We start from the raw sequence: 57,671 nt of genomic DNA, 5'->3' as shown, positions 1-57,671 counted from the left end.
CCTAAAACCATTCACCACATTTCCCCAGACACACTGTGTTCGCTGATTTTGCGACTGCTTCGCAGCCGAGCGGGAGCAAGCTCCCTCGCCACAGGTTAGTGTTCGCCTTCGGACTTTGTGGTCGAAACCGCCCGACCAGCGCCAATTGCTTACCTCCCCCGCCTCTGCCACAATCGCGAACAATTCTCGTTACTTAACACTTCCCATTCGGTGATGTTGCGTGTCGTCAGTCCAAAGCCCTCACAGTGAGCTCGTTGGTGCGTTGTATCGCGACCATCGCGGTTGGCTATTGGCCTGGCTGCGGCGCAACGTAGCCTGCCCGCAACGGGCCGAAGACCTGAGCCAGGACACCTTCGTGCGCTTGCTGGGCCGTGATGAATTCAAGGAGCCTCGCGAACCCCGGGCGTTTCTGGTGGCGATCGCCAAGGGCCTGCTGTTCGACTATTTCCGCCGCGCCGCGCTGGAACAGGCCTACCTCACCGAGTTGATGCTGATCCCCGAAAGCGAACAACCGTCGGTGGAAGAACAGCAACTGATCCTCGAAGACCTCAAAGCCATCGACCGCCTGCTGGGCAAGCTCTCGAGCAAGGCCCGGGCGGCGTTTCTGTATAACCGTCTCGATGGCCTCGGCCACGCCGAAATCGCTCAGCGTCTGGGCGTGTCGGTGCCGCGTGTTCGCCAATACCTGGCGCAGGGCATTCGCCAATGCTACATCGCGTTGTACGGTGAGCCGGTATGAGCCCCGTCAGCTCCAAGCCCGTGTCGGCGCAAGTGCTGGATGCCGCGATTGCCTGGCAACTGTCGCTGGATCCCGGCAACGCGGTCGAGCGCGAAGCGTTCGCCAAATGGCACGCCGCCCATGAAGAACATGCTCGGGCCTGGCGTCAGTTGGGCATGCTCGACCAGCGTTTCAGCGTCGCCAATGGCCCGGCCCGCACAGCGTTGCTGCAATCGCGCGAAAGCATCCGGCGCCGGGTGCGCAAGCTCGGCAGCGGTCTGGCCAGCATTGTGGCGGTGATCGGCCTGGCACTGTTCGCCGGTGATCGTTATCTGCCCATCGACTATTGGCTGGCCGACCAGCGCACCGCCACCGGCGAGCAGCGCACTCTACGCCTGACCGACGGCACGCTGATCAACCTCAACACCCACAGCGCAGTGGATGTGCGCTTCGATGAGAAGCAGCGACTGATCGTCCTTCAGGAAGGGGAAATCCTCGTCGAAACCGGCCATGGCGATGCGCGGCCGTTTATTGTCGAGACCCGCGAAGGCAGCATGCGTGCATTGGGAACGCGGTTCCTGGTCAAGCGTGAAGACGAAGGCACGCGTCTGAGCGTATTGAAATCAGCGGTCGCCGCCCATCCCGAATCGAGCCCCGAAGAACAGATCCTGCGTGAAGGCCAGCAAGTGCTGATGCGCAGCAATGGCCTGGGCCCGATCATCACCCTCAACCTCGGCGCCGATGCCTGGACCCGCGGCATGCTGGTGGTGGACAACGCGCGGCTGGAGGATCTGCTCCAGGAGCTCGGCCGCTATCGTCGTGGGCATCTTGGCGTCACGCCGGAAGTGGCCGACCTGCGCATCACCGGCAGCTTCCCCTTGAACGATACCGACAAGGCGCTGAGCGCACTTTTACCGACCCTGCCGGTGCAGATCGAACAGCACACGCCATGGTGGGTAACGGTCGCGGCGACGTCTGAGGCCAAGCCCTAAAAGGTGCTGCGCCTGATCCGCCGCCTTCGCGGCGGTGCGGCGATCCGACAAGCCCGCTCCCACAGGTTTTGTGTCGTTCACAGAACTCCCGCTCGACACAAAACCTGTGGGAGCGTGGCTTGCCCGCGAAGAGGCCAGCAGCCACACCGCACATCACGTATCGAAATTATTTTCATCTTGCCCTATCACTTTTGGATTCTCGTCCGGCACCTAGGCAATTGAGAAATATTTCCATTCAGGAGCCGCTGTATGTCCCGTCCGCTAGACACCGTGTTGCGCCCCCGTTTGCTGGCGGTCGCCATTGCCCTTTGCGCCCCTTTGGCCAGCGGTCCACTGATTGCCGCCGAACAGGCGTCCAGCGTTCGCGCCTACAACCTGCCGGCTGCGCCATTGGCCAGCACCCTGAACCAGATCGCCAGCCAGGCCGGTTTGGCACTGTCGTTGAATCCGTCGCTGGCAGCGGGCAAGACCTCGGCCCCGGTGAAGGGCCCGTTCGATGCCACCGGCGCCCTGTGGGAAGCCTTGCGCGGCACCGGTCTGCAACTGGAACAGAGCAGCGCCGGCACCTACAGCCTGGTGACAGCGCCCGAGGGCGTAATGGCCTTGCCGGAAACCGCGATCATCGGTGCGGGCAACGCCGAAAGCGCTTGGGGCCCGACCGAAGGCTACCTCGCCACCCGCACGGCGGCAGGCACCAAGACCGACACCGCGATTGCCGAACTGCCTCGCTCAGTCTCGGTGGTCACCCGCGAGCAAATGGATGATCGCTCCGTGCTCAGCCTCAACGATGCCCTGCGCTACACCGCCGGGGTACAGAGCAGCGGTTATGGCTCGGACTCGCGCAACGACTGGCTGCTGGTGCGCGGTTTTATTCCGACCCAGTTCCTCGATGGTTTGCCATTGCCAAAAGGCACCTATGTCACGCCGAAAATCGAACCGTGGAACCTTGAGCGCATCGCCGTCCTGCGTGGCCCGGCGTCCTCGGTCTACGGCCAGACACCGCCCGGCGGTCTGCTGGACATGGTCAGCCGTCGACCCGAGGTACAAAGCAGCCACGAAGTGGAACTGCAGGCCGGCAGCAACGAACACAAGCAGATCAACTTCGACAGCACCGGCAAGATCGACGACGAAGGCCAGTTTCTCTATCGCGTGAGCGGCGTGGTCCGGGACAGCAATGCGCCGGTCGATCACATTCCCGACAAACGTTACAACCTGGCACCCAGCCTGACCTGGAACATCAATGACGACACACGACTGACGTTGCTGTCGCAGTACACCCGCGACGACACCGGCATCACCGGGCAGTTTCTGCCGCTGCAAGGCACAAAACTGAGCACGCCCGCCGGCAAGATTTCCCATCACAAGAACCTCGGCGATCCGGACTGGGAATTCTACGACCGTACCTATTACGCGCTGGGTTATGCCTTCGAACACCGCTTCAACGACACCTGGCAGTTCCGCCAGAACCTGCGCTATACCAAGAACGATCTGGAATTTCAGGGCATCACCGCCGGCGGGCAGATCTGGCCAGCCGGCCCGGATGAAGCGGTCAGCGACGACGGCACCATTCAGCGCACCGCCGGCAAAGTCGATGAAGACATCAGCCAGTTCGCCGTGGACAACAACTTCCAGGCCGACTTTCAGACTGGGGCCCTGAGCCACACCTTGCTGCTGGGCCTGGACCACCAGCGCTCCAACAGCAATTCCCGCTGGTTGTGGGGTTCGGCGGGCGTGCCGTCCAGCAACATCAATCGGCCAGTGTACGGACAGGACTTTTCCAACGTCTCCTACTTCACGATGTATGACTACAACCAGAAAACCCAACAGACCGGTCTCTACGCTCAGGACCAGATTGCCCTGGACAACTGGCGCCTGACCCTCGGCGGGCGTGAAGACTGGGTCCACACCGGCACGGTGTTTCATAATCAGAACGATGCGACCAACACTCAGCGCGACAAGAAATTCAGCGGCAACGCGGCGCTCAGCTATGTCTTCGACAATGGCGTAACGCCCTATCTGTCGTACGCGGAGTCTTTCCAGCCAGCAACCGGTGCCGCAATCAACAGCACCGATTCGTTCAAGCCGACTGAAGGCAAGCAATACGAAGCCGGGATCAAGTACCAGCCACCCGGTACCAAAACGCTGCTGACCGCTGCCGTATTCGAGCTGACTCAGGAAAACCTGTCGGTCACCGAAAACAACATCACCCGTCAGGTGGGTGAAGTCCGGGTACGCGGTCTGGAGCTGGAAGCCAGCGGCGACGTTACCGACAATCTCAAACTGGTCGGTTCGTACACCTACAACGACAGCGAAATCACCAAAGGCGCCAGCGCCGAAAAAGGCCAGCGCATGGCCCAGGTCCCGCGCAATCAAGCCACCGCGTGGGCCGACTACACCTGGCACAACGGCGTGCTCGAAGGTTTCGGCGTGGGCGCTGGCGTGCGTTATGTCGGCGACACCTACGGCAATACCACCAACACCGATTGGGGCCACGTCGGCTCCTACACCGTGTATGACGCCTCGGCCCATTACGATCTCGGTCGCCTGAACAGCTCACTCAAGGGTGTGTCGGTGGCGGTGGATGCCAAGAACCTGTTCAACAAGGACTACCTGTCCACCTGCGACGATTTCTACTGCTACTACGGCGACGAACGCAACGTGGTCGCCAGCGTGAATTACAAGTGGTAACGGATTGACCCCATCGCGACAAAACAAGGGTCACGGCGCAGCCGTGGCCCTTTTGCATTTGGATGAATCATGAAAAGCAAAACCATCCGCCGCTGGTCCTGCATTCACACCTGGACCAGCCTGATCTGCACGGCATTCCTGCTGATGCTGGCCCTCACCGGCCTGCCGTTGATCTTCCACCACGAGATCGACCATCTGCTGGGCGATGCCGCCGAGTTGAAATCGATGCCGGCCGATACCCCGCAGCTGAATTTGCAGCAGTTGGTGCAAGCGGCTGAAAAGCATCGTCCCGGCGACGTCATGCAGTATTTCGGTTACGACGAAGAAGACCCTAACGGCGTGATCGCGATCATGGCGCCCACCGCCGGCACCGAGCCGAACTCGTCCCACACCTTCATGCTCGACGCTCGCACCGGCGAAGCATTGGAAATGCCATCGGCCAATGGCGGGGTGATGATGGTCATGCTGCGCCTGCACGTGGACATGTTCGCCGGCCTGCCGGGCAAGTTGCTGCTGGCGTTCATGGGGATGCTGTTTGTGCTGGCGATTGTTTCCGGAACGGTGCTGTACCTGCCGTTCATGCGGCGTTTGAAATTCGCCACCGTGCGCCACGACAAATCCACCCGCCTGCGTTGGCTCGACTTGCATAACCTGATCGGCGTGGTGACCCTGACCTGGGCCCTGGTGGTCGGCGTGACCGGCGTGATCAGTGCCTGCGCCGACTTGCTGATCGCCGCGTGGCGCAACGACAGCCTGAGCGCGATGATTGCGCCTTATCGCGAAGCGCCGCCGCTGACTCAATTGGCGCCTGCAACCCGTCTGCTCGACATCGCCAAAGACGTCGCGCCGGGCATGCAGCCCGACTTCATCGCCTTCCCCGGCACACGGTTTTCCAGCGAACACCATTACGCCGTGTTCATGAAAGGCAGCACCCACCTGACCTCGCACCTGCTGACGCCGGTGTTGATCGACGCCAGCACCCTGCAAGTCACGGCGGTGGCCGAACGGCCGTGGTACATGGACGCCATGGGCATGTCGCAGCCGCTGCACTTCGGTGACTACGGCGGCATGCCAATGAAAATCCTCTGGGCGACCCTCGATGTGCTGACCATCATCGTGCTCGGCAGTGGGGTTTATCTGTGGGTGGTGCGGCGCAAGGTCGCGAAACCTGTGCTCGAAAGTGCGGAGTGCCCTACATGAGGCCGAGACAGTCGAGTTTCTGGAAGGTCTTCGCCACACCAACTGTCATTGCACTGCTCAGTGCCGCGGGGCTGTTTGCCGCGTTGCTGGGCGATGGCGTGTGGGATGCATTGAGCTGGCTCGGGCTGGGCATCCCCGCCATCCTCGCCTTGCGCGGGCTGCTGCAACGCCACTGAATGGCACAAAAACCTGTGGGAGCGGGCTTGTGTGGCGAGGGGGCTTGTCGGAACGCCGCATCGCCCCGTTGGGGTGCGAAGCGCCCCTGAAACCAGTCGCCACGATCTTGAATCAGAACGTGGTCATCGGGTTACGATTGCTTCGCAACCGAACGGGGGCAAGCCCCCTCGCCACACAAGCCCGCTCCCACACTTCGTTCCGTGCTCAACCGTGAGCTCGTGCTTGAGCTCAAGCACTAAAGCGCTATGCTGCCGACACTGCCCATGATCGAGATCGTCGCCATGTCCGCCCCCAGCATGACCTTGTTCCACAACCCTGCGTCGCCCTTCGTTCGCAAAGTCATGGTGCTGCTGCACGAAACCGGTCAAACGAACCGCGTGGCGCTGCAAGCCAGCCAGCTCACGCCGGTCAGCCCGGATCTGGCCCTCAACGAAGACAACCCGCTAGGCAAGATTCCGGCGCTACGTTTGGCCGATGGCAATGTGTTGTACGACAGCCGGGTGATCCTCGACTATCTCGATCATCAGCACGTCGGTAATCCGCTGATCCCTCGCGACGGCTCGGCGCGTTGGCGGCGCCTGACCCTGGCTTCCTTGGCCGACGGGATCATGGATGCCGCGGTGATGGTTCGCTATGAAGTGGCCCTGCGCACTCCGGAAAAACACTGGGACGAGTGGCTCGACAGTCAGCGCGACAAGATTCGTCGCGCTCTGGCATTGCTGGAGGCCGACGCGATTGCCGAGCTGACCAGCCATTTCGATGTTGCGGCGATCAGTGTGGCCTGTGCCTTGGGTTACCTGGATCTGCGCCATCCGGATCTGGAATGGCGCAAAGAGAATCCGAAGCTGGCAGAGTGGTATTTTGAGGTGAGCCAGCGGCCTTCGATGATTGCGACGATGCCCAAGGTTTAGATGTTCGCTGGCTGTACCGGCCTCTTCGCGAACAGGCTCGCTCCCACATTTAATCTTTGGTGTGCACAACCTTTGTGTTCACTGGAGATCTTTTGTGGGAGCGGGCTTGCTCGCGAATGCACCACACCGGATCCAACGGAAACAACCCGGCAATCCGCGTCGCCAACACCTCTCCCACCCGCTGATCCTCACGCAACCCCAACGACCGGCTCATTCCACGGCTCCAATATCAAAGGCCAGCGGCTTGGCGGTTTTTTGCCCGATCCCGTACCAGTCCAGCTTTCGGGTCAGCACCATGAACACGCCCAGCAGCCCGAACAGCAGCAGCGAGCCCATCAACAGCGCGTAATCCTCGGCGCTCAGCAAGCCGTAGAGCAAGCCATACAACGCCGCCAATCCGGCCGAAAAACTCAACCCGTGATGCACGCTGCGCAGCACATGACAGACATAGAAACCGATCAACAATACGCAGCCAGTCGCCGACAGCAGGTACGCCAGGGCAAAGCCGATGTGCTCGGACAGCGACAACAGCAGCAGGTAGAAAAACGCCAGCGCGACACCCACCAGGGCGTACTGCACCGGGTGCACCGCCAGGCTTTTCAGCACTTCGAAGAGGAAGAAACCGGCGAAGGTCAGGACGATGAACAGCAACGCGTATTTGATTGCCCGGTCGCTTTTCAGGTACTGGTCCACCGGGTCGATGAAACTCACGCCGAAGCTGCGACCGCTGAACGCCTCGCACTGACCGCCAGACACGCAACTGTTCAACGCCTCTTGCAGGTTGGTGGAGAAAAACGAAGTCTGCCAGTTGGCGGTGAAACCCTGATCGGTGATTTCACGCTGAGCCGGTAGATAATTGCCGATGAAGCTGGGGTGAGGCCAATTGGCGGCCAGTGAAACCTTGCTGGTCTTGCCCACCGGGAGAATCTGCAACTGGCCGGTGCCTTGCAGGCGCAAGTCGAAACCGAAGGCCATTTCCGTAGGCTGTTGGGTGTCCAGCGCCGGCAGCGTCACGTGCACACCCTCGCCCAACCAGCCCACCTGGCTACCCGGTACAAAATCCAGTTTCTGGCCATTGAGCTCGAGTTTCAGCGCATTCTCGATGCCGCGAATGTCGCTGATACCGACAGCGAGGAACGGTTGGTCGAAGCGGTAATCGGCGAAGTCCTCCTTGATGCCCAGTTGCGCCGGGACCGAGAAATGCCCGCTGATGCGGTTATCGGCATGGAACAGCCGCGCCTCGTAGATACCCCGGGCGCGCAGCTCGGTCTGGACCTGGCCGTCGAGTTCGAAGCGCTCCGGCAGGAAATACAATCGGCCGCGCTCCTCGCCGACATCCTGGTAACGCTGGTTGGTTTTCTCGTTGGTTTTCCAGGTACGCACCGTTTTGCGATAGGGCACCACCATCAGCGGGCCGCTCAGTTGCTGGCTGTAGCTGGAACTGCGAGCGATGTCTTCGAGCACACCGTCACGCAGTTGTTGCCGCTCCTGGATCACGCCGTTGATCATCAGCAACGGGATCAGCAGCAACAGAATCAAAAGGGCAATCGCCCCGAGTTTTAGGGTCAGGCTACGGTTCATGGGACTCTCCCTGTTTGGATGGGGAAAGTCTGGAGTCGGCGTGTGGGAGTTTTATGGGGGGAATGTGGAGAGTGTGTGGAGACTGCGGTGGCCCCATCGCGAGCAGGCTCGCTCCCACATTTGATCTTCGGTTCGCATATATTTTGTGTTCGATGGAGATCCCTTGTGGGAGCGAGCCTGCTCGCGATGGCCACGACTCGGTCCTAAGGCAGGCGCAACGTGACCTCTACACCGCCGTCGACATTACCGATACTCATCGCCCCGCCATGCAACTTGACCACCTCTTCAACGAAGTTAAGCCCCAACCCCGTACTTTTACGCCCACTGTCCGGACGCGGCAGTGAGTAGAAGCGCTCGCTCAAGCGCGGCAATGCATAGTCGGGAATCGCTTCGGCCTGGTTGAATAGCCTGAACTCAATGTACTCATCGATTCGTTTGGCGCTGAACCGCAGCACGCCTCGAGCCGGGGTGAAGTCCAAGGCATTCTCCAGCAGATTGCCCAGTGCCTGACGCAACAGAAACGGCTCGCCAAGCAGGTTCAAATCCGCTGCTATTTGCAGTTCCACACACAACTGCTTGCCTTCGATTCGTGCAGCCTGCGCGCTTAACAGCTCTTCCACCAAACTCGCCAACGGCACGGCCACGCGCTCTTCCAGCCCTTGACGCTGTTCCACCTGTGCCAGGTTCAACAGCCGTTCGATCAACTGTTGCATGCGTGCACTTTCGCTGTCGATGTTGCTGACGAATCGCTGCTGCTGAGCCAGCGGCATTTCGCCTTGCAGTAACTCCGCCGCACCACGGATCGCCGCCAGCGGGCTTTTCAATTCATGGGTCAGGGTGTGCACATAACGCTCGACGTAGGCTTTGCCTTCGAGCTGGGTGCGCATCTGTTCCACCGCCGTGGCCAGTTGCTCCAGTTCGCCGCCACGATAATGCGGCACCTCGACCCGACGACCTTCGCTGACTGCCTGGGCATACGCCGTCAACCGCCGCAGCGCCGCGCTCAGCCACCACGATAACAACGCACCGAACAGCAAACCCAGGCCAATCAGCCCGGCGCCATAAATCAGCAATCGCCGCTCGGTGCGATCAACGTAGGGCTGCAGCGAGCTGTTGGGCTTGGCCACCGTCACCACACCGATGATCTGGCCGTTGTCGCGAATCGGTGCCCCAACGTGCATCACCGACGAGTTCGAATCATCCGGGTTGCTGCGCGTCGAACGAGCGCCGTACTCGCCGCGCAAGGTCAGGTAGACATCGTTCCAGCGCGAGTAGTCCTGGCCCACCGCAATGCCGTTGGAATCCAGCACCACAATGCCCTTGGCATCGGTGACGTAAATCCGGTGGTTGACCTGATTCTTCGGCATGCCCCAGATACTCGCCTTCGGTTGCCGTTCACCGTAAGCCTTGAGCAACTCGGGCCAGCGGTTCTGGCTGAGGGTGCCAGCCTTGAAGTCGTCGCGCAGGATCTCGGCCATCAGGTTGGCGGTGTCCACCAGGGTTTCTTCGGTGGACTGGCGCACGCCGGGGCGAATTTCTTCCATCACGGTGTTGAGCACAAAGTAGCCGGTCAGGCCGATAAACAGCACGTAGACCAGAAAAATCCGGATCCCCAGTGGCATCAGCTGTGCCCCGGGCTATAGCTGTAACCCAGGCCCCGATGGGTCTGGATCGGCTCGGCGTCGGCCTTCACCTGGCGCAGTTTGGCGCGCACGCTCTTGATGTGGCTGTCGATGCTGCGCTCGTAACCGGCATCGGCGGCCACGCCCAGCGCATCGAGCAATTGCTCGCGGCTGAAGACTCGCTCAGGTTGTTCCAGCAGGCATTGCAGCAAACGAAACTCATGGCGAGTCAGGCTCAGCGGCTGGCTGCGATAGCTGATCTGCACCCGTTCACTGTCGATGCGAAACAGCGCGGACGCCGTCTCCGCCACCGGTCGTGGCGCCATGCGTTTGAGAATCGCCCGGACCCGCGCCGCCACTTCCCGAGGGCTGAAGGGTTTGACCACGTAATCGTCGGCACCGATCTCCAGGCCCACCACCCGATCGATCTCTGCATCACGGGCGCTGAGGAAAATCACCGGCACTTCGCTGAAACGCCGCAACTGCTTGCAGGTCTCGAAGCCGCTGATGTCTGGCAGGCCGATATCGAGGATGATCAGGTCGGCCGGCGTGGCGCGCTGATGTTCAAGCGCCGCCGCGCCAAGGCTCAACCAAGTGGTGGTGAAGCCCTCGCCCTGCAAGGCGAAAATCAGGGTGTCGGCAATCGCCGCTTCGTCTTCGACAATCAGGATATGAGGCATGGCGTCCAAGCACGGCAGTTAAGTTGCCGAACGGTGCCCCAAGGCTGATTCGCCGTCAATCAGCAGTCGGGTTTGTCTGCCGTAAAACGCCGTGCCGGGTTCACCGCCGCACCGAATTCACGCAGTGCTTTGGCGCCGATCAGCAGCGGGTAATTGAAGCTGCTGCGGTCGGTGAGGTTGACCTCCACGGTGCGCTTGACGTTGCCCAGGCACAGTTCCAGATCGACCACCGGACGCTTGGTGGGTTCGATCGCTTCCTTGTCATCGTCGTCTTCTTCGGAGCGGGTCTTGATCTTGCTGATCCGCGCGACCTTGTGTTCGTAGACCTTGTTGCTGGCGCCTTTGGTGGCGAGACGGAAACGCACCCATTCGTCGCCGTCGCGAGTGAAGGTTTCGATGTCTTTGGCCGACAGCGACGCGGTCAGGGCGCCGGTGTCCATTTTGGCCTTGAGGACTTCGCCGCCGATTTCCGGCAGCGCGATGTATTCGTAACGCCCGTACAGGGTCGGCTCGGCGGCCAGGACCGGCAGGGCCACGAGGGAAAGCAGTGCAAGGAGGGATTTCACGTAGGGGGCTTCCTTAGGGAATGTGGAGGCATGGCCGAATTCTAGACCGTAAAAAACAACGATAGTTGGTCAGCCTCACGCCTATGTGGCGAAGGAGCTTGCTTGTGGCGAGGGGGCTTGCCCCCGTTCGGCTGCGCAGCAGTCGTAAAACGGTCTATATGGTGTACCTGAAAAATCGCGGGGCCTGGTTTTGGGAGTCCTTCGGCCTCCAACGGGGGCAAGCCCCCTCGCCACAGAGAACTCATAACGCTGGAAGCATAACCAGACAAACGTGAAACATTCGTCACCGCCAATTTGGCCTGTCGCCTGAAGCTGCTTATCATGGCGCGCCCAAACGCTTTCAAGAGTTACTTATGCGCCGCCTGCTCACCGGCTGTTTCGTTACCCTGCTGTTGTTGCTCAACACCCTGGTGCTGTTCGGGCCTTTGATGGTGTTCGCCCTGCTGAAGCTGCTCCTGCCCGGGCGCTTTCGCGATTACGCCTCCTGGACGGTGATGTGGATTGCCGAAACCTGGGCCGAAATCGACAAGCTGATCTTCCGACTGTGCATTCCCACCCAATGGGACATTCGCGGCGGCGACGATCTGCGCCGCGACACCTCGTATCTGGTGATCGGCAACCATCAATCCTGGGTCGATATCCCGGCGCTGATCCAGGCGCTTAACCGGCGCACGCCATTCTTCAAATTCTTCCTCAAGAAAGAACTGATCTGGGTGCCGTTCCTGGGCCTGGCCTGGTGGGCGTTGGACTATCCGTTCATGAAGCGCTACACAAAGGCGTTTCTGGCGGAAAACCCGGAGCTGGCCGGCAAGGATTTGGAGATCACTAAAGAAGCCTGCGAGCTGTACAAGCGTCAGCCAGTGACGGTGGTCAATTATCTGGAAGGCACTCGATACACCTCGGCGAAAAGCGCTCAACAGCAGTCACCGTTCACCCATCTGCTCAAGCCCAAGGCTGGCGGCGTGGCTTTTGTGCTGGCGGCGATGGGTGAACAGCTGGATGCCGTTCTCGATGTGACAGTGGTGTATCCGCAGCAGAAGATTCCAGGGTTCTGGGATTTGATCAGCGGCAACGTGCCGAGGGTGATCATCGACATCCAGACCCGCGAACTGGACCCGGCGCTGTGGCAAGGCGATTACGAAAACGATCCGGTGTTTCGTGAAACGGTCCAGAACTGGGTCAACCAGCTCTGGATCGATAAGGACCGGCGCATCAAGGCGCTACGCACCGAGGGCTGACTCAGCTACCGGTGCCGGTGCCCCAGATCCCGCCCAGATTTTGCAGCAGCGAACCGGCGACGCCTTGCTGACCGAGGTATTGCAGAATCACCGGGGCAAACATGCCGATCATCCCGGTGTCCATGCCCAGGGCGCTAAAGGCGCTGTTCAGGTCGTTGGTGTCCTTGACGTTACCCAGCAAGCCATCGAGCAACGCATTCTTGTCCGAACCGGCGCCGAGCAGCCCACCCAATCCATTCAGGCCACTGATCGCGCTGTTACCGGCGATCTGAGCGAGGCCCGGCACGTTTTTACTCAGCTCGGAGAAGTCCTGGCCGCTGAGCTGATTCCTCGCCAGCCCCAGCATCGCACCGGCGCCGCCGATGGCCTGCTCCGGGGTGATATCGAGCTGCGAGCCCAGGGTATTGAGCAAACCGGCGGCCTTGGGCGCCGCCGCCACGATGCCATCGGCCTCATCGCCTTCATCATCGCCTTCGTCGCCCTGTATCGCCGAAACCGCTTTGGCCGCATCAACGAGGCTGAACTGTGCAAAGGCCGGGCTGGCGGCCAGCGTCGTCAACGAAGCAACAGCCATGAGCGATGCCAGTGCAAAACCGCGTGAAACTTTCATCCAGACATCCTCTAGTGGCATGAAAAACCGCCCGGTAACGAGGCGGAAAAACTGCCGATTTGACCGGGTATCTGGTGGCATGTTCCCCCGTCACGTCGATGAAACGTGAAACCCCGGACTCACGCGATGAATGGCACATGGGGCACCCGGATCTGGCGGAAGAAATGAGGCGAGCCTTTGTGCCGAGGCGGTGATGTGCCCCCCCAAAAAAAACGGCGACCCGAGGGTCGCCGTTTTGCTTTGCTTGAAGCCTTACGCCGCGCTGAACAACTTGTGCGGATCGATCACAAACTTCTTCGGCACGCCCGCATCGAACTCGCCATAACCACGTGGCGCGTCATCCAGGCTGATGACTTCAACACCCACGATGTCGGCAATCTTGATGCGATCCCACATGATCGCCTGCATCAGTTGGCGGTTGTATTTCATCACTGGCGTCTGGCCAGTGTGGAAGCTGTGGGATTTGGCCCAGCCCAGACCGAAGCGAATGCTCAGGCTGCCCATTTTCGCGGCCGCATCCACAGCACCTGGATCTTCGGTCACGTACAGGCCAGGGATACCGATTTTGCCAGCCACGCGAACCACGCCCATCAGGGAGTTGAGCACGGTTGCCGGGGCTTCGTGTTTCACGCCTGCATGGCCGTGACCGCGGGCTTCGAAGCCCACCGCATCGACGGCGCAATCCACTTCTGGCTCGCCCAACAGTGCAGCGATCTGTTCGTGCAGTGGGGTGTCTGTCGACAGGTCGGCGATTTCGAAACCCTGAGCCTTGGCATGGGCCAGGCGGATCGGGTTGACGTCACCGATGATCACCACCGCAGCACCCAGCAGGCGAGCGGAAGCGGCAGCTGCCAGGCCAACCGGGCCGGCGCCGGCGATGTACACGGTGCTGCCAGGGCCAACGCCGGCAGTCACTGCGCCGTGGTAACCGGTGGGCAGGATGTCGGAGAGACAGGTCAGGTCACGGATTTTTTCCATGGCCCGGTCGCGATCTGGAAGTTTCAGCAGGTTGAAGTCGGCATACGGCACAAACGCGTATTCGGCTTGGCCACCGGTCCAGTCACCCATGTCGACATAACCATAGGCACCGCCCGGACGCGCCGGGTTAACGCTCAGGCAGACGCCAGTATGTTGCTCTTTGCACGAACGGCAACGGCCACAGGCAACGTTGAAAGGTACCGACACCAAGTCGCCGATCTGCAGGTTCTCGACACCGCTGCCCTTCTCGATCACTTCACCCGTGATCTCGTGGCCCAGCACCAGACCGGTCTGAGCGGTGGTGCGACCGCGCACCATGTGCTGATCGGAACCACAGATATTGGTGGAAACTACGCGCAGGATGACACCGTGCTCGATCTTCCTGCCGCGCGGGTCCTGCATTTTGGGATAGTCGATTTTCTGTACTTCGACCTTGCCAGCGCCGAGATACACCACACCACGATTACCAGACATGCTTTCACCTCGCTGTTGTTTTTATGTAGCGGTCGCGTCGCCAGGAAGCGGCGGCGCGTTGATTGCTCGGGTTATTGCCTGTGTCTTCTTGCGTTGTCTGTTGGGGCCTCATCGCGGGCAAGCCCGCTCCCACAGTGGATCTGGGTGGGCCCAAGGTTTGTGAACGACCCAAACCCTGTGGGAGCGGGCTTGCCCGCGATGGCGATCTAAAGAACGACGGTGCGATTGGCGTTCAAAAACACGCGTCGTTCAATGTGATAACCCACGGCCCGCGCCAGGGTCAGCCCTTCGATATCCCGCCCCTTGGCGATCAAATCTTCGGGGTAGTGACTGTGGTCCACGGCCTCTACGCCCTGGGCGATGATCGGTCCTTCGTCCAGGTCGTTGTTGATGTAGTGCGCCGTGGCGCCGACCAGTTTCACGCCCTTGTTGTAGGCCTGGTGATAGGGTTTGGCACCCTTGAAACCCGGGAGCAGGGAGTGATGAATGTTGATCGCCTTGCCATCGAGTTTGCGGCACAGCTCCGGCGACAGGACTTGCATGTAGCGCGCAAGAATCACCAGTTCAGCGCCGGACTCTTCGACCACCTGCCAGACCTGACGCTCCTGCGATGGTTTATCGTTCGGGTCCAGCGGGAAATGGTAGTACGGAATCTGGTGCCAGTCGGCCAACGGCTTGAGGTCCGGGTGGTTGGAGACCACGGCGACCACATCCATCGACAACTGGCCGATGCGCTGGCGGTAGAGCAAGTCGTTGAGGCAGTGATCGGCCTTGGAAACCATGATCACCACTTTTGGCCGGTGGTGCGGCGGGGTCAGCTCGAAGACCATCCCGAAGGCGTCACCACGCTCTGCCAAACCTGCGCGGAAAGCTTGTTCGTCGAAGCCATCGGGCTGGCGGAATTCCACGCGAATGAAGAAACGACCCGAGAGCCGGTCATCGAAGGAATGGTGCTCGGTGACGTAGCAGCCCTGCTCGAACAGAAAGCGGGTCACCGCATCCACGGTGCCGAGGACGCTAGGGCAATCGGCGGTCAGAATCCATGTGTCTGGGGCGCGGCTCATAGTGCGGTGACTCCTGTTCGAAAATACCTACGCGACTGCGAAGACCTGTGGCGAGGGAGCTTGCTCCCGCTGGGTTGCGAAGCAACCCCTATTTCAGCAACCGCATTCCTGCAGATGGAACGCGGACTCAGGTTTTACGACTGCTGCGCAGCCGAGCGGGAGCAAGCTCCCTCGCCACAATTACGCCTGAACGCTAAGCCCGTATTCGGCGGCCGCATCCTGCAACCACAACCACCAGTAATCCGAGAAGCTGCGACGGATCAGCAGTTCCCAGGTGTCTTCAGCGGTATGGCGGATCATCAGTTGCGACTTGGCAAACACGGTGCCGACAGCCTTGCCCACCGGGAAGCTGTTGGGGTGCACGTCGTAGCTGGTGGACTTCATCAGCACCTGGCGTACGTTCGGGCCGCTGAGTTCGAGGATCTGTTGGCCACCGCTGACGTTGACGATCTGGATGTGCAGGTCGCCCAGGGCTTTGCGCAATTTCTGCTCGGCGGCGAATTCTTCACCGGTCGGCACGATCAGCAGCCATTCATCCGGCCCCATCCATTGCAGGCTGGTTTCACCCTTGATCACCACGGTCAACGCGGCTGGCAGCTCCAGGCCCAGGGCCTTGTGCACGCCGGCAGCGAACGCTGGATCATGGCCATCGCCACGAATGGTCAGGTGGCCGAGGAGTTTTTTCTCACGCACGATCACGCCGGCGTTCTTGCGGCCCTTGCCCACCAGGCTGGCGAGATCGGCGTGATGCAGCGACGACTCGGCCTTGGCCCCGGTGGTTGGGCGTTGTTGGTAAACATTGGCTGCGGTCATAAAGCACCTGTTCCTGAATTCAATTTCCTGTGGGAGCGTGGCTTGCCCGCGATGGGAGCAACTCGGTCTGCCTGTGGCACCGCGTTATCGTTCATCGCGGACAAGCCCGCTCCCACAGGGGACTGTGGTGTTACACGTTCTGGCGATCGCCTTTCGGATCGAAGAACACCGAAGAAACGATTTCCGCCTCGATCACGCTGCCGTCGGCCAGCGGTGCGAACACCCGCTCACCGATGCGCTTCAGGCCGCCCTTGACCACACCCATGGCAAACGAATAGCCGAGGGAGTTGTGCAGGTAGCTGGAAGTCACGTGACCGACCATGGTCATCGGGATGGTTTGCTTGGTGTTGAACACCAGTTGCGCACCTTCCGGCAGCCATTTGGTCGGATCGATCGGCTTCAGACCAACCAGCTGTTTGCGCTGATCACGCACACAGTCTTCGCGGTTCATGCCACGCCAGCCGATCCACGAGAACGGTTTGGTGCGACCGACACACCAGCCCATGTTCAGGTCGTCCGGGGTCATCGAGCTGTCAGTGTCCTGGCCAACGATGATGAAGCCCTTCTCGGCCCGCAGCACGTGCATGGTTTCGGTGCCGTACGGAGTCAGGTTGTACTTCTTCCCGGCCTCGACGATTTTCTCGAGCACTCCCATCGCGTAGTCGGCCTGCACGTTGACTTCGTACGACAGCTCACCGGTAAACGAAATCCGGAACACCCGCGCCGGCACACCACCGACCAGAGCTTCTTTCCAGGTCATGAACGGGAAAGCTTCGTTGCTCAGGTCGACGTCGGTGACTTCGCTGAGCAGCTTGCGGCTGTTCGGCCCGGACAGGGTCATGGTTGCCCAGTGATCCGTCACGGAAGTGAAGTACACCTTCAGGTCTGGCCATTCGGTCTGATGGTAGATTTCCAGCCATTGCAGCACGCGCGCAGCGCCGCCGGTGGTGGTGGTCATCACGAAATGGTTGTCGGCCAGGCAGGCGGTCACGCCGTCGTCGAACACCATGCCGTCTTCTTTGCACATCAGGCCGTAGCGCGCCTTGCCCACGTCGAGCTTGGTCCAGGCGTTGGTGTAGATGCGGTTGAGGAACTCGCGGGTGTCCGGGCCCTGGATGTCGATCTTGCCCAGGGTCGAAGCATCCAGCAGGCCGACGCTGTCGCGCACGGCTTTGCATTCGCGCTTCACGGCGGTATGCAGGTCTTCACCGTTTTTCGGGAAGTACCAAGGACGTTTCCACTGACCGACGTCTTCGAACTCGGCGCCGTTCTTCACGTGCCAGTGATGCAGCGCGGTGAAACGAACCGGCTCGAAGATATGCCCACAGTGACGACCGGCCACGGCGCCGAAGGTCACCGGCGTGTAGTTCGGGCGGAACATGGTGGTGCCCATCTGCGGGATGGTCACGTTCAGCGAACGGGCGGCGATGGCCAGACCGTTGACGTTGCCGAGCTTGCCCTGATCGGTGCCGAAGCCCAGTGCGGTGTAGCGTTTGACGTGCTCGACCGACTCGAAGCCTTCGCGGGTCGCCAGTTCGATGGCGGCAGCAGTGACGTCGTTTTGCAGGTCGACGAATTGCTTCGGCGCCCGTGCGGTGGCTTTTTCGTGAGGCACCTGGAACAGCGCCAGCGTCGGTTCTTCCAGACGGCTCAAGGCTTTCGGCAAAACGCCTTCGACCTTGCCGAAACCGGCTTCGCTGGCCGCGCGAGCGCCGCCTTCAAAACCGTCGGCCAGCGAATCGCCGAGGCCGTAGACGCCGTTGATGCCACCGACGCACACGCGTTTTTGCGGTGCTTCGCCCGGTACGAAACCGAGGATGTCTTCACGCCAGATCGGCTTGCCGCCCAGGTGCGAAGCCAGGTGAACCACCGGGCTGTAGCCGCCGGAGCTGGCGACCAGGTCGCAATCGAGCCATTCGCCCGGGCTGGTCACGGTGTGTGCTTTTACATCGATCGCGGCAACGCGAGCGGCGGTGACGTGCTTGCTGCCACGGGTCTCGATCACGGCGCTGCCGGTCAGGATGCGGATGCCTTTGGCGCGCGCTTCTTCCACCAGCGCACCGCGAGGGTTGCTGCGGGCATCGGCGATCGCGACTACTTGCAGACTGGCGTCGAGCCAATCCAGCGCTACGCGGTAAGCGTGGTCGTTGTTGGTCGACAGCACGAGCTTTTTGCCCGGTGCCACGCCGTAACGACGAACATAAGTCGACACAGCGCCGGCGAGCATGTTGCCCGGTACGTCGTTGTTGCCGTAGACCAGTGGACGCTCGTGAGTACCGGTCGCCAGCACTACACGCTTGGCGCGAACCCGGTGGATGCGCTGACGCCCCTGGCCAATCGGGGCGCGGTCGCCGAGGTGATCGGTGAGGCGCTCGTGAATGGTCAGGAAGTTATGGTCGTGGTAACCGTTGACGGTGGCGCGCGGCAACAGCAGCACGTCCGGGGTGTTTTTCAGCTCGGCGATGACGCTGGCGACCCATTCGGTAGCGGGTTTGCCGTCGAGGCTTTCGCGGGAATCGAGCAGGCTGCCGCCGAACTCTTCCTGCTCATCGGCCAGGATCACACGCGCACCGCTACGGGCAGCCGCCAGTGCAGCCGCCAGACCCGCAGGGCCAGCGCCGACGATCAGCACGTCACAGTGCTGGTTCATGTAGTCGTAGGTGTCCGGATCGTTCTCGGTCGGCGAGCGGCCAAGGCCGGCAGCCTTACGAATGTACTTCTCGTAGGTCATCCAGAACGATTGCGGGTACATGAAGGTTTTGTAGTAGAAACCCGGTGGCATCAGCTTGCCGCCGACCTTGCCGAGAATCCCCATCATGTCGTTGTTCACGCTCGGCCAGCCGTTGGTGCTGGTGGCGACCAGGCCTTGATACAACGCTTGTTGCGTGGCGCGCACGTTCGGGATCTGCGTGGCTTCGGTCGCACCGATCTGCAGCACAGCATTCGGCTCTTCGGCACCGGCGGCGAAGATGCCGCGCGGGCGCGAATACTTGAAGCTGCGGCCGATGATGTCGACACCGTTGGCCAGCAAGGCTGCGGCCAGGGAATCACCTTCAAAGCCTTTGTAGACCTGGCCGTTAAAGGTGAAGCTCAGCACTTTGTTACGGTCGATGCGTCCGCCGTTGGACAGGCGATTGATCTGGCTCATACCTTCTCTCCCAGAGCCGTGGCGGCCGCTTTCGGGCTGTCGGTCTTGTCGGTGAACTGCGGCTTGGCGCCGATCTTGTAGGTTTCGAGAATCTCGTAGGTCACGGTGTCACGGGTGACGTTGAAGTACTGACGGCAACCGGCAACGTGATCCCACAGCTCGTGGTGCAGACCGCGCGGGTTATCGCGGAAGAACATGTAGTCGCCCCACTCCTCGTCGGTGCAGGTGTTCGGATCCAGTGGACGCGGGATGTGCGCCTGGCCGGATGCATGGAATTCCTCTTCGGAGCGCAGTTCGCCGCAGTGAGGACAGAAGATATGCAACATGGGGATTTCTCCTGTTAGTGGGCAACCGCAGCAGCGCCGTGTTCGTCGATCAACGCACCGTTGTGGAAACGGTCGATGGAGAAAGGTGCAGCCAATGGGTGCATTTCACCCTTGGCCAGGCTGGCGGCAAATACGTTGCCCGAGCCAGGTGTTGCCTTGAAGCCACCGGTGCCCCAACCGCAGTTGAAGAACATGTTCGGTACCGGGGTTTTCGAGATGATCGGGCATGCATCCGGCGTGGTGTCGACGATGCCGCCCCACTGACGGTTCATGCGCACGCGGGACAACACCGGGAACATCTCGACGATGGCTTGAATGGTGTGTTCGATCACCGGGTACGAACCACGCTGGCCGTAGCCGTTGTAGCCGTCGATACCGGCGCCGATTACCAGGTCGCCCTTGTCGGACTGGCTGATGTAACCGTGTACGGCGTTGGACATGATCACGCTGTCGATAATCGGCTTGATCGGCTCGGACACCAGCGCTTGCAGCGGGTGCGATTCGATCGGCAGACGGAAACCGGCGAGTTTGGCCATGTGCCCGGAGTTACCGGCGGTGACCACACCGACGCGCTTGGCGCCGATGAAGCCCTTGTTGGTTTCAACGCCGATGCACACACCGTTTTCCTTACGGAAACCGATCACTTCGGTCTGTTGAATCAAGTCGACACCCAAGGCGTCAGCGGCACGGGCAAAGCCCCAGGCCACGGCATCGTGACGGGCCACGCCGCCGCGACGCTGGACGGTTGCGCCCATCACCGGGTAGCGAGTGTTCTTGGAGCAGTCGAGGTACGGAATCTCGTCGGCTACCTGTTTGGCATCGAGCAGTTCGCCGTCCACGCCATTGAGGCGGTTGGCGCTGACCCGACGCTCGGAATCACGAATGTCCTGCAGGGTGTGGCACAGGTTGTAAACGCCACGCTGGGAGAACATCACGTTGTAGTTCAGGTCCTGGGACAGGCCTTCCCACAGTTTCATCGCGTGTTCGTACAGGTGCGCCGACTCGTCCCACAGGTAGTTGGAGCGCACGATGGTGGTGTTGCGCGCGGTGTTACCGCCGCCCAGCCAGCCTTTTTCGACCACGGCCACGTTAGTGATGCCGTGCTCTTTGGCGAGGTAGTAGGCGGTCGCCAGACCATGCCCGCCACCGCCGACGATGACCACGTCATAGACCTTTTTAGGGGTCGGCGTGCGCCACATCTTCTGCCAGTTTTCGTGATGGCTGAGGGAGTGTTTGAAGAGGCCGAAGCCCGAATAGCGTTGCATAGTCATTTACTCCAAAACCGCGCTCAGCGATAAACCGGGAAGTCCGCGCACAGGGCTGCCACTTGCTGCGCGACATTGGCCTCGACATCGGCATCGCCGAGGTTGTCGAGGATGTCGCAGATCCAGCCGGCCAGCGTGACGCACTGGGTAACCTTGAAGCCGCGAGTGGTCACCGCCGGGGTGCCGATACGCAGGCCGGAGGTCACGAACGGCGACTGTGGATCGTTCGGGACAGCGTTCTTGTTCACGGTGATGTGGGCGCGACCGAGTGCTGCGTCCGCCTCTTTGCCGGTGAGGCCCTGACGGATCAGGCTGACCAGGAACAGGTGGTTATCGGTACCGCCGGACACTACATCGTAGCCGCGTTTGATAAATACGCCGGCCATGGCCTGGGCGTTATCGATCACTTGCTGCTGATAAGCCTTGAAGCCAGGCTCCAGCGCTTCCTTGAAGCACACCGCCTTACCAGCGATCACGTGCATCAGCGGGCCGCCCTGGGCACCGGGGAAAACTGCCGCGTTGAGCTTCTTCTCGATTTCTTCGTTGGACTTGGCCAGGATCAACCCGCCACGTGGACCGCGCAGGGTCTTGTGGGTAGTGGTGGTGACCACATCGGCGTAAGGCAGCGGGTTCGGGTACAGGCCGGCAGCGACCAGACCGGCAACGTGGGCCATGTCGACGAACAACAGCGCACCGACCTTGTCGGCGATCTGGCGGAAGCGCGGGAAGTCGAGGGTCTTGGAGTAAGCCGAGAAGCCGGCAACGATCATCTTCGGCTTGCACTCGACGGCCAGACGCTCGACTTCGTCGTAATCGATCAACCCGGTTTTGGTGTCGATGCCGTACTGCACGGCGTTGTACAGCTTGCCCGAGGACGACACTTTGGCACCGTGGGTCAGGTGACCGCCGTGGGCCAGGCTCATGCCGAGGATGGTGTCGCCGGCTTGCAGCAGCGCCAGGTACACGGCGCTGTTAGCCGAGGAACCGGAGTGCGGCTGAACGTTGGCGTAATCGGCGCCGAACAATTGCTTGGCGCGCTCAATGGCCAGGGCTTCAACCTTGTCGACGTGCTCGCAGCCGCCGTAGTAGCGCTTGCCCGGATAACCTTCGGCGTATTTGTTGGTCAGGCCACTGCCTTGCGCTTCCATCACGCGCTTGCTGGTGTAGTTCTCTGACGCGATCAGCTCGATGTGATCTTCCTGGCGTTGCTCCTCGGCATTCATCGCCGCCAGCAGTGCATCGTCGTAGCCCTTGATCTGGTCTTGCTTGCTGAACATCGCGTCTCTCCCAGCGGCATCTATGCGCCATTCGTCTCGGTAAGGCACTGGCGTTTCGGCAGTGCCCTTTGGATGCGATGGTATGACCGGCGCAGACAGTTCAAATGCCTACGGACGCCACGCAAAGGTGCGTTTACGACATGGGCCAAAAAGGCAAGACCAAGGAAGGCTCTTGTGGCGAGGGAGCTTGCTCCCGCTCGGCTGCGCAGCAGTCGTAAAAACGACCAACACGATCAACCTGACGAACCGCATGCACTGGGTTTGGGGCTGCTACGCAGCCCAGCGGGAGCAAGCTCCCTCGCCACAAGAGCATGGGGGTCAGGCAATGAGTTGGCGTAAGGCCAGAAGCACGAGGAAATGCGCGGGATAGAGCGCGTAAGCCCAACGCCGCATCGGCGGTGGCCGGATGCCTTGGGCGTGTCGCAATAGCAACAGCCCCAGCAGTGGCGCGATCAGACAAACGGCAATGCCGAGGATGGCTGCACTGCTATGAAGTCGTGCGGCGTAATACAGCACTTGCCATTGATTGGCCGCCAGACAGACCAGCCCCGGCAGCAGGCTGAAATACCAGGGACGCCTGATCACCAGCAACATCGCCAGCGGCAATAGCACGCCGAAGAAACCGAACATCAATCGCTCCGTGAACAGCGCCGCCAGCAACAAGGCACCTGCCGCCAATAGTCGCGACTGAAGCATCCTGTGCTGCCAGCCACGCGCCACCAACAGACCAAGGACCAACGTGGGCAACACGTTTAAGGTGTCGTGATCAGGAATGTACATCCGGTAGGGGATTTCGCTCAGCGCGCTAAACAGCAACAACCAACCGAGGTAGCGCCACTGGTCGTCGGTCGTTATTGCATGTGCCCTCGATAGATTTGCTGCCATCGCCAGACAGAACCACGGGAACGCCAATCTGCCCGGCACATACAGCTGATCGATGGAGTAACCGACATATCGCAGATGATCGAGCACCATGCTCAGCAGCGCCAGCCACTTGAGCAGATCCAGCGCACCATCCCGTTGAGTCATGTGCATAATTGCCCGTCAACCGTGTATTTTTCTGACAGCAACATCGCGTGTGCTCCCCGGACGATCTTCGGTAAAGTGCGCACCATCATTGACCAACGAAGCGCCACAAGCGCCTCGATCACGGAAGCAGGCCATGACCGACAAGAGCCAACAATTCGCCAGCGACAACTATTCCGGTATCTGCCCTGAAGCCTGGGCTGCCATGGAACAGGCCAACCACGGCCACCAGCGCGCTTACGGCGACGATGAGTGGACCGCACGCGCCTCAGATCAATTCCGCAAACTGTTCGAAACCGACTGCGAGGTGTTCTTCGCCTTCAACGGCACCGCGGCCAACTCGTTGGCCCTGTCGTCACTGTGCCAGAGTTACCACAGCGTGATCTGCTCGGAAACCGCCCACGTCGAAACCGACGAATGCGGCGCGCCGGAGTTTTTCTCCAACGGCTCCAAGTTGCTTATTGCTCGTACCGAAAACGGCAAGCTGACGCCGGAATCGATCCGCGAAATCGCCCTCAAGCGCCAGGACATCCACTACCCGAAACCGCGCGTCGTGACCCTGACCCAGGCTACCGAAGTCGGCAGCGTGTACACCCCGCAAGAAATCCGCGCCATCAGTGTCACCTGCAAAGAACTGGGCCTGAACCTGCATATGGACGGCGCGCGTTTCTCCAACGCGTGCGCATTTCTTGGCTGCTCGCCAGCGGACCTGACCTGGAAGGCCGGCGTCGACGTGTTGTGCTTCGGCGGCACGAAAAACGGCATGGCGGTGGGCGAAGCGATTCTGTTCTTCAACCACAAACTGGCTGAAGACTTCGATTACCGCTGCAAGCAGGCCGGGCAATTGGCCTCGAAGATGCGCTTCCTCTCGGCGCCGTGGGTCGGGATTCTGGAAAACGACGCCTGGCTCAAATACGCCCGCCACGCCAACCACTGCGCGCAGCTGCTGGCCGAATTGGTAAGCGACATTCCGGGCGTGGAACTGATGTTCCCGGTGCAGGCCAACGGCGTGTTCCTGCAGCTGTCAGAGCCGGCCATTGCCGCGCTGACCGCCAAGGGCTGGCGCTTCTACACCTTCATCGGCAACGGCGGCGCACGGTTCATGTGCTCGTGGGACACCGAAGAAGAACGCGTGCGCGAATTGGCGATGGATATTCGGGAAGTAATGGCAGCCTGAAGCCACCAAGCTCTTGTGGCGAGGGAGCTTGCTCCCGCTCGGCTGCGCAGCAGTCGTAAACCAGCCAACGCGGTCTGCCTGACAGACCGCATGCTCCGGCTTTGGGGCTGCTTCGCAACCCAGCGGGAGCAAGCTCCCTCGCCACATAAAACCCTCATGCAAAATGACCCTGCAAGACTTGGTCTACATTGACTGGCGAGCCGTTTCGATCCGCTCAGATAATAACAATCAGGAGCGTACGCATGTCATTACAAGGCAAAACCCTGTTCATCACCGGCGCCAGCCGTGGCATTGGGCGTGAGATTGCGCTGCGGGCAGCAAAGGACGGGGCCAACATCGTGATTGCCGCTAAAAGCGCCACCCCTCACCCCAAACTGCCTGGCACCATTTTCAGCGTGGCGGCGGAAGTTGAAGCCGCGGGTGGCAAGGCGCTGGCCTTGCAGGTGGATGTGCGCGACGAAATTGCCGTGCGCCAGGCCATGGCCGACGCCTCTGAGCATTTCGGCGGCATCGATGCGCTGATCAACAATGCCGGGGCGATCAAGCTGACCGGCGTGCAACACATCGAACTCAAGCGCTTCGACCTGATGCACCAGATCAACACCCGCGCCGTGCTGCTGTGCAGTCAGGCAGCCCTGCCCTATCTGAAAAAAACCGCCGGCCACATCCTCAACCTGTCACCGCCGCTGAACCTGGCCACCAAGTGGTTCGCCCAGTACAGCCCTTACACGGTAACCAAATACGGCATGAGCATGTTGACTTTGGGTATGAGCGAGGAATTCGCCTCCTACGGCATCAGCGTTAATTCCCTGTGGCCGCAGACCATGATCGCCACAGCCGCCATCGAATTTCAGCTGGGGTCACGCGAGTCGTTCAAGCATGCGCGCACGCCGGCGATTATGGCGGATGCTGCTTACGCGATTCTGGATAGCAGTGGTCGCAGCATTACCGGGCGCTTGCTGATTGATGAGGAGATTTTGCGGGAGCATGGCGTGACCGAATTCGATCATTACCGCTTTGAGCCAGACAGCAACGACAAGCTGATGCCCGACCTCTTTATCGACTGAAAAACACCGTTCCTGTGGGAGCGAGCTTGCTCGCGATAGCGGTGGATCAGCCAACATTGATGTTGGATCTGATTCCGTCATCGCGAGCAAGCTCGCTCCCACAGGGTTCCATGGTGTTTATCAGAACTCGATGCGAACATCGCCCTTCGGCACGCTGCAGCACGACAGAATGTAACCCTCGGCTTCGTCTTCTTCTGTGATCCCGCCGTTGTGTTCCATGTCAACTTCACCACCGAGCTTCATCACCTTGCAGGTCCCGCAAATCCCCATCCCGCAGGCTTTGGGGATCAGCAAGCCAAGCTTGGCTGCCGCCGCATGCACGGTTTCTCCCGGTGCCACACGAATGCTCTTGCCCGAAGCGGTGAATTCCACCTGATGCAGATCTGCCGCGTCGATTTCCGGAGCGTCAGCCGCTTGTTCAGCGTGTTCCACAGCGTCGGCGCGGGCTTCTGGCGGGGTCGCGCCGAAGGATTCTTCGTGGTAACGCGACATGTCGAAGCCAGCGGCTTCCAGCAAGCGCTTGACCGCGCTCATATACGGTGTCGGGCCGCAGCAGAACACTTCGCGCTCAAGGAAGTCCGGCGCCATCAATTCAAGCATTCTGTGGTTCAGGTAACCGCGATAACCGGCCCAGGGCTCACCCATGCCATGCTTCTCGCAAATCAGGTGCAGGCTGAAGTTGTCGATCCGCGACGCCATGTGTTCCAGTTCGCGGTGGTAAATGATGTCTTTGGGCGAACGGGCGCTGTGGATAAACACCATGTCGACGTTGCCGTTGGTGTCGTAGAACCAACGGGCCATGGACATGACTGGGGTGATGCCGACGCCACCGCTGAGGTACAGAACCTTTGGCGCGGTGAAGTCCATGGCGTTGAACAGCCCGACCGGCCCGTGCACCGCCAGTTCCTGGCCTTCATGCAGGGTGTCGTGCAGCCAGTTGGACACTTTGCCCCCCGGCACGCGCTTGATCGTCACCGAAAAGCTGTACGGCACCGACGGTGAGCTGGAAATGGTGTAGGAGCGCATAATCGGCACGCCGTCGATTTCCAGCTCCAGGGTGACGAACTGCCCGGGCTTGAAAAAGAACAGGATTGGCTGGTCGGCCATAAAGCAGAAGGTGCGCACATCCCAGGTTTCCTGGATGACTTTGACGCAACGGACAATGTGTCGACCATTGGCCCAGGTCTGGGTGGTTACCGGGTTCAGGAAGCTGTTGGACATGCTGATCTCCACGGCCGACTGTCGGCCTTCATGTTGGCGATTCTGCGTATAGCGCGAACCTCCCATTTACCTATCTGCGACATTCACATACTTATCGCGACCAGCCCCCAATTACCGGGGGTTGCGCGTCGGGAACAGATTGGGCCATGTCGCCCATGGATAAGGTTCTGGCGAGCGCCGGCCCCACACTCGCCTCAACAGATAACTGCTGTTTTTTGTCTTGCGTCGCATAACCGTAGCCACTATTCGCCGGCCACACCGAATGGCCTTGAGGATTAAATGATGGACGTCACCACTACCCTGAGCCTGGGCGATCCGCTGGAACCCGCACGCAAGGCCACCGCGCAGATGCTGCAAGAACGCGAGCGTACATTCTCGCTGCCGCAGCCGTTTTACTCTGACGAGCGGCTGTTTGATATCGACATGCAGGAAATCTTTCAGAAAGAGTGGTTGATCGCCGGCATGACCTGCGAAATCCCGACCAAGGGCAACTACCTGACCCTGCAAGTCGGCAAGAACCCGATCATTGTGATTCGTGGCGCCGACGGCGTGGTCCATGCGTTCCACAACGTCTGCCGTCACCGCGGTTCGCGGCTGTGCACCAGTGAAAAAGGCAAAGTCGCCAAACTGGTCTGCCACTACCATCAGTGGACATATGAGCTGGACGGTCGCCTGCTGTTCGCCGGCACCGAAATGGGCGCCGACTTCGACATGAAGCAGTACGGCCTCAAGCCGGTAAACGTCAAAACTGCTGGCGGTTACATCTTCATCAGCCTGTCGGAGAACCCACCGGCCATTGATGACTTCCTGTCGACGCTGAACCATTACATGGAACCGTACGACATGGAGAACACCAAGGTGGCGATCCAGACCACCTTGTTCGAAAAAGCCAACTGGAAACTGGTGCTGGAAAACAACCGCGAGTGCTACCACTGCAACGCGTCGCACCCGGAACTGTTGAAAACCCTGCTGGAATGGGACGACGTCACCGACCCGCGTGCCGACCAGGCCTTCAAGGACCACGTCGCTGCTTCGGCCGCTGCCTGGGAAGCCGAGAAGATTCCTTACGCCCACGCCAGCTTCGGCCTGCGTAACCGCATCGTGCGCATGCCGCTGCTCAAGGGCACCGTGTCGATGACGATCGACGGCAAGCAGGGCTGCAAAAAACTCATGGGCCGGATCCAGAACCCGGACCTGGGCTCGATGCGCATCCTGCACCTGCCGCACTCGTGGAACCACTGCATGGGCGACCACATCATCGTGTTCACCGTGTGGCCGATCAGCGCTCAGGAAACCATGGTCACCACCAAGTGGATCGTGCACAAGGACGCGGTCGAAGGCGTGGACTACGACGTGGAGCGCATGCGCCAGGTCTGGGATGCGACCAACGACCAGGACCGTCGCCTGGCCGAAGAAAACCAGCGCGGGATCAACTCCACCGCGTACCAGCCAGGGCCTTACTCCAAGACCTATGAATTTGGCGTGGTGAACTTTGTGGACTGGTACAGCGAGCGGTTGCTGAACAACCTTGGGGCCGAGCCTGCGCCGTACCTCAAAGGGGTTCCGGTCCAAGGCTAAGAGCAAAAGCATCGCGAGCAGGCTCGCTCCCACAAGGATTGGCGGCGTTCACAAATTTTGTGAACACTTCCGCCCACTGTGGGAGCGGGCTTGCCCGCGATGAGGCCGGCACAGTCAGCCCGTTAATTTGAAGACCACCGCACCGACCCATCCTCGCCAATAAACGTCTCTTCGATGTTCTCCCCCACCAGCCGCACCTTCACATAACCGTTCAACACCCGATCCGGATACGCCTCATCCCGCGCATTTTGGGTTTCCGACCACAGCACCCGCGCATGCCCGTTCAGCTCGCTGGCATTGCCGTAGGGAATCGCCCCATGCCCGGCGCAACGCGCATGCAACCCGCCTTGCGCGGCATAGCAGATGCCGTTGTGCAAATGCCCCCAATACCAGTAATCGGGCTCACGCCCCAAGGCATCGCACACTGGTTGATAAAGCGCGGTCTTGTTGTGCCCGGAAATATCAAAGCCCTGGTGATGACTCAGCACCATGATTTTCTTGCGCTGGGGCAGGCTTTTCATCCAGTCGATCTGCGGTTGGTTCAGGGTGCCATCCATATACAGGTTCATGGCGTCCGAGGCATACGCCGTGTCGAGGCCAATCACCAGCCAGTCATCGTTGTACAACGCAAAATAACTGGTGCCTTGCTGCGCCGGAAAACGCTTGGCCAGTTCCTTGAAATAGCCGTGGGCGCCGTTGTACATCTCATGGTTGGAATTAAGAGTGAACGAGCCCTGCGTGCCCATCGGCCAACCGGCCATGTCCACGTCTTCCTGGGAATGGGTGCCGGCGTAATACACATCCCCCAGGTGAATGGTGAAATTGGCCCGGGCCAGTTGCATCTGATTCGCCACCGCCACCGCCGGGGCATGGCTGTCGAACGGCCCGGTGCCCCAGTCGCCGGCAATTGCCAGGGTTACGTCGCGCTCCATTTTCACCAGTGCCGGATCTGTGGCGAACGGCGCGTGATGCCGCAGGTTTTCGATCCACTTCAGCAGGGCCTCGCTCCATAACAGGTCGAGCAGTTCCCATTTGCGGCAACCGAGCAGGCTGCCGTCCTTCAGCACCCGTGTTTGTAGCTCATCAACCGATTGCGGCAACGGGCTGGCATTGCCAATGCGCAGGATCGACAAACCATGAGCCAACTCCCACGGCACGCCCGGCTGATCGTCCGGCAACTCGCCGTGCTTGAGCACGTACTGCGCCTGATCGTGGCCGCGTTTGAGCAGCGCAATGATGGCTTCGAACTCCTGGGGTTCGAGTTCGCTGACGAGCTTCATCCAGGCCATTTCCACGCGCGTGAGCAAACCATGCAGCCGCACTTTGACCTTGTCGTACTCGTGTTCCCAATGACTGACCAATGACATGTCGCTTTCCTCCATCCGTAGTGGAATCACAGGGTTTTCATGAACTCGATGAGCGCCCGCTTATCGAGTTCCGACAGCTGCGTGCCGTACAGATGGCCGCCGTTGTGGTTGCCCTCCAGACGGGTGTCGTATTTGAAATCCGCCGAAGCTTTCATTTGCGCACCACTGGTGACAAAGCCGACCTTGTCCTGGTCGTACACATCGGAGCCGGTGAAGAACACCAGCGGTCTCTTTTCCGGTGGTTGCAGCAAGTCCCACAGGGTCGGTACCGAACCGTTGTGCAAGTACGGCGCGCGTAACCAGACGCCGTCGGTGGGCGTGTTGCTGTAGCTCTGGGTTTTGCGATAGGCACCAAAGTCGAACGGTGCTTTCTTGAAGCCATGGAAAGCCGTCACTAAACCATTGGTGAACGAGTTAAGCCGATGGGGATCGGTGCCCAGTTCATCAATGCTGGTGGTGACCTGACCGGTGTCGGTGCGGCCGAAATCATGGCAACTGGCGCAGTTGTTTTCCCAGACCGGTTTACCCCGTGCGACTTTGGCCTGGTCCAGCGCGAACGGCCAGGCCGGTGCCTTGTGGCCCAGCAACCAGTTGGTCACCCGGTTGAAACTGGCCGGCAACACCGACTCGGGCGTCGCGCCCACGGCCATGGCTGCCGCGTAGTTACGCTCATGGATGTCGTTATTGTTGCCGTCCCAGTGCAGGTACAGCGACTCCCGAGGCTTCTGGTTCCAGACTTGCGGCAAGTCGACGGTGCCGATGGTCGAGTCATCCGGGAAGCCGAACACCACCATTTTCGTCGGGTTGAAGGTGTCGGTACGTCCCGGCCCTTGCGGTGCGCGCAGTCGTTGCCAGGCATAGGCCTGCTTCTGCTTGACCAGCGCGCTGGTGGCCATCGGAATGATCACGTAGCGGTTGTACAAGCGCTCGAAAAACCCGAGCTGGAACTTGCTGTTGATCGCCGTCATCACCGCGTCGGGAGTGAATTTCGGGTCGCTGGCGCAATTGTAGGCAAACCACTGGAAGGCCTGCAGTTGCAGGGTATTGGCCGGCGCGGTAGCCACCGGGATGGCGACGTCACTTGTATTGGCCCGGTAGGAACCGGTGTGGCACAGGGCGCAGTTGGGCTCCACGGTCGGGTAACCGATCTGCCGCTTGGCCATGCCGATCGGCAGGTCCTTGCCGTTCTCGTAGAGGAAACCGAAGACCTCGTAGCCGCCGGGTTTTGGCAGTTTATCCGGGCACATCTGCGGCAATACGGCGAACAGGTAATAGGGAATCCGCGCTTCGATGCCCAGGCCGATGGCGCCGTATTTGTAGTGGTCCTCATCCGAGGCGTATTGCTCTGCCGGCACCACCCGCAGCATCTGGTACCAGGTTTCGTAGCCGATAAACCCCAGCGCCAGTACCACGACCAGCGTGGCAGCCTTGAAGCTGTGCCGCTGCCAGCGTCGCGCCCACGCCTCGCGCCACTCATGCAAGCCGTCGCGAAGCAACGCCAAGGGCCGATTGGCCGGCGCGCTGCCCAGGTAGAGCAGAGTCCCGAGGATCAGGAACATGCTCAGATCGCCCAGCAGCATCGGCACGAACACCTGGGCCTGGTTGCTGGTGTTGATCAGGTAAATCCAGAACGCCACGGCGACCAATCGCGACAACACACACAGCCATGAATGCACGACGTATCTGGGTGCGTTGAAGCCTGACGGCATGTAGAACAGGCTGATCCCCACCAGCAGCATGCCGGCGTTTTCCAGCCACGGATCGGAGAGCTGCGGCGGCATCCCGAGCATTGAGGTCAGCAACGCCGGCGCGAACAGCGCCGGGATCGCGAAGACCATGTTCATCACAATGCCTAGCCAGATGAAGCGTTGAAACCAGCGGATGTAACTGTCCATGGCATCCATTTCCCTTGTCGTCACCAATCCCAGGTCAGCACACGGCTTTTGTGGCGAGGGAGCTTGCTCCCTCGCCACAGGTGAGCAGTGCTAGCCGAGAGCCGTTTTCTCCAGGTGTTGCAGGATGATCGGGTACACATCAAGCACCGCATTCTTGCCGAACATGCAGTCGATATGCCCGTAACCCGGCACCACATGCCGGCTGTAGCGCTCCGCCCCATGGACTTTGCACACGCGGTCATAGGTCTTGAGCGTGCTTTCCGGCAGGTAGCACTGATTGTCTTCGCCGCTGATGAAGCAGATCGGCATGGTCAGCCGGTCGAAGTGCGGCATGTAGACGTCCTGGCCCTTGAAGTCCACCAGATGGCCTTTGCGCAGAATCAGCGCCAGGTGCTCGAAGGTCTGCATGTTCGATTCGCCGAACAGTTCATGCAGGTTGTCATGCAGGGTCTCGTTGAGCGTGTCGTGGCGGTACAGCGACGCGTACATGAAGGTGATGCGATGGCACACCGGGTTGGTGCAGTAGCCTTGAGCCTCGATGCGGGCGTACCCGTTGAGGGCCTTGTCGTAAAGCTTGTTGAACCAGCTCTCCTTGTTGTCGGCATACGCGGTGAGGGATTTGATGCCGATGGCGTCGAGCATCCCCGGAAGGTGCAGACCGGCCTTGAGCCCGGTTGCCGTGGCGACCACCGTATCCGCCGCAATCTGCGAACACACCACCGAACGCACGCCCTGCAACCCGGCCAGCAGCGACATAAAGAACGTCGTAGCGCCGTAGCAATGCACCACGCACTGCACGTCCGCCGCCTTGGTTGCTTGCTGGATCTGCGCGATGGCGGCCTTGAAGTCGTACTGCGCAATCTGGTCGCCGTTCCATTCTTTCTTGCTCGCAGGCAACAGAATGCTCACCCGCAAATCCAGCAGCCAAACGTCGTACTCGTGCTTGCACAGGTACTCCAGCAGGTTGGTCTGGATGGTGTCGGTGGAGAAAATATTCGAGCCCACGCCCAAGCCATGCACCAACATCACCGGCCCTTTGCTGCCGCCCTGATAGCGGGTCAGGCGTAGCTGGACGCTGTCTTCGGTCTGGAAGAAATGCACGCTCGGCGTCGGTGCATCCAGTGGGCGTTTCTGCCGCGGCGGCGCATCGGGGTTGAAGTAGATGTCACCGGCGAACACCCCGCCGTAGCTCTCCCACAAGATGCCGGCGAAGAACTTGCCGAACCGTGCCAGCCCTTCAACGCGCTCACGTTCGTTGCGGGCGTTGAGCACCTTCATGGTGGTCATCTGCTTGGCGAAATCGGCTGGATGGATATGCATCACACCCGAACCCATCACCTCACCGGTCTTGTCAGATCCGCGATACAGCGTCACGTAGAGGGTGCTGGTGTCGTGCCAGACGTTCAGCACTCCATTGTCTTCGGGCACGGTCTTGAACGCGCTGAAGTAATAATCGCTGCCGTCCTCGGCGGTCAGCTTCATGTCGTAATTCATGTGCCGCACGCCGACCTGTTCCTGATACTCCTCGAACAGGTTGAATACGCCATTGCTGGCGGTCAGCGGTTCCCGCGACAGGCCCGGCGCATTGAGCGTGCCGACCAGCGTCGCAGCGTGTTGTGGCTCCTTGATCATGCGATTGAGGTCGTTGGCGGTGATGGTCAGGGTGAACTCGATCGGCGAGTTCTCCGACTCGCCGCGTTTGGCCGCCGCCTCGTAGAGTTTGAGATCGGTGCCCTGAGGCTGGGTGAAGTCTTTGGAGAAATAGCCCTTCATGGTTTCGGTGAACTGCACGCCGAGGGTCGGCGGCGCCACCTGTTTGCGCGGCGCCGAGGGCAGCGTGTAGTCGATATGCCAACCGCGATCGGCAGCCAGCAGGCCCATGTTGCGCTCGCTCACGGCGGAGATGGTCAGCAGCGGATTGACCGCCAGGGAGGTCGGAATCACCGCGCCGTCGGTCACGTACAACCCGGCGTAGACATTGGTGCCACTGACGCCGCTGAACACCTGGCCCTTGTGATTGACCACGCCCTGCTCCGCGTCCTCGCCCATCACGCAACCGCCCAACGGGTGGACAGAAACGATGCTGTGTTTGAGCAGCTCGGTCCAGATCGGGTTCTCGACCCAGATCCCGCCTAATGCCTTGGTGCTCTGGTGCAACCGCTCGTTACCGAGTTTGACGTTTTCCTGCTCGCCAACACCCGGCCAGTCGATGCGCAGCTGATCCTTACTGTCGAGCACCATGCGCCCCTTGCCGTCATCGTGACTCATGATCAGGTAGGTCTGCATGTTATGCAGGGCGCCGTGATACGGGCCGCGAAGGAAGCTTTCGGTTTCGCGCTCGGCGTACTTGAGCTTGCCGCTGAAGCTGTCATCGGTGGGTTTGCCGATCAACCCGGCGAACGCCGCCATGCTCGGCACCATGGGCCGGCCGAGCGCGCCGGGGATCGAGCCTTCTTCGATGACCATGCGGCTGCGCCAGTCGCCTTCGGTGCGCATGTCGATGATCGAGGTGATGCACGGGCCGACCGGTTTCATTTCACTGGCCGGGTGCGCGCCGAAACCGATGCCGTTGATCGCTTGGTCGCAGTTGTGGCCGAAACCGAGAATGTCACCGTTGCCGCTCATGTTCTCGCCGAGTTGATCGGACGTCGCCAGACCTTTGTCCCGAGAACGCAGGAGGATTTCGGTGGAACCCAGGGTGCCCGCCGAAACCACAACGACGTCAGCCTTGACGAATAGCGTCGGTGCCGAGAACTTCTCGCGGCCACTGTCCAGGTATTGGAAATGCACGATCCAGCCGTCGCCGTCGCGCTCCAGGTGCCGCACCTCGGCCTGGCAGAAAATCTCCGCGCCGTGGTTCCAGGCGTCCGGCAGGTAATTCATCAGCGTGGTGTTCTTGGCCTTGTTGTTACAGCCCGACACGCAGTCGCCGCAGTGGTTGCACGGCAGCTGCTCGACGCCAACATGGTTGAGGTTGTTCGGCAGTTTGTCGAAGGTCACGTTGATCGGTGGTTTGTAGAAGTGCGCGCCTTGCTTGAGGTAATCCGCGGACTTTTTGTTGGCGTCCAGCTTGGGCAGGTTCGGCGCGGTGTTCGGATACGGATTGGGCTTGAGCATCTCCCGAGCCCGGGCGTATCCATCCTTGAGCAGCGTGTCTCGATGTTCACGCACCGCCAGTGGCCAACGCGGGTCGTCGAACACACCGGGTTCCGGTTCCAGCGCAACGTTGGCGTTGATCAGCGACGTGCCGCCCAAGCCGCAACCGACCACCACGTTCTGCTGGGCATTGACGTGCAAGTCGAACAGCCCGGTGCGCGAACCGATGTGCCCGTCCGGGTCATGGACTTGCAGTTCTTCAGTGGCCGCCAGCATCGTATTGGGGTATTCGCCGGGCTGGATTTCCCGTCCTCGCTCCAGCAGGCACACCCGCTTGCCGGCCCGGGACAGGCGCGACGCCGCGATCCCGCCGCCGTAGCCGGAGCCGATGACGATCACGTCGTAATGTTCCTTGATGTCGCTGATGGGCGTGGCGATCCGTGTCATGGGTCATTTCCTCTCAGGCAGATGGGCAACTCTGTGGTTGCCTGCAATCGATCGACGAACGAACGCCTGGTCACCGGGCACGGTCGGGCCTCAGTGGCAGTGGCGTCAGGGTATGGGGAAAGGTTTCAGGCGCTATAGACGAGCGCGCTGATTGGCGGCGCGACGATGAATTCGCTTACGCAGCAAGGTCGCGGGTGTCGGTACACAGGTCGTGCAGGGATTTGGGTGCGAGCGATGTGGCTGGCTATCCATCACGCGTTCTCCCTGAACCAGATGTGGATAAGTGACGGCGGTCCTTGTGCCCTGAGAGTGAAGACAGACGACAGATCGAAGTCAAGAAGTGCCTTAGAACTGTATGAAATCTGATCTATCGCGTTGTGGCCTATAGGGGCCGTGGCTTGCAGGGTTTAGCGAACAAGTTATCCACATCTCCACCCACAGCTATTGGGGACAACTGTGGATGAGGGGGCAAATTTATTCACAAAAAACCAAGAAAAACCGTGACTTATCCAGAAGCAGGGTTTTTCGCAAGCATTGATCATTTTTTAATCAGAAGCCTGTAGGCCACGGTTTATATGACGTGCAGAGGATGGCGAACACCTTATCCACAGAAGCGCCAACAGACTTTGGGGGCAACTTTGCAGGTTCTGTGGAAAACCGCTGAAAGCCGCGAGAATTCAGGGTTTGCGGAAGGATCAGGGGGGGAAAAGGGCCAATTGAACATTATTTGATCAACTCACTGAAAGCCACGGTTTATATAGCCTGTAGCGGACAGCGAACATCTTATCCACAGAAGCGCCAACAGAGATTGGGGGCAAGTATCGGCTTACGAACGAAGCCATTCTGTGGAAAAAGCTCGAAAAAACCGGGAGTTAGGCTGGTTGTTTTTTGTACTGAAGGCTGGAGGGCTTGATGGGCATGGGGTGTAGCGAGGGGCGAACATGTTATCCACAGAAGCGCTAACAGGGATTGTGGGTAACATTGGTGTGAACACAATCAATGTTCGACACTGAACCCGTGTGGGATCGCCGCACCGCCACTCCCACACGAACAGGGCTCAGCCTTAAGGCCGATACATCAAATAGGCTTCCCCCGTGACCCGAATCATCGGATGCGGCGTGATCTGGCAGGTATCGACGATCCGGAAGCCATGGCGCTCATAAAACCGTCGGGCACCGGTGTTCGCCGCGTAGTCGATCAGGCTCAAGCCGTTGAGCCCCAACCGGTTGGCACGGTCGTAGGCGTAGGCGAGGAATTGTTTGCCCAATCCCTGATTGCGCCAGCCCTCATGCAGGGCCAGGCTCGAAATATAAAGGGTGTCGGGGACTTCCATCGTGGCATACGGCGCCAGGACCGGATCGGTCACGGGAGCGGCCTGCGGATCGTGACGCATCGCGTAGCTGTGCAGCATGCCGATGACCTTTCCCTCAGCTTGCGCGATCAGGCAGTTCTGATAGGAGAAATCAACGTCTTCACGTGCGTAACGACTGGCACCGACCTCCAGCAGGTCCTGGCCAGGCTGCGCCAGTTGGCTCCAGATGTAATCCGCCGCACCTTCTGATGAAATCTGAAACAAGCGAGCAATCTCCCGCGCATCCGCGCGCAGGGCCGAACGAAACTCAATTGCCATTTACCGGGCTCCACAGGACCGTTAGCGAACCACGCCTTCTTCAATCAGCAACTTGAGAATGGCTTCGGCACCCGCCTGCGCAGTCACGCCCTTGAGCACCTGCCCGCCTCCGCCACTGGCCTTGGCCGTCGCTGCCTTCATGCGGTCTGCACCGCTCTTGGCCTTGATCACTTTCAAGCGTTTGGGCCGTGGCTTGGCCGGTTGCAGCGTGGCTACCGCCAGCAGTTCATCGTCAATCACTTCGACTTCATCCGCCTGCAACACGCCGCGCCGGGCCGGGCCGTAGGCGCTCTGCCGAGGCTTGGGCGCCGCGTTATCCACAGTCGCCAGAAATGGCAGGCGTACTTTCAAGCGCCGACGCTGGCCGCGAGGCAAGGCCTGCAGCACCAGCGCCGAACTACCGTCGATGGATTCGACCTGCGCCAAACCCACCACCAGCGGCCAGCCAAGGCTTTCCGCCAACAGGAACGGCAACATGCCCGAGCCTTCACCAGTTTCCGCCTGACTACCGGTCAGCACCACTTGCGCCCCGGCATCGCGCAAATACGCGGTCAACGCCGGCAGCGCGTCCGCACCTTCCGGTTGCTCCAGCACATGCAACTGCTCCAGGCCCATGCCCAGATAAGCGCGCAGTGCCGGTTCCGCGACGTCGCCGGCATGCAGCACTTGCAGGTTATCCCCAGCCAGTTGCAAACCCAGTTCAACCGCCCGCGCATCCTGCTCGGCGCGGCGTGGCCGGCCGGAGGTCGGGTGGGCGCCGATGGACACCAGGCTGATGATTTTCGTGCTCATAACCCTTTCCTTTCCTTAAGCCGCATCGCGCTTGGCTTCATTGCGGTAAGCCTCTACCGCATCGATCAAGGCTTGAAGAATCTCGGCGCTCTCGCCGATCACCGACAGGTCGGCCCGTTTGATCATGTCGCAACCCGGATCGAGGTTGATCGCCACCACCTTGTCGCAGGCACCGATGCCTTGCAGGTGCTGGATCGCCCCGGAAATACCCACCGCCACGTAAACCCGTGCCGTGACCCAAGTGCCCGATGCACCGACCTGACGGTCGCGGGCCATGAAGCCATCGTCCACCGCCACTCGCGACGCACCTTCGGTCGCGCCCAACGCCTCGGCCGTCCTGTGGAAAAGTCCCCAGTCCTTGACCCCGTTACCGCCGGAGAAGATGAACTCTGCTTCGGCCATCGGAATCGCCGCCGGGTCCACCGCCACCGCGCCCAGATCTTCGATCCGCGACAGGCTGCGTGCTACCGCTGTGGATAACTCCACCGGCAACGCTTCGTGACGGGTTTCGCTGACCGGTTCGGCGCATTCGGCAGCCGCCAGAATCAAGCGGGCGACCGGACGTGCAAGGTCTTGCAAACCAGCACCGGCGCGGCCGATGCACTCCTGATCCTTGACCTGCCAGACCCGCGTGGCCGGGCGTTCGCCCAGTGCGGCGGCAAAGCGTCGACCCAGTTCGCCACCACCGCTGCGGCTGTCCGGCAGCAACCAGTGACGAGGGCTGAACTGGTTATCCACAGCCCGCAGGCCCTGGACGCGTTGTTCCGGTGCATAACCGCTGAATTCGTCGCCCTCAAGCACCAGCAAGCGATCCACGCCAGCCGTGGCGAAGGCGTTTTCCTTGTGCTCACCGAAGACCACGGCCAATACCGCGCCGTCCTTGCCGGCCAACTGATGAGCCAGGCCGAGCAAGTCGCGGTCGTGGCTGCTCAAGCGGCCGCCGACCATGTCCGGTACCACGCTGATGTAAAACGCAGGTTGCGGCACTTGATGCAGCGGCAATTGCACTTCAACCGCGGCCGAGCGTTTGGTCGCCCCGCCCTGCTGAGCGCCGCTGCGGTCAATCCGTTTGATACCGTTGGGGCCGATAAAACCGATGCCATGGGGATTCTTGCGGATGAGGCCGTTAGGCCCCATCCAGCTGTGTTGCGCCGGTTGCATGGCCGCGTGCAGCGGGTGCAAGCGGTTGCGGGCGATCCATTCGGCGCGTGGGTCGCGGCGGATAATGTCGCTCATTAATGCACCTCCGCAGGTTCACGTTTGGCCGGTGCCGATGGCTTTCCCGGCGCGGCGTCTTCAAGCAGCGCATCAGCCACCAGTTCGGCGATGTCCTTGATCAACGGCCGTGGTTCGACCACGCCCTCAAGCATCGCAGTGCACTGTGGACAACCCACGGCCACCAGTTCGGCGCCGGTTTCGCGGATGTCTTCCATGCGCATGTCGGGGATCCGCTGCTTGCCCGGAATGTCGGTGATTGGCGCACCGCCACCGCCACCGCAGCAGCGTGAACGGAAACCGGAGCGTTGCATTTCCTTGATCTCGATGCCCAGGGCGCGCAGTACTTCACGCGGTGCCTCGTATTCGCCGTTGTAGCGGCCGAGGTAGCACGGATCGTGATAAGTCACGCTGCTGCCTTTGTGCTGGCCGAGGTTCAGGGCACCTTCGCCAATGATCTCCGCCATGTAAGTACTGTGGTGCTGCACGAGGTAGTTGCCGTCGAAGGCGCCGTACTCGTTTTTCAGCACGTGGAAACTGTGCGGATCGCAGGTGACGATGCGGTTGAAGCTGTACTTGGCCAGGGTCTGGATGTTGCGTTTGGCCAACAGCTGGAAGGTCGCTTCGTCGCCCAAGCGTCGTGCCACGTCACCGCTGTCGCGCTCTTCAAGCCCCAGCACCGCGAAGTCGACCTTGGCTGCTTTCAGTACTTTGACGAAGGCGCGCAGGGTGCGCTGGTTGCGCATGTCAAAGGCACCGTCGCCGACCCAGAACAGCACGTCGGTGGATTTCTTCTCGCTGAGCAGGTTCAGGTTCAAATCCGCTGCCCAGTTCATCCGCCCGCCCGGCGCGAAGCCGCCCGGGTTGTCGGTGGCAATCAGGTTTTCCAGGACTTCGGCGCCCTTGTTCGGGGTTGCTCCTTTTTCCAGGGTCAGATGGCGGCGCATGTCGACGATGGCGTCGACGTGCTCGATCATCATCGGGCATTCCTCGACGCAGGCACGGCAAGTGGTGCAGGACCACAGGGTTTCAGCGTCCACCAGACCGTTGACGATTGGTTGATGCGGATTGCCACTGTGTTCGCCAATTGCTTTGCCTGGATAAGGGCTACCAGCAAACTTGGCGTCAGTACCGCCAGCCAGGCCAACGACCATGTCCTGAATCAGTTTTTTCGGGTTCAGCGGCTGGCCAGCGGCGAACGCCGGGCACGCGGCTTCGCACTTACCGCACTGCACGCAAGCGTCGAAGCCGAGCAGTTGGTTCCAGGTGAAATCCTTGGGTTTTTCCACGCCCAATGGCGCGGTTGGGTCGTTCAGGTCCAGCGGTTTCAACCCGGTGGAACGTCCGCCACCAAAGCGTTCAGCGCGACGGTGCCAGGCCAGGTGCAATGCACCGGCGAAGGCGTGCTTCATCGGCCCGCCCCAGGTCATGCCGAAGAACAGTTCGCTAACGCCCCACAGCACACCGACGCCGAGGATCGCCGCCACCACCCAACCACCGAAGTTTTCCGGAAGGATGCCGGCGACCGGCAGGGTCAACAGGAAGAACGATGCCGAGAACGCCATCAGGCTTTTCGGCAAGCGCATCCACGGGCCTTTGGACAAACGGGCCGGTGGGTTGCGACGGCGCAGGAACATAAAAATCGCGCCGACGAACATCACCGCCGACATCAGCAGCAGTGCGTAACCGAGGATGCGGTTATGCAGGCCAAAGCCATGCACCAGAATCGCCAGCACAATGGACGCCACCGCACCACCGGCCGTGGCGACGTGGGTGTTTGCGATGTATTTGTCCCGCGCGACGACGTGGTGCAAATCGACCATGTAGCGTTTGGGCATGGCGAACAGACCGCCGATCAGGTCGACTTTCGAAGCCCGGCCCTGACGCCACATAGCCACCCGCCGCAACGCGCCCAGGACAGCCAGGCCCAAGGCAGCGAACAACAGGATTGGAAGAAGGGTGTTCAACATGTGGAGCTCCCAAAGACCGCAGGGTCTTGCAGGTCGAGATGCCTGACTCGGTTCCTGTGGGAGCGGGCTTGCCCGCGATTGCATTCTGTCAGTCACATCTGCATTGACTGACCCACCGCTATCGCGGGCAAGCCCGCTCCCACAGGGTCATGTGCAAGCCGTTAGAAGTCTTTGCACAACCGCAGCGCGTCATAGATCGCCGCGTGGGTGTTGCGCTGGGCCACGCAGTCGCCAATGCGGAACAGCAAGTAGCCGTCACCTGGTTGGCTCAGCGAAGGCTGAGGCTTGATCGCGAACAAAGCTTCGATGTCCATCTGGCCTTTGTTGCGCGAGTCTTCCTTCAGCGCGTAGTAGATTTCTTCGTCTGGACGCACGCCGTTCTCGACGACCACCTGGTCCACCACCCGCTCCTCTTTGGCGCCGGTGTATTCGTTTTCCAGCACCGCCACCAGCTTGTCGCCTTCGCGGTAGACCTTCTCCAGCATCATGTCCCCGGTCATGATCACTTCTTTCGGGTACATGCTGCGGTAGTAAGTCGGGAACGACGTACCGCCGATGGCCACGCCCGGTTTGATGTCGTCGGTGACGATCTCGACCTGGCTGCCCTTGTCGGCGAGGAAGTCGGCCGTCGACATCCCGGTGAACTCGCAGATGGTGTCGTAGACCAGCACGTTCTTGCCCGGCGCAACCTTACCGTCGAGGATGTCCCAGCTGCTGACCACCAGGCCTTCAGCCGCGCCCCAGTGTTCGTTCTGCTCCAGGAACGGATGACCGCCGACGGCGAGTACCACCACGTCCGGACGCAGGTCGAGAATGGTCGCCGCATCCGCCGCCACGCCCAGGCGCAGGTCGACTTTCAACCTCGCTAGCTCAAGCTGGAACCAGCGAGTGATACCGGCGATCTGGTCCCGTTGTGGAGCTTTCGACGCGGTAGTGATCTGCCCGCCGATGAATTCCTTCTTCTCGAACAGGGTCACATCGTGGCCACGTTCGGCCGACACGCGAGCCGCTTCCATCCCGGCAGGACCGGCACCGACCACCACGACTTTGCGCTTCACACCGGTCGACTTCTCGATGATGTGCGGCACGCCCATGTATTCACGGGAAGTCGCGGCGTTCTGAATGCACAAGACGTCCAGACCCTGGTACTGACGGTCGATGCAATAGTTGGCGCCGACGCATTGTTTGATCTGGTCCACCTGGCCCATTTTGATCTTGGCGATCAAATGCGGGTCAGCGATGTGGGCGCGGGTCATGCCGACCATGTCGACGTAACCGCCCTCCAGAATACGGGTTGCCTGGTTCGGATCCTTGATGTTCTGCGCATGCAGCACCGGAGCCTTCACCACTTCCTTGATACCGGCGGCCAAATGCAAGAATGGCTCCGGTGGATAACTCATGTTCGGAATAACGTTGGCCAGGGTGTTGTGGGTGTCGCAACCCGAGCCCACGACACCGATGAAGTCGATCATGCCGGTGTCGTCGTAGTACTTGGCGATCTGTTTCATGTCCTCGTGGGACAAGCCATCCGGGTGGAATTCATCACCGCACAGACGGATGCCGACGCAGAAGTCCGGACCGACTTCCTTGCGCACAGCCTTGATTACTTCCAGGCCGAAACGCATGCGGTTTTCGAAGCTGCCACCCCATTCGTCGGTACGCTTGTTGACGCGCGGGCTCCAGAACTGGTCGATCATGTGCTGGTGCACAGCGGACAGTTCGACGCCGTCCAGGCCACCGGCCTTGGCCCGCGCCGCTGCGCTGGCGTAGTTGCCGATCACCCGCCAGATTTCTTCCGGCTCAATGGTTTTGCAGGTCGCGCGGTGCACCGGCTCACGGATGCCCGACGGCGACAGCAGGGTTGGCCAATGCTCGCCGTCCCAGCGCGAACGTCGGCCCATGTGGGTAATCTGGATCATGATCTTGGCGCCATGCTTGTGCATGGCGTCGGCCAGGTTCTGGAAGTGCGGAATGATCCGGTCGTCGGCCAGGTTGACCGACTTCCACCAGCCTTGCGGGCTGTCGATGGCCACGCTGGAGGAACCGCCGCAAATCGCCAGGCCGATCCCGCCCTTGGCTTTCTCTTCGTAATACTTGACGTACCGGTCGGTGGTCATGCCGCCGTCGGTGGCGTAGACCTCGGCGTGCGCGGTGCTGAGCACGCGGTTGCGGATGGTCAGTTTGCCGATCTGGATCGGCTGGAACATTGCTTCGAAAGCCATGGCGGGGTCCTCGACTTACAACGGCTTGACGGTGAACAAACCGTCGTCGTGGCCTTCTTCGGAGCCACCGTAGACTTGCTCGGCGACTGTACGGATCTTGCTGCCGCGAGCAGCCAGGATCTGGTCCATGGCGCCGGCGAACCAGCCAGTGAACATATAGTCGACCTTGCGCCCGACCTTGCCGTACACGTAGACAAATGCGGAGTGTTCGAGCTTGACGCTGGCGGTGCCTTTGTCGAGGTCGATGTCCTGAATCTTGAACAGGCCCCAGCCGCGTTGCGACAGACGCTTCATGTAATGCTCGAACACTGCGACACCTTCCAGGCCGTGGCATTCAGCTTCTTTTTCACACCAGTGCCAGGCGGACTTGTAGCCGGCCTTGTAGAGGATTTCGGCGTAGGCGTCGGCGCCCAGCACTTCCTCGATGCCCATGTGGTTGTTGACGAAGAAATGGCGCGGCACGTACAGCATCGGCAGGGCGTCGGAAGTCCAGATACCGGTTTCGCTGTCGACTTCGATTGGCAATTGCGGGGCGATTTTGGCCATGGAAACTTAACTCCAGAAAATTCGTTTTGTTGCCCCCGGCACGGACGGCCGAGGGAAAGGATTCAGAGGTGCGGTGGCTTATTCGCCCCAAACGTCTTTGAGGACGTTCACCCAGTTCTCGCCCATGATCTTGCGCACCACCCGCTCGGAATGGCCGCGTTTGAGCAGGGTCTCGGTCAGGTTCGGGAACTCGCCCACGGTGCGGATGCCCAGCGGGTTGATGATCTTGCCGAAGCTGGTCAGACGGCGGGCGTAGCCCTTGTCATGGGTCAGGTATTCGAAGAAGTCCTGGCCATGGCCCTGGGTGAAGTCGGTGCCGATGCCGATGGCGTCTTCGCCGACGATGTTCATGGTGTATTCAATGGCTTCGGCGTAGTCGTCGATGGTCGAATCGATACCCTTGGCCAGGAACGGCGCGAACATGGTCACACCGACGAAACCGCCGTGATCGGCGATGAACTTCAGTTCTTCATCGGATTTGTTGCGCGGGTGAACTTTCAGACCCGACGGCAGGCAGTGGGAGTAGCAGACCGGCTTCTTGGATTCGAGGATGACTTCTTCGGACGTTTTCGAGCCGACGTGGGACAGGTCGCACATAACCCCGACACGGTTCATCTCGGCAACGATTTCACGACCGAAACCCGACAGGCCGCCATCGCGCTCGTAGCAACCGGTACCGACCAGGTTTTGGGTGTTGTAGCACATCTGCACGATACCGACGCCGAGCTGCTTGAAGACCTCGACATAGCCGATCTGGTCTTCAAACGCGTGAGCATTCTGGAAGCCAAAGAGGATGCCGGTCTTGCCCTGTTCCTTGGCCTTGCGGATATCGGCGGTGGTGCGCACCGGAATCACCAGGTCGCTGTTCTCGCGGATCAGCTTCTGGCTGGCGGCGATGTTGTTGACAGTGGCCTGGAAGCCCTCCCACACCGACACGGTGCAGTTGGCCGCAGTCAGACCGCCCTTGCGCATGTCTTCAAACAGCTCGCGGTTCCACTTGGCAATAATCAGCCCGTCGATAACGATGCTGTCGGCGTGCAATTCGGCTGGGCTCATCAGGCTGTCCCCTATTAGCGATTCATGCGCCGAATCGTGTGCCGGCGCTTTGGGGCCAGCATATGCCTGAGGGAGGGGGCAGCCGGGTGCAAAAACGACAGAGGGTTTGCCGAAAGCGTCAATCCGCGACAAAGGGTCGTCAACAGGCGTCATCGCCTACCTGTTCAAGCCCGTCCGCTTGGGCCAGAATTCGCCGCATCACTGGATGCATTACTGAATTAAGGGGCGGCGGCGCAATGAAATCGATCTTCCTGGCTTTGGCACTCATAGCGACTGGCGTACAAGCAGCTGAAGAGGCCGACGACAATCCCTGCGACGCTGTCGAAAACGAAATCCAGACCCTGGAGTGCTCGGCCTACAGCAGAACCACCGCCGAACAGCTGCTGAGCGACAACTATCAAAGCCTGACCGAGCGCATGCAAACGCTTTACGGCAACAACAAGGCGCAACTGACCGACATCACCGCCAAAATCAAAACCGCGCAACAGCAATGGCTGAAAACCCGGGACGCCGATTGCGCAGTGGACGCATTTCCGGCGACCAGCGGTAGCAAAGCGTTCACCATTGCGCAGAACGATTGCGTGGCGCGGATGAGTGACGAGCGGTCGGAGTTTTTGGAGACGATTGGGCAGGAGTGATCCTGAATCGTCCGTCGAAAGCTGGTAGCCCTACCAGCTTTTACCTTCAATCAAGACCTTTCCCACAGGCTTCACCGAGCAAGCCTACAACTCCCGCCGGGTAAGGGTTAAACCAGCTTTCTCGAGCAATATCCCGACAAATATCGTTTGTTGGCCACCTGAAAAATATAAGCAAAGATTAGCAAATCTTATAAAAGACTTATATTCTCCCATGAACAGCATTCACTGGACTCGAAAGGCCGTTAAGCAGCTCTTGAAATTGCATTCCGTTCATCAGATCCAGGTTCGTGATGCCATCACGGCGCTAGCTGGCATGCCTGATGTAGGCAACGTCAAAGCACTGGTTGGTCATGACTACGCCTATCGACTGCGAGTCGGTAGTTATCGGGTCATGTTCGACTGGGATGGCGCGATCAAAGTGGTCAGTATTCAAGAGGTCAAAAAACGCGATGAACGCACCTACTGAGATTCAAATCATCAACGATGCGGAGGGAAAACCGGCGTTCGTGGTCATTCCTTACGCGCAGTATGTGGCGCAGAAGATCGAGCCCGATCTGATCCCCCACGAAGTGGTCAGTCGCATCGTCGATGGCGCGACGCCCATTCGCGCCTGGCGCGAACACCTGAACCTTACGCAGGATGAAGTGGCCAAGCGCATGGGCATTTCCCAACCGGCTTTCGCCCAGCAAGAGACGGTCGCCAGGCCCCGCAAGGCAACCCGTGAAAAAATTGCCGCAGCTTTTGGCATCACCGCCAACCAACTAGAGTTGTAAGCTGAACGCCCGCATCAGGAAAAGGGATTGAAATGAAAATCTGCGGTATCGAAATCAAAGGCAGTGAAGCGATCATCGCCGTGGCCTCCCTCGACGGTCAGGCGCTCAGTCACGTCGCCCTCGCCACGAAGAAAATCGCCCTCGACGAGGACGACGAAGCCGCCAATGTCAAAGTCTTCGCCGCTCAGGTGGCGTCGTTTGTTCGCGAGAACTCCATCGACCGGATCGCGATCAAGAAACGCAGCAAGAAAGGTGAGTTCGCCGGTGGGCCGACCACGTTCAAGATCGAGGGGATTTTCCAGCTGCTGGAAAATTGCGAGGTGACGTTGCTGTCGCCGCAGACCATCAATGCGCAGAACAAGAAGTTCGATTTTGCACTGCCGGAGACGCTGAACAAGTATCAGCATGAGGCTTACAAAGCGGCCTGCTCGGTGTTAATGAAGAAGTAACATTTTCTCTCATCAACACAGATCATTGTGGGAGCGGGCTTGCCCGCGATGGCGGCGTGTCAGTCAACATCAACATTGAATGTGCCGGCCTCATCGCGGGCAAGCCCGCTCCCACAGGTTTCTCGGGTGTCGTCAGAATTAAGCTTTAGCCGTACGTCGGTCTTCACGCGGGCACCGCTCAAATCTCGCCCGATAACTGCGGGTGAAATACGACGGCGATTCAAACCCGCACGCGATGCTCACTTCCAGCACACTCATGTTCGTCTGACGCAACAACTGCCGCGCCTTTTCCAGCCTTAACCGCAGATAGAAATTGCTCGGCGTGTCGTTCAGGTGCAGGCGAAACAGGCGCTCCAGCTGACGCCGGGTCACCTTGATCGATTCCGCCAACTCCAGGGTACTCAGCGGCGGTTCGCTGTGCTGTTCCATCTCCCCGATCACCTGCACCAGTTTCTTGTTGCTGATGCCATAACGCGTGGCAACTTCCATGCGCTGGTGGTCTTTGCGTGGGCGGATGCGCCCGAGTACGAACTGTTCGCTGACCTGGATCGCCAGTTCCGGGCCGTGGGCCTGACCGATGAGGTCGAGCATCAGGTCGATGGAGGCTGTGCCGCCGGCGGAGGTGATGCGCCGACGGTCGATCTCGAACAGCTCCTGAGTGACGCTGAGCTGTGGATAAGACTCCTTAAAGGCGTCGATGGCTTCCCAGTGCAGGGTCAGGCGATGGCCGTCGAGCAGGCCGGCTTCGGCGAGGACGAAGCTGCCGGTATCGATGGCGCCGAGGGTCACGCCTTCGTTGTCCAAGCGGCGCAGCCAGTGCTCCAGCGCCGGGGTGGTGAATTTCAGTGGCTCGAAACCGGCGACTACCAGCAAGGTCGCGCCTTTCTTCAGGGGTTCCAGCGCCGCATCGGCGTTGACCGACATGCCGTTACTGGCCAAAACCGCCCCGCCATCAGCGCTCAATACATGCCAGCGGTACAGCTCACCGCGAAAGCGATTGGCGACCCGCAGCGGCTCGATGGCCGAGATGAAACCGATCGCCGAAAAACCCGGCATCAACAAGAAGTAGAAATCCTGGGACATGGAGCGCACTCGATGGCAGGTAGCGAGAGGGCGGGAAGCGTGTGGACGTTGATACGCCACTTACCGGCGGCATTCAAGAGCGCAGGTCGCTGCAGTGCAAGAGCTGGTCGCCGCAGTGCGTTTTTACGGGGGCTCAGCTGCGTAACTTGGCATCACCGGCACACAAAGATGCCGGAACCCACAATAACGACCTGCCGAGGAACCCGACATGAAACGACTGATCAGCAGCTGTGTTCTTGCACTCAGCGGTACCGCTTTCTTGAGCGCCAGTGTCATGGCGGCCGAACCCGCGTCGTGCCAGAACGTGCGCATGGGTGTAGTGAACTGGACCGACGTAATCGCCACCAGCGCCATGACCCAAGTATTGCTCGACGGCCTCGGCTACAACACCAAACAGACCAGCGCCTCCCAGCAAATCATCTTCGCCGGGATTCGTGACCAGCGCCTGGACTTGTTCCTCGGTTACTGGAACCCGCTGATGACGCAGACCATCACGCCGTTTGTCGAGGCCAAGCAGGTCAAAGTGCTTGAAGCACCAAGCCTCAAGGATGCTCGCGCCACCCTCGCCGTTCCGACTTACCTCGCCGACAAAGGCCTGAAAACCTTCGCTGACATCGCCAAATTCGAAAAAGAACTGGGCGGCAAGATTTACGGCATCGAGCCTGGCTCGGGCGCCAACACCCAGATCAAGGCGATGATCGCCAAGAACCAGTTTGGCCTGGGCAAGTTCCAGTTGGTCGAGTCCAGTGAGGCCGGCATGCTCGCGGCGGTGGATCGCGCCGTGCGGCGCAAGGAAGCCGTGGTGTTCTTCGGCTGGGCGCCGCACCCGATGAACGTCAACGTGCAAATGACTTACCTCACCGGTAGCGAAGACGCTCTGGGCCCGAACGAAGGCATGGCCACCGTCTGGACGGTCACCGCGCCGAAATACGCCGAGCAATGCCCGAACATTGGTCGTTTGCTGAGCAACCTGACCTACACCGCCGAAGACGAGAGCCGGATGATGCAGCCGCTGCTGGATCACAAGGACGCTTTTGAATCGGCCAAGCAATGGCTCAAGGATCACCCGCAAGACAAGCAACGCTGGCTCGAAGGCGTGACCACCTTCGATGGCAAACCGGCTGCTGAAAACCTGAAACTGACCAGTAAATAAACCTGAAATGAATCACCGATTCGCAGCCCGATGCGGGCTGCGAACGGAATCGTCACGCCCTGAGCCACACCTAAGCCACACCTAAAATTCTCGCCTGCAAGGAACCCGCCTCATGAACCACGACGTCATCATCACCTGCGCACTCACCGGTGCTGGCGACACGACCGCCAGAAGCCCACACGTGCCGGTCACCCCGAAACAAATCGCCGCGGCCGCCGTGGAAGCCGCCAAGGCTGGCGCCACCGTGGTCCACTGCCACGTTCGCGACCCACAAACCGGCAAGTTCAGCCGTGACGTGGCGCTGTACCGCGAAGTGATGGAGCGCATCCGCGAGGCCGACGTCGACATCATCGTCAACCTCACCGCCGGCATGGGCGGCGACCTGGAAATCGGCGCGGGCGAGAACCCGATGGAGTTCGGCCCGAACACCGACCTGGTCGGCCCACTGACCCGTCTGGCCCACGTCGAAGAACTGCTGCCGGAAATCTGCACGCTGGATTGCGGCACCCTGAACTTCGGCGACGGCGACACCATTTACGTCTCCACCCCGGCACAGCTACGTGCTGGCGCCAAACGCATTCAAGAGCTGGGCGTGAAGGCCGAGCTGGAAATCTTCGACACCGGTCACCTGTGGTTCGCCAAGCAGATGATCAAGGAAGGCCTGCTCGATAACCCGCTGTTTCAGCTGTGCCTGGGCATCCCGTGGGGCGCGCCGGCCGACACCACCACCATGAAAGCCATGGTCGACAACCTGCCGGCCGATGCGGTCTGGGCTGGGTTCGGCATCGGTCGCATGCAGATGCCAATGGCGGCGCAAGCGGTTCTGCTCGGCGGCAACGTGCGGGTCGGTCTGGAAGACAACTTGTGGCTGGACAAGGGTGTTTTGGCGACCAACGGCCAACTGGTCGAACGCGCCTCGGAAATCCTCAGCCGCCTCGGCGCCCGTGTTCTGACCCCAGCTGAAGGCCGGGCAAAAATGGGCCTGACCAAGCGCGGTTAACCCGAACCTACACCTTATCTGTGGGAGCGGGCTTGCTCGCGAAGAGGCCGGTACATCCGCCACATCTCTTGTGACAGGAACGCCGCCATCGCAGGCAAGCCAGCTCCCACAGGTTTCTCGACCAATCTTCAGGACAGCATTCATGAGCTTTATCACTGATATCAAAACCTTCGCAGCTCTGGGCAGCGGTGTCATCGGCAGCGGCTGGGTGTCTCGCGCCCTCGCCCACGGCCTCGATGTAGTGGCTTGGGATCCGGCGCCCGGTGCCGAAGCGGCGTTGCGCAAACGCGTCGCCAATGCCTGGGGCGCACTGGAGAAACAAGGCCTGGCACCCGGCGCGTCGCAGGATCGTCTGCGCTTTGTCGCCACCATCGAAGAATGCGTTCGCGATGCGGATTTCATTCAGGAAAGTGCACCAGAACGACTGGACCTGAAACTGGAATTGCACAGCAAAATCAGCGCCGCGGCCAAGCCCAATGCCTTGATCGGTTCCAGTACTTCGGGGCTGTTGCCGAGCGAGTTCTACGAGAGTTCGACCCACCCGGAACGCTGCGTGGTCGGGCACCCGTTCAACCCGGTTTACCTGCTGCCATTGGTGGAAGTGGTCGGGGGCAAAAACACTGCGCCAGAAGCAGTTCAGGCGGCAATGAAAGTCTATGAATCTTTAGGAATGCGCCCGTTGCATGTGCGCAAGGAAGTACCTGGATTTATCGCCGACCGTTTGCTCGAAGCGTTGTGGCGTGAGGCGTTGCATCTGGTCAACGATGGCGTGGCGACCACCGGTGAAATCGACGATGCGATACGTTTTGGCGCGGGCCTGCGCTGGTCGTTCATGGGCACCTTCCTGACTTACACCCTGGCGGGCGGCGACGCAGGCATGCGGCACTTCATGGCGCAGTTCGGGCCGGCGTTGCAGTTGCCCTGGACGTATCTGCCAGCACCGGAGCTGACCGACAAATTGATCGACGACGTGGTGGATGGCACCAGCGAGCAATTGGGCAACCACAGCATCTCGGCGCTGGAGCGCTATCGTGATGATTGCTTGCTGGCGGTGCTGGAGGCGGTGAAAACCACCAAAGAGAAGCATGGGATGGCGTTCAGCGAGTAACCCAAGTCAGGGGCCAGCAGGTCTGGCCTCATCGCGGGCAAGCCCGCTCCCACAGGGATCTACTGGGTGGCATAAATTGTATTTACACCTCAAATCACTGTGGGAGCGGGCTTGCCCGCGATAGCGACAGCCCAGTCACCACACATTCTGGATCACTCATCATGCCCATCCTCACCACCTACCAAACCAAAATCATCCCCGACTGGGTCGACTACAACGGCCACCTGCGCGACGCCTTCTATCTGCTGATTTTCAGCTACGCCACCGACGCGCTGATGGATCGGCTGGGCATGGACAGCAACAACCGCGAAGCCAGCGGCAACTCGCTGTTCACCCTCGAACTGCACCTCAATTATCTGCATGAAGTGAAGCTCGATGCCGATGTCGAAGTGCACACCCAGATCATCGGCCATGACCGCAAGCGCCTGCACCTCTACCACAGCCTGCATCTGGTGGGCGGAGACAAGGAGCTGGCGGGCAATGAACAAATGCTGCTGCACGTCGACCTTGCCGGGCCGCGATCCGCACCGTTCAGCGAAGAAACCTTGAGCAAGCTGCAAGTCATTGTCGCCGAGCAAGCCGACCTGCCCGCCCCCGCCTTCATCGGCCGGGTAATCGCCTTACCGCCCGAAAAATAACAAGGAGCTCGTCATGAACACCGCCGCCGCTTTTGCCGATTTCCGCACCTACCCGTTGATCAGCGCGTTGACCGCCGTGCACACCCTGGCGGACCGAATTCAAGTGAAGTGGGCGGACGGTCGGGTCAGCCCTTTTCATCATCAATGGCTACGGGACAACTGCCCGTGCCCGCAGTGCGTCTACACGGTGACCCGCGAGCAAGTGCTGGAAATCGTCGATGTCGCAGAAAATCTGATTCCCGACAGCGCTCGAATCGATGCCGAAGGTTGCCTGTGCATAGATTGGCAGGATGGCCACCTCAGCCGCTTCGATCCAGGCTGGCTGCGAGCCCACGCCTATGACGACGAAACCCGCGCCGAACGCCGGGCCACCAAACCGAAAAGTAAGCTGTGGAACAGCCAGTTGAAGCTGCCGATGTTCGACTATCAGGCATTGATGGACGATAACCATGCCTTGCTGCAATGGCTGCTGACCGTGCGTGACATCGGCCTGACCCAGGTTCGCGGCGTGCCCATGGAGCCGGGCTCACTGAAGCCGATCGCCCAGCGGATTTCCTTCATCCGCGAGAGCAATTTCGGTGTGCTGTTCAACGTGCAATCCAAGGCCGACGCCGACAGCAATGCTTACACCGCCTTCAATCTGCCGCTGCACAGCGACCTGCCCACTCGGGAGTTGCAACCGGGGCTGCAGTTTTTGCATTGCCTGGTCAATGACGCCGACGGTGGCGAGAGCATTTTCGTCGACGGGTTTGCCATCGCTGAAGCCTTGCGTCGGGAAGATCCCGAGGCGTTTCAGGCCTTGTGTGAAATACCCGTGGAGTTCCGCAACAAGGACCGTCACAGCGACTACCGCTGTCTGGCGCCGATCATCGCCCTGGATGCGTTCGGGCAGGTGTCGGAGATCCGCATGGCGAACTTTCTGCGTGGGCCGTTCGATGCTTCAGTCGAGCAAATGCCCAGGCTGTATCGCGCTTACCGACGCTTCATTGCAATGACCCGTGAGGCGCGATTCAGGTTCATGCAAAGGCTCAATCCCGGCGAGCTGTGGTGCTTTGACAACCGCCGAACCCTCCACGCCCGCAATGCATTCGACCCCGCTACGGGTGCCCGGCATTTCCAGGGGTGTTATGTCGACAGGGATGAGTTGTTGTCGAGGATTTTGGTGTTGCAACGGTAGACCGCGTCAACGTTTTTCGCGGGCAAGCCCGCTCCCACAGGTTATTCGCAAGTCCTGTGGGAGCGTGGCTTGCCCGCGATGGCGTCCGCACAGGCAACACAAAACCCTCTGATTCACAGGCAAAAAAAACCCCGATCAAGCCGTGACAGGATCGGGGCAGAGGTGGGTACTGTTGAGGAGCCGTTGCGCGAGGGTGACCAAACCTTCGTGAAGCCAGCTGAGTCCAGTGTGCCCACTCTCCTCGCTCGCAAGTTAGCCGAAAACGACCTGTTCATAGGTATTGCGGCCATTGCGACAAATCGTCCTTGCCGCCACTCCGTACCCCTACGAGAATCGATCCACGACACCGTTCCCTGAAGAAGGATTGCGTCATGATGTACGCCGATTTGATTGACCAGGAAGACCTGTTGGGCCAGCTCAAGGCGTTAGGATTTGCGGTGCCTCCTGGTGCAACCGCTGAGCAGGCCTGCGAATGCGCGGTACGAGGTTTGAACAACGAACGGGCAACGGAACTGCGGACCATGGTCAAGCAGATGTACACCAGCAGCGCGACCATCCTGCCGGCCGTGCGCCAGGCCATTGACCAGCAACTGTTACCCGCATTGGCGCAGTACCAGCAAAGCCGTAGCGCCTGATAGACCCAATCGCGGGCAAGCCCGCTCCCACAGTGGTTTTGCGTCGTATACACAATTGATGCATCGACACAGAACCTGTGGGAGCGGGCTTGCCCGCGATGAAGGCGTCTCGGTTTAGAGCCTTACGCTAGCGAAAGTCGACTCATTGCGCGCCTGACTCAACGCCGACAGCGGCCCGGACAACGGCGATAGCACCAAGGCTTGCGGCAGCGGCATCATCGCCACTTGTTGTGTGGTGTTGGAGCCCACACGCTCGTCACGCGGCGGGATGCCGAAGTATTCGCGGTAGCACTTGGAGAAGTGCGGCGTAGACACGAAACCACACACCGAGGCGACTTCGATGATCGACATCGGCGTTTGCTTGAGCAATTGCCGAGCGCGGATCAAACGCAGTTTCAGGTAGTAACGCGACGGCGAACAGTGCAGGTATTTCTGGAACAGCCGCTCCAGCTGACGACGCGAAACAGCGACGTACACCGCCAGTTCGTCGAGGTCGATCGGCTCTTCGAGGTTGGCTTCCATCAGCGCCACGATTTCCTGCAACTTCGGCTGGTTGGTGCCGAGCATGTGCTTGAGCGGTACGCGCTGGTGATCCTGCTCGTTGCGGATGCGCTCGTAGACAAACATTTCCGAGATCGCGGCCGACAGTTCACGACCGTGATCGCGGCTGATCAGGTGCAACATCATGTCCAGCGGCGCGGTGCCGCCGGAGCTGGTGAAACGGTTACGGTCGAGGGTGAACAGCCGGGTGCTCATGGCCACCCGCGGGAAAGCTTCCTGCATCGACGCCAGGCATTCCCAGTGCACGCTGCAATCGAAACCGTCCAGCAGACCGGCGCACGCCAGGGCCCAGCTGCCGGTGCAAACCGCGCCAAGACGACGATGCTGACGCGCCTGACTTTGCAGCCACGATACGTGTTCGCGGGTCACGGTGCGCTGAATGCCGATACCGCCGCAGACAATCACAGTGTCCAGGGGAGGCGCTTTGTGCATCGCAGCGTCGGGGGTGATCTGCAGACCGTCACTGGCCCAGACCTGACCGCCATCAACGGTGAGTGTGGTCCAGCGATACAGCTCGCGGCCGGACAATTGGTTGGCCATGCGTAGAGGTTCTACTGCGGAGGCCAGAGAAATAAGCGTGAAATTGTCCAGCAGCAAAAAGCCGATGGATTGAGGCGCACGGTTCTGGGGTTGGGCCCCGGAGTTGAACGTCGTCATCGCGGTATCTCCTCACACAAAGCGGGTGATGGCCTCAGGCGGAGGCTCTTTTTATTGCCATCGTTCTCGCGCGGGAGACGGGCTTTGTAATGACAGAGCAATTGCCATGCCTAAAGTTGAATACGTGTTCAATAACTCCTGAAAACGACGTCGCGATGTGTCTGGATATGGCGCGCAGAGATAAGAGATCATAAGTGCCATCAAGGGCTGCAAACCCGCTACCCCGTTGCCTGTGAGCAAATCGGTAGCACTTGTGGGAACAGGGCTGGGACGCTCCTGGGGAGAGTGTCACCGCAAGCACGGTGACGGACGGTTAGGGTCGGCTTGGATCCCTGACCGTGAGTGAGGCGCTTATCTGTAAGCGACGCGCCAAAACGTGGCGTGTTTCGATTCCGGTGTTCACTTAGCGCGCAGTTTTGACTGGTCTGGCCCCATCGCGGGCAAGCCCGCTCCCACAGGATTTGTGGTGTGCCTCAGTTCTCGGCTACACAACGAACCCTGTGGGAGCGGGCTTGCCCGCGATGGGATCAACTCGGTCTCAACATTCAACCGCGCTAACCGCCAACCCACCGCGCGATGTCTCTTTGTATTTGTCGTGCATGTCGGCACCGGTATCACGCATCGTGCGGATTACCCGGTCCAGCGAGATAAAGTGCTGACCATCGCCGCGCAGCGCCATCTGCGCCGCGTTGATCGCTTTCACCGCGGCAATTGCGTTGCGCTCGATACACGGCACTTGCACCAACCCGCCCACGGGATCGCAGGTCAGGCCGAGGTTGTGTTCCAGGCCGATTTCCGCCGCGTTGCACAGCTGCTCCGGTGTGGCACCGAGAATCTCCGCCAACCCGGCCGCCGCCATGGCGCAGGCCGAACCGACTTCACCCTGGCAACCGACTTCGGCACCGGAAATCGAGGCGTTCTTCTTGCACAGAATCCCTACCGCCGCGGCACTGAGGAAGTAATCGACCACGTTGGCGTCGGTCACTGCCTCGCTGAATTTCATAAAGTAGTGCAGCACCGCCGGAATGATCCCCGCCGCGCCGTTGGTCGGTGCCGTCACCATGCGCCCGCCGGCAGCGTTTTCTTCGTTGACCGCTAGGGCGAACAGGTTGACCCACTCCATGGCGCTCAGCGTTGAACCGATCACGTTGGGCTTGTTCAGTTCTTGCAGGCTGCGGTGCAGTTTGGCCGCGCGACGACGCACATTCAGGCCGCCAGGCAGGATGCCTTCGTGTTTAAGGCCTTGCTCCACGCAATCTTGCATCGCACGCCAGAGTTTCATCAGGCCGGCGCGAATTTCCTCTTCGCTGCGCCAGACTTTCTCGTTGGCCATCATCAGTTCTGCAACGCGCAGGTTGTGCTGCTTGCAGAGACTGAGCAGCTCGACGGCACTGGAGAAATCGTAAGGCAGCACGGTGCGATCCAGATCCACCACGCCGCTGGAAGCCTGAGCCTCATCGACGACAAAACCGCCGCCGATGGAATAGTAGGTGTCGCGATGCAGCTCGCCGTGATCGCCTTCGGCAACCAGGGTCATGGCGTTGGGATGGAACGGCAGGTTCTCGTCGATCAGGCGCATGTCCCGAGCCCAGATGAACGGGACCGACAAACGACCGTCGAGCAATAGCGTGTTGGTTTCACGCAGGGCCTCGATGCGAATGCCGATTTGCGACGGATCGATCGCGTCTGGCCACTCGCCCATCAGCCCCATGATCACCGCGTTGTCGCTGCCATGACCGATACCGGTGGCAGATAACGAACCATAAAGCTGAACTTCGATGCGCAGCACCTGTTCCAAAAGACCTTGCTCACGCAAACCTTGCACGAACAGCGCCGCGGCGCGCATAGGCCCCACGGTGTGTGAACTGGAAGGGCCGATGCCGATTTTGAACAAGTCGAAAACGCTGATAGCCATTACTGCTGAACTCCTGGATGTGCCTGCTCCAGACGCAAAAGCGCCCAGTGACGGAGCTGCTACGCTCAAGCTGCAATCCGCCGAGATGGCCGCATCATCAGGCTTTTATCATGTCGTTCAACGTCTCACACCGACGCACTCATGCCCGCTAGCGCCGCAAGCCGCTCATGCAGTGTTTTCGCCGTTTTTTTGCGGATCAGCGAGGCAAAACGGGCTGAAAAAAGCTGTAAACGACGTCACCGACACTGGATGCGACCATCCCTGTACTGGTTACGACGCCCCCTGTAGGCGTCAGATTTTCACTGGTACATGATCGTATCGACTCGATTGCAAGGCGCCGTGGTAGAGCTGTCTCCAAAACGCCATCCAACCGCAACAGATAAGTGCGGTGGTCCAGTCGGAACACTGCCAAAAAAAACACCAAGGAGTCGCCCCTTATGAAAGGTTCCCCGTCGTTGTTGTTGGCCGCCATGCTGAGTCTGCCGTTTCTGGCTCAAGCCGCAGAACCGGCTCAATGCAGCACCGTAAACTTCTCCGATGTCGGCTGGACGGACATTACCGTCACTACCGCCACCACCAGCGTCGTTCTCGATGCCCTGGGCTACAAGACCAAGACCACGATGATTTCCGTGCCGGTGACCTACAAGTCCCTGGCCGACGGCAAGAACATGGACGTATTCCTCGGCAACTGGATGCCGACCATGGAAAACGACATCAAGGCCTACCGTGATGCCGGCACCGTGGACACGCTGCGCGCTAATCTGGAAAACGCAAAATACACACTCGCCGTCCCCGAAGAGTTGTATAACAAAGGTCTGAAAGATTTCGCCGACATCGCCAAGTTCAAGAAAGAACTCGACGGCAAGATTTATGGCATCGAACCGGGTAACGACGGCAACCGCCTGATCCAGAGCATGATCGACAAGAACGCCTTCGGCCTGAAAGACGCCGGCTTCAAGGTGGTCGAGTCCAGCGAGGCAGGCATGCTCTCGCAAGTCGATCGCGCCCAGCGCCGCAACACCGCCGTGGTGTTCCTGGGCTGGGAACCGCACCCGATGAACACTCGATTCAAGATGAAGTACCTGACCGGCGGCGACGAATACTTCGGCCCGAACTTCGGCCAGGCGACCATCTACACCAACACCCGCAAGGGTTACGCACAGGAATGCGGCAACGTGGGTCAGTTGCTGAAAAACCTGGTCTTTACCCTCGACATGGAAAGCACGCTGATGGGCAACGTCCTGGACGACA

The 57,671-nt window shown here is 60.2% G+C and carries 48 protein-coding genes (1 of these 48 cut by a window edge); 21 read left to right on the top strand and 27 right to left on the bottom strand.

Annotation, left to right across the window (positions count from 1 at the left end; translation table 11 throughout):
• Positions 1-220 precede the first annotated feature (220 nt).
• The 6 genes from ACZ3HH_RS10005 to ACZ3HH_RS09980 all read left to right on the top strand — a co-directional run bounded on the left by ACZ3HH_RS10005 (position 221) and on the right by ACZ3HH_RS09980 (position 6,686).
• Positions 221-739 (top strand): RNA polymerase sigma factor, encoded by a 519-nt coding sequence (locus tag ACZ3HH_RS10005; RefSeq protein WP_460144326.1) that lies wholly within the window; start codon positions 221-223, stop codon positions 737-739.
• On the top strand, positions 736-1,710 hold the full coding sequence (locus ACZ3HH_RS10000; protein ID WP_465804253.1) for a FecR domain-containing protein: 975 nt from the start codon (positions 736-738) through the stop codon (positions 1,708-1,710). Before ACZ3HH_RS10005 ends, ACZ3HH_RS10000 begins: the two co-directional genes overlap by 4 nt.
• 249 nt (positions 1,711-1,959) lie before the next feature.
• Positions 1,960-4,398 carry a TonB-dependent siderophore receptor gene (locus tag ACZ3HH_RS09995; RefSeq protein WP_465804252.1) on the top strand — a complete coding sequence of 813 codons (2,439 nt, stop codon included), beginning with the start codon at positions 1,960-1,962 and terminating at the stop codon, positions 4,396-4,398.
• 69 nt (positions 4,399-4,467) lie between these two features.
• Positions 4,468-5,598 carry a PepSY-associated TM helix domain-containing protein gene (locus ACZ3HH_RS09990; RefSeq protein ID WP_465804251.1) on the top strand — a complete coding sequence of 377 codons (1,131 nt, stop codon included), beginning with the start codon at positions 4,468-4,470 and terminating at the stop codon, positions 5,596-5,598.
• On the top strand, positions 5,595-5,774 hold the full coding sequence (locus tag ACZ3HH_RS09985; RefSeq protein WP_461968633.1) for a hypothetical protein: 180 nt from the start codon (positions 5,595-5,597) through the stop codon (positions 5,772-5,774). The genes ACZ3HH_RS09990 and ACZ3HH_RS09985 overlap by 4 nt, the downstream gene beginning before the upstream one ends.
• Before the next feature lie 282 nt (positions 5,775-6,056).
• On the top strand, positions 6,057-6,686 hold the full coding sequence (locus ACZ3HH_RS09980) for a glutathione S-transferase (protein WP_123719735.1): 630 nt from the start codon (positions 6,057-6,059) through the stop codon (positions 6,684-6,686).
• A 210-nt stretch (positions 6,687-6,896) separates the two neighbouring features.
• On the opposite strand, the gene creD is transcribed toward ACZ3HH_RS09980, so the two are convergent.
• The 4 genes from creD to rloA2 form a co-directional block, all read right to left on the bottom strand.
• On the bottom strand, positions 6,897-8,267 hold the full coding sequence (gene creD, locus ACZ3HH_RS09975) for a cell envelope integrity protein CreD (protein WP_465804250.1): 1,371 nt from the start codon (positions 8,265-8,267) through the stop codon (positions 6,897-6,899).
• Positions 8,268-8,470: 203 nt separating this feature from the next.
• On the bottom strand, positions 8,471-9,889 hold the full coding sequence (gene creC, locus ACZ3HH_RS09970) for a two-component system sensor histidine kinase CreC (RefSeq protein ID WP_465804249.1): 1,419 nt from the start codon (positions 9,887-9,889) through the stop codon (positions 8,471-8,473).
• On the bottom strand, positions 9,889-10,569 hold the full coding sequence (creB, locus tag ACZ3HH_RS09965) for a two-component system response regulator CreB (RefSeq protein ID WP_465804248.1): 681 nt from the start codon (positions 10,567-10,569) through the stop codon (positions 9,889-9,891). The genes creC and creB overlap by 1 nt, the downstream gene beginning before the upstream one ends.
• Before the next feature lie 59 nt (positions 10,570-10,628).
• A complete protein-coding gene (gene rloA2, locus ACZ3HH_RS09960) occupies positions 10,629-11,135 on the bottom strand; it encodes a retropepsin-like aspartic peptidase RloA2 (protein WP_007904116.1) in 507 nt (168 codons plus the stop codon).
• Positions 11,136-11,488: 353 nt separating this feature from the next.
• On the opposite strand from rloA2, the gene ACZ3HH_RS09955 reads away from it, so the two are divergent.
• The gene (locus ACZ3HH_RS09955; RefSeq protein ID WP_465804247.1) at positions 11,489-12,373 is read left to right on the top strand and encodes an acyltransferase; all 885 of its coding nucleotides are present in this window, start codon (positions 11,489-11,491) and stop codon (positions 12,371-12,373) included.
• Between the two features lies 1 nt (position 12,374).
• Here the strand turns inward: ACZ3HH_RS09955 and ACZ3HH_RS09950 are convergent, their stop codons facing one another.
• The 9 genes from ACZ3HH_RS09950 to ACZ3HH_RS09910 all read right to left on the bottom strand — a co-directional run bounded on the left by ACZ3HH_RS09950 (position 12,375) and on the right by ACZ3HH_RS09910 (position 23,363).
• Entirely contained in the window at positions 12,375-12,983 is a 609-nt protein-coding gene (locus ACZ3HH_RS09950) for a DUF2780 domain-containing protein (protein ID WP_465804246.1), read from the bottom strand.
• 252 nt (positions 12,984-13,235) lie between these two features.
• On the bottom strand, positions 13,236-14,435 hold the full coding sequence (fdhA, locus tag ACZ3HH_RS09945) for a formaldehyde dehydrogenase, glutathione-independent (protein WP_008008145.1): 1,200 nt from the start codon (positions 14,433-14,435) through the stop codon (positions 13,236-13,238).
• Positions 14,436-14,641: 206 nt separating this feature from the next.
• Complete coding sequence (purU, locus tag ACZ3HH_RS09940) at positions 14,642-15,499, bottom strand: formyltetrahydrofolate deformylase (RefSeq protein ID WP_007907570.1); 858 nt, start codon at positions 15,497-15,499, stop codon at positions 14,642-14,644.
• A 180-nt stretch (positions 15,500-15,679) separates the two neighbouring features.
• Positions 15,680-16,312: a sarcosine oxidase subunit gamma gene (locus ACZ3HH_RS09935; RefSeq protein WP_465804245.1), complete on the bottom strand. Its 633-nt coding sequence runs from the start codon at positions 16,310-16,312 to the stop codon at positions 15,680-15,682.
• A 130-nt stretch (positions 16,313-16,442) separates the two neighbouring features.
• Complete coding sequence (locus ACZ3HH_RS09930; RefSeq protein ID WP_465804244.1) at positions 16,443-19,460, bottom strand: sarcosine oxidase subunit alpha; 3,018 nt, start codon at positions 19,458-19,460, stop codon at positions 16,443-16,445.
• Positions 19,457-19,786 carry a sarcosine oxidase subunit delta gene (locus ACZ3HH_RS09925; RefSeq protein ID WP_447794922.1) on the bottom strand — a complete coding sequence of 110 codons (330 nt, stop codon included), beginning with the start codon at positions 19,784-19,786 and terminating at the stop codon, positions 19,457-19,459. The genes ACZ3HH_RS09930 and ACZ3HH_RS09925 overlap by 4 nt, the downstream gene beginning before the upstream one ends.
• A gap of 14 nt (positions 19,787-19,800) precedes the next feature.
• On the bottom strand, positions 19,801-21,051 hold the full coding sequence (locus tag ACZ3HH_RS09920; protein ID WP_007947735.1) for a sarcosine oxidase subunit beta: 1,251 nt from the start codon (positions 21,049-21,051) through the stop codon (positions 19,801-19,803).
• Between the two features lie 23 nt (positions 21,052-21,074).
• A complete protein-coding gene (gene glyA, locus ACZ3HH_RS09915; RefSeq protein ID WP_465804243.1) occupies positions 21,075-22,328 on the bottom strand; it encodes a serine hydroxymethyltransferase in 1,254 nt (417 codons plus the stop codon).
• A 318-nt stretch (positions 22,329-22,646) separates the two neighbouring features.
• Entirely contained in the window at positions 22,647-23,363 is a 717-nt protein-coding gene (locus tag ACZ3HH_RS09910) for a TraX family protein (protein WP_465804242.1), read from the bottom strand.
• Positions 23,364-23,490: 127 nt separating this feature from the next.
• On the opposite strand from ACZ3HH_RS09910, the gene ACZ3HH_RS09905 reads away from it, so the two are divergent.
• Both ACZ3HH_RS09905 and ACZ3HH_RS09900 read left to right on the top strand, forming a co-directional pair.
• Positions 23,491-24,531: a threonine aldolase family protein gene (locus ACZ3HH_RS09905; protein WP_465804241.1), complete on the top strand. Its 1,041-nt coding sequence runs from the start codon at positions 23,491-23,493 to the stop codon at positions 24,529-24,531.
• 242 nt (positions 24,532-24,773) lie between these two features.
• On the top strand, positions 24,774-25,598 hold the full coding sequence (locus ACZ3HH_RS09900; protein WP_465804240.1) for an SDR family oxidoreductase: 825 nt from the start codon (positions 24,774-24,776) through the stop codon (positions 25,596-25,598).
• Positions 25,599-25,718: 120 nt separating this feature from the next.
• Here ACZ3HH_RS09900 and gbcB read toward each other — a convergent pair whose 3' ends face one another.
• A complete protein-coding gene (gbcB, locus tag ACZ3HH_RS09895; RefSeq protein ID WP_465804239.1) occupies positions 25,719-26,819 on the bottom strand; it encodes a glycine-betaine demethylase subunit GbcB in 1,101 nt (366 codons plus the stop codon).
• Positions 26,820-27,101: 282 nt separating this feature from the next.
• On the opposite strand from gbcB, the gene gbcA reads away from it, so the two are divergent.
• Positions 27,102-28,397 (top strand): glycine-betaine demethylase subunit GbcA, encoded by a 1,296-nt coding sequence (gbcA, locus tag ACZ3HH_RS09890; protein WP_030128547.1) that lies wholly within the window; start codon positions 27,102-27,104, stop codon positions 28,395-28,397.
• 122 nt (positions 28,398-28,519) lie between these two features.
• Here gbcA and ACZ3HH_RS09885 read toward each other — a convergent pair whose 3' ends face one another.
• From ACZ3HH_RS09885 to ACZ3HH_RS09840, 10 genes are all read right to left on the bottom strand, one after another.
• Positions 28,520-29,764 (bottom strand): metallophosphoesterase family protein, encoded by a 1,245-nt coding sequence (locus ACZ3HH_RS09885; RefSeq protein ID WP_465804238.1) that lies wholly within the window; start codon positions 29,762-29,764, stop codon positions 28,520-28,522.
• A gap of 26 nt (positions 29,765-29,790) precedes the next feature.
• Complete coding sequence (locus tag ACZ3HH_RS09880; protein ID WP_465804237.1) at positions 29,791-31,659, bottom strand: c-type cytochrome; 1,869 nt, start codon at positions 31,657-31,659, stop codon at positions 29,791-29,793.
• Between the two features lie 90 nt (positions 31,660-31,749).
• The gene (locus ACZ3HH_RS09875) at positions 31,750-35,202 is read right to left on the bottom strand and encodes an alpha/beta fold hydrolase (protein WP_465804236.1); all 3,453 of its coding nucleotides are present in this window, start codon (positions 35,200-35,202) and stop codon (positions 31,750-31,752) included.
• A 1,063-nt stretch (positions 35,203-36,265) separates the two neighbouring features.
• Positions 36,266-36,832 (bottom strand): GNAT family N-acetyltransferase, encoded by a 567-nt coding sequence (locus ACZ3HH_RS09870; RefSeq protein ID WP_465804235.1) that lies wholly within the window; start codon positions 36,830-36,832, stop codon positions 36,266-36,268.
• Positions 36,833-36,853: 21 nt separating this feature from the next.
• Entirely contained in the window at positions 36,854-37,624 is a 771-nt protein-coding gene (gene etfB, locus ACZ3HH_RS09865) for an electron transfer flavoprotein subunit beta (RefSeq protein ID WP_109635441.1), read from the bottom strand.
• Between the two features lie 15 nt (positions 37,625-37,639).
• The gene (gene etfA / locus ACZ3HH_RS09860) at positions 37,640-38,860 is read right to left on the bottom strand and encodes an electron transfer flavoprotein subunit alpha (protein ID WP_465804234.1); all 1,221 of its coding nucleotides are present in this window, start codon (positions 38,858-38,860) and stop codon (positions 37,640-37,642) included.
• Positions 38,860-40,809 (bottom strand): dimethylglycine demethylation protein DgcB, encoded by a 1,950-nt coding sequence (gene dgcB / locus ACZ3HH_RS09855; protein WP_465804233.1) that lies wholly within the window; start codon positions 40,807-40,809, stop codon positions 38,860-38,862. The genes etfA and dgcB overlap by 1 nt, the downstream gene beginning before the upstream one ends.
• 161 nt (positions 40,810-40,970) lie before the next feature.
• The gene (dgcA, locus tag ACZ3HH_RS09850) at positions 40,971-43,031 is read right to left on the bottom strand and encodes a dimethylglycine demethylation protein DgcA (protein WP_465804232.1); all 2,061 of its coding nucleotides are present in this window, start codon (positions 43,029-43,031) and stop codon (positions 40,971-40,973) included.
• A gap of 15 nt (positions 43,032-43,046) precedes the next feature.
• Positions 43,047-43,577: a DUF5943 domain-containing protein gene (locus tag ACZ3HH_RS09845; RefSeq protein ID WP_052967365.1), complete on the bottom strand. Its 531-nt coding sequence runs from the start codon at positions 43,575-43,577 to the stop codon at positions 43,047-43,049.
• Positions 43,578-43,655: 78 nt separating this feature from the next.
• Positions 43,656-44,633, bottom strand: coding sequence for a dipeptidase (locus tag ACZ3HH_RS09840; protein WP_007907542.1), 978 nt, complete (start codon positions 44,631-44,633; stop codon positions 43,656-43,658).
• A 236-nt stretch (positions 44,634-44,869) separates the two neighbouring features.
• Here ACZ3HH_RS09840 and ACZ3HH_RS09835 point away from each other — a divergent pair, with 236 nt between their 5' ends.
• From ACZ3HH_RS09835 to ACZ3HH_RS09820, 4 genes are all read left to right on the top strand, one after another.
• Positions 44,870-45,271: a lysozyme inhibitor LprI family protein gene (locus tag ACZ3HH_RS09835; RefSeq protein ID WP_460144301.1), complete on the top strand. Its 402-nt coding sequence runs from the start codon at positions 44,870-44,872 to the stop codon at positions 45,269-45,271.
• 211 nt (positions 45,272-45,482) lie between these two features.
• On the top strand, positions 45,483-45,737 hold the full coding sequence (locus ACZ3HH_RS09830; protein ID WP_123497261.1) for a type II toxin-antitoxin system RelE family toxin: 255 nt from the start codon (positions 45,483-45,485) through the stop codon (positions 45,735-45,737).
• Positions 45,721-46,044 (top strand): helix-turn-helix domain-containing protein, encoded by a 324-nt coding sequence (locus tag ACZ3HH_RS09825; protein WP_465804231.1) that lies wholly within the window; start codon positions 45,721-45,723, stop codon positions 46,042-46,044. The genes ACZ3HH_RS09830 and ACZ3HH_RS09825 overlap by 17 nt, the downstream gene beginning before the upstream one ends.
• A gap of 32 nt (positions 46,045-46,076) precedes the next feature.
• Positions 46,077-46,493, top strand: coding sequence for a DUF3010 family protein (locus ACZ3HH_RS09820; protein ID WP_007907538.1), 417 nt, complete (start codon positions 46,077-46,079; stop codon positions 46,491-46,493).
• A gap of 138 nt (positions 46,494-46,631) precedes the next feature.
• Here the strand turns inward: ACZ3HH_RS09820 and ACZ3HH_RS09815 are convergent, their stop codons facing one another.
• Complete coding sequence (locus tag ACZ3HH_RS09815; RefSeq protein ID WP_465804230.1) at positions 46,632-47,576, bottom strand: GlxA family transcriptional regulator; 945 nt, start codon at positions 47,574-47,576, stop codon at positions 46,632-46,634.
• Positions 47,577-47,784: 208 nt separating this feature from the next.
• Here ACZ3HH_RS09815 and ACZ3HH_RS09810 point away from each other — a divergent pair, with 208 nt between their 5' ends.
• The 6 genes from ACZ3HH_RS09810 to ACZ3HH_RS09785 all read left to right on the top strand — a co-directional run bounded on the left by ACZ3HH_RS09810 (position 47,785) and on the right by ACZ3HH_RS09785 (position 53,287).
• Complete coding sequence (locus ACZ3HH_RS09810) at positions 47,785-48,729, top strand: choline ABC transporter substrate-binding protein (RefSeq protein ID WP_465804229.1); 945 nt, start codon at positions 47,785-47,787, stop codon at positions 48,727-48,729.
• A 112-nt stretch (positions 48,730-48,841) separates the two neighbouring features.
• Positions 48,842-49,729 carry a 3-dehydrocarnitine:acetyl-CoA trimethylamine transferase CdhC gene (cdhC, locus tag ACZ3HH_RS09805; RefSeq protein ID WP_008008106.1) on the top strand — a complete coding sequence of 296 codons (888 nt, stop codon included), beginning with the start codon at positions 48,842-48,844 and terminating at the stop codon, positions 49,727-49,729.
• A 142-nt stretch (positions 49,730-49,871) separates the two neighbouring features.
• A complete protein-coding gene (locus tag ACZ3HH_RS09800; RefSeq protein ID WP_465804228.1) occupies positions 49,872-50,837 on the top strand; it encodes an L-carnitine dehydrogenase in 966 nt (321 codons plus the stop codon).
• A 161-nt stretch (positions 50,838-50,998) separates the two neighbouring features.
• On the top strand, positions 50,999-51,475 hold the full coding sequence (locus tag ACZ3HH_RS09795) for a thioesterase family protein (protein ID WP_465804227.1): 477 nt from the start codon (positions 50,999-51,001) through the stop codon (positions 51,473-51,475).
• A 13-nt stretch (positions 51,476-51,488) separates the two neighbouring features.
• A complete protein-coding gene (locus ACZ3HH_RS09790) occupies positions 51,489-52,652 on the top strand; it encodes a gamma-butyrobetaine dioxygenase (protein WP_465804226.1) in 1,164 nt (387 codons plus the stop codon).
• A gap of 371 nt (positions 52,653-53,023) precedes the next feature.
• On the top strand, positions 53,024-53,287 hold the full coding sequence (locus tag ACZ3HH_RS09785; RefSeq protein ID WP_465804225.1) for a hypothetical protein: 264 nt from the start codon (positions 53,024-53,026) through the stop codon (positions 53,285-53,287).
• A gap of 114 nt (positions 53,288-53,401) precedes the next feature.
• On the opposite strand, the gene gbdR is transcribed toward ACZ3HH_RS09785, so the two are convergent.
• Positions 53,402-54,505: a choline metabolism transcriptional regulator GbdR gene (gene gbdR, locus ACZ3HH_RS09780; RefSeq protein ID WP_258617744.1), complete on the bottom strand. Its 1,104-nt coding sequence runs from the start codon at positions 54,503-54,505 to the stop codon at positions 53,402-53,404.
• 538 nt (positions 54,506-55,043) lie between these two features.
• The gene (locus ACZ3HH_RS09775; protein ID WP_465804224.1) at positions 55,044-56,420 is read right to left on the bottom strand and encodes an L-serine ammonia-lyase; all 1,377 of its coding nucleotides are present in this window, start codon (positions 56,418-56,420) and stop codon (positions 55,044-55,046) included.
• Positions 56,421-56,857: 437 nt separating this feature from the next.
• Between ACZ3HH_RS09775 and ACZ3HH_RS09770 the strand changes: the two genes are divergently transcribed.
• A protein-coding gene (locus tag ACZ3HH_RS09770; RefSeq protein WP_465804223.1) for a choline ABC transporter substrate-binding protein crosses the window boundary here: on the top strand, positions 56,858-57,671 show its 5' portion. It continues 137 nt past the right edge of the window; 814 of the gene's 951 nt are visible here — the first part of the coding sequence; the start codon lies at positions 56,858-56,860; the stop codon falls past the right edge of the window.

This window comes from Pseudomonas sp. PME37.24/025 (assembly GCF_055556615.1).
The sequence above is the reverse complement of the archived record's forward strand: the minus strand, read 5'-3'. Positions and strand labels throughout refer to the sequence as shown.

What these genes read in the sequence shown, in the direction of transcription:
- ACZ3HH_RS09920 (WP_007947735.1), bottom strand. Translation starts at nt 21,051, where the DNA reads ATGCAACGCTATTCGGGCTTCGGCCTCTTCAAACACTCCCTCAGCCAT.
- etfA (WP_465804234.1), bottom strand. Translation starts at nt 38,860, where the DNA reads ATGAGCGACATTATCCGCCGCGACCCACGCGCCGAATGGATCGCCCGC.
- etfB (WP_109635441.1), bottom strand. Translation starts at nt 37,624, where the DNA reads ATGAGCACGAAAATCATCAGCCTGGTGTCCATCGGCGCCCACCCGACC.
- ACZ3HH_RS09800 (WP_465804228.1), top strand. Translation starts at nt 49,872, where the DNA reads ATGAGCTTTATCACTGATATCAAAACCTTCGCAGCTCTGGGCAGCGGT.
- ACZ3HH_RS09990 (WP_465804251.1), top strand. Translation starts at nt 4,468, where the DNA reads ATGAAAAGCAAAACCATCCGCCGCTGGTCCTGCATTCACACCTGGACC.
- ACZ3HH_RS09825 (WP_465804231.1), top strand. Translation starts at nt 45,721, where the DNA reads ATGAACGCACCTACTGAGATTCAAATCATCAACGATGCGGAGGGAAAA.
- gbdR (WP_258617744.1), bottom strand. Translation starts at nt 54,505, where the DNA reads ATGACGACGTTCAACTCCGGGGCCCAACCCCAGAACCGTGCGCCTCAA.
- ACZ3HH_RS09930 (WP_465804244.1), bottom strand. Translation starts at nt 19,460, where the DNA reads ATGAGCCAGATCAATCGCCTGTCCAACGGCGGACGCATCGACCGTAAC.
- ACZ3HH_RS09935 (WP_465804245.1), bottom strand. Translation starts at nt 16,312, where the DNA reads ATGACCGCAGCCAATGTTTACCAACAACGCCCAACCACCGGGGCCAAG.
- ACZ3HH_RS09810 (WP_465804229.1), top strand. Translation starts at nt 47,785, where the DNA reads ATGAAACGACTGATCAGCAGCTGTGTTCTTGCACTCAGCGGTACCGCT.
- gbcA (WP_030128547.1), top strand. Translation starts at nt 27,102, where the DNA reads ATGGACGTCACCACTACCCTGAGCCTGGGCGATCCGCTGGAACCCGCA.
- ACZ3HH_RS09955 (WP_465804247.1), top strand. Translation starts at nt 11,489, where the DNA reads ATGCGCCGCCTGCTCACCGGCTGTTTCGTTACCCTGCTGTTGTTGCTC.
- ACZ3HH_RS09900 (WP_465804240.1), top strand. Translation starts at nt 24,774, where the DNA reads ATGTCATTACAAGGCAAAACCCTGTTCATCACCGGCGCCAGCCGTGGC.
- purU (WP_007907570.1), bottom strand. Translation starts at nt 15,499, where the DNA reads ATGAGCCGCGCCCCAGACACATGGATTCTGACCGCCGATTGCCCTAGC.
- ACZ3HH_RS09870 (WP_465804235.1), bottom strand. Translation starts at nt 36,832, where the DNA reads ATGGCAATTGAGTTTCGTTCGGCCCTGCGCGCGGATGCGCGGGAGATT.
- cdhC (WP_008008106.1), top strand. Translation starts at nt 48,842, where the DNA reads ATGAACCACGACGTCATCATCACCTGCGCACTCACCGGTGCTGGCGAC.
- ACZ3HH_RS09775 (WP_465804224.1), bottom strand. Translation starts at nt 56,420, where the DNA reads ATGGCTATCAGCGTTTTCGACTTGTTCAAAATCGGCATCGGCCCTTCC.
- ACZ3HH_RS09995 (WP_465804252.1), top strand. Translation starts at nt 1,960, where the DNA reads ATGTCCCGTCCGCTAGACACCGTGTTGCGCCCCCGTTTGCTGGCGGTC.
- ACZ3HH_RS09885 (WP_465804238.1), bottom strand. Translation starts at nt 29,764, where the DNA reads ATGTCATTGGTCAGTCATTGGGAACACGAGTACGACAAGGTCAAAGTG.
- ACZ3HH_RS09845 (WP_052967365.1), bottom strand. Translation starts at nt 43,577, where the DNA reads ATGGCCAAAATCGCCCCGCAATTGCCAATCGAAGTCGACAGCGAAACC.
- ACZ3HH_RS09830 (WP_123497261.1), top strand. Translation starts at nt 45,483, where the DNA reads ATGAACAGCATTCACTGGACTCGAAAGGCCGTTAAGCAGCTCTTGAAA.
- dgcA (WP_465804232.1), bottom strand. Translation starts at nt 43,031, where the DNA reads ATGGCTTTCGAAGCAATGTTCCAGCCGATCCAGATCGGCAAACTGACC.
- ACZ3HH_RS09790 (WP_465804226.1), top strand. Translation starts at nt 51,489, where the DNA reads ATGAACACCGCCGCCGCTTTTGCCGATTTCCGCACCTACCCGTTGATC.
- ACZ3HH_RS09815 (WP_465804230.1), bottom strand. Translation starts at nt 47,576, where the DNA reads ATGTCCCAGGATTTCTACTTCTTGTTGATGCCGGGTTTTTCGGCGATC.
- ACZ3HH_RS09950 (WP_465804246.1), bottom strand. Translation starts at nt 12,983, where the DNA reads ATGAAAGTTTCACGCGGTTTTGCACTGGCATCGCTCATGGCTGTTGCT.
- glyA (WP_465804243.1), bottom strand. Translation starts at nt 22,328, where the DNA reads ATGTTCAGCAAGCAAGACCAGATCAAGGGCTACGACGATGCACTGCTG.
- creD (WP_465804250.1), bottom strand. Translation starts at nt 8,267, where the DNA reads ATGAACCGTAGCCTGACCCTAAAACTCGGGGCGATTGCCCTTTTGATT.
- ACZ3HH_RS09985 (WP_461968633.1), top strand. Translation starts at nt 5,595, where the DNA reads ATGAGGCCGAGACAGTCGAGTTTCTGGAAGGTCTTCGCCACACCAACT.
- ACZ3HH_RS09910 (WP_465804242.1), bottom strand. Translation starts at nt 23,363, where the DNA reads ATGCACATGACTCAACGGGATGGTGCGCTGGATCTGCTCAAGTGGCTG.
- ACZ3HH_RS09835 (WP_460144301.1), top strand. Translation starts at nt 44,870, where the DNA reads ATGAAATCGATCTTCCTGGCTTTGGCACTCATAGCGACTGGCGTACAA.
- creC (WP_465804249.1), bottom strand. Translation starts at nt 9,889, where the DNA reads ATGCCACTGGGGATCCGGATTTTTCTGGTCTACGTGCTGTTTATCGGC.
- ACZ3HH_RS09795 (WP_465804227.1), top strand. Translation starts at nt 50,999, where the DNA reads ATGCCCATCCTCACCACCTACCAAACCAAAATCATCCCCGACTGGGTC.
- dgcB (WP_465804233.1), bottom strand. Translation starts at nt 40,809, where the DNA reads ATGTTGAACACCCTTCTTCCAATCCTGTTGTTCGCTGCCTTGGGCCTG.
- ACZ3HH_RS09840 (WP_007907542.1), bottom strand. Translation starts at nt 44,633, where the DNA reads ATGAGCCCAGCCGAATTGCACGCCGACAGCATCGTTATCGACGGGCTG.
- ACZ3HH_RS09880 (WP_465804237.1), bottom strand. Translation starts at nt 31,659, where the DNA reads ATGGACAGTTACATCCGCTGGTTTCAACGCTTCATCTGGCTAGGCATT.
- gbcB (WP_465804239.1), bottom strand. Translation starts at nt 26,819, where the DNA reads ATGTCCAACAGCTTCCTGAACCCGGTAACCACCCAGACCTGGGCCAAT.
- ACZ3HH_RS09875 (WP_465804236.1), bottom strand. Translation starts at nt 35,202, where the DNA reads ATGACACGGATCGCCACGCCCATCAGCGACATCAAGGAACATTACGAC.
- fdhA (WP_008008145.1), bottom strand. Translation starts at nt 14,435, where the DNA reads ATGTCTGGTAATCGTGGTGTGGTGTATCTCGGCGCTGGCAAGGTCGAA.
- ACZ3HH_RS09925 (WP_447794922.1), bottom strand. Translation starts at nt 19,786, where the DNA reads ATGTTGCATATCTTCTGTCCTCACTGCGGCGAACTGCGCTCCGAAGAG.
- ACZ3HH_RS10000 (WP_465804253.1), top strand. Translation starts at nt 736, where the DNA reads ATGAGCCCCGTCAGCTCCAAGCCCGTGTCGGCGCAAGTGCTGGATGCC.
- creB (WP_465804248.1), bottom strand. Translation starts at nt 10,569, where the DNA reads ATGCCTCATATCCTGATTGTCGAAGACGAAGCGGCGATTGCCGACACC.
- ACZ3HH_RS09820 (WP_007907538.1), top strand. Translation starts at nt 46,077, where the DNA reads ATGAAAATCTGCGGTATCGAAATCAAAGGCAGTGAAGCGATCATCGCC.
- ACZ3HH_RS09905 (WP_465804241.1), top strand. Translation starts at nt 23,491, where the DNA reads ATGACCGACAAGAGCCAACAATTCGCCAGCGACAACTATTCCGGTATC.
- ACZ3HH_RS09980 (WP_123719735.1), top strand. Translation starts at nt 6,057, where the DNA reads ATGTCCGCCCCCAGCATGACCTTGTTCCACAACCCTGCGTCGCCCTTC.
- ACZ3HH_RS09785 (WP_465804225.1), top strand. Translation starts at nt 53,024, where the DNA reads ATGATGTACGCCGATTTGATTGACCAGGAAGACCTGTTGGGCCAGCTC.